Here is a 57,036-nt window from a genome sequence, read left to right on the forward strand (position 1 = left end):
CGTGTTCCCATCCTATCATGTCCGCCCGGTTCGTGTCAAACTGTCGCTTTTCGCTTCAGCCCGCACTCACCCGGCCGACCCTCCAGGAGTCCTGCCTGCCCCGTCTCCGGAGCAACCCTTCTAACTTACCGAGACATTCGGTCCTTGTCCAATCGTCCGCAGACAACCTGGACACCTCTGCCGAAGCAAGAAGAAGGGGGTTGCTGAGCGGTTCGCCGCTCCGGAGGCCCTCTGGCCTCCGCGGTCTGCCGCTCTGCGAGAAGAACACTACCAGTCCTCACGTGTCACAGAGACAACTTGCCAACCATCCCCAGCACTCGCGCGTCCCAAACGTTCGTAGGCAGTCGAAGCTGCGCAAGCGCTTAGCAAGCCCTTCGCAATCGGCTCTGGATACGAAGAAGGCACGAGGGTCAGGATCCTGACTCCACCGTGGAGGTGAGCACCATGACCCGTTCAGAGTTCGACGACATCCGCGCGCACATCGACGCGGAGGCGGATCACCCAGGTGACCTGCTCAGGCTCGCCAGGTCACTGCTGAGCGACCTCGAGGACGCGCGGATGCGCGAGGCCATGCTCCGCGCCCAGCACCTGCGTCTCCTCACCGCGGCTCGGGCGACGGCCGCCGCCGAGGCGGCGGGGTGCTCGACTCCGCTGACCTACGTCACAGAGGAACTCGCCCGCCAGGGCCAGCTTCCCCTCACCGAGGACGAGGTGAACCAGATCCTGGTGGACGCCCGTACCGCGACCGCGTTGGCGACTCGCCTGGAACAGACCCCGACGGTCGTGAACGGAGGCGGGCCTCGCGTCCGCAGATGTTCCGGCACGAGCCGCAGTCTCCCCAGATGAGGCGTTCCGCGTCATTGACCTGGCCTTGAACCAAGATCTGCAACACTTCAGGCATGTGGCGGCGGGGGCTGGATTGGGGCGCGACGACCCTCGTGGGGGTCTTCGGTGTTCTCTGGAGCGGCGTGGTGGTGTTCGCGGCGGCCGAGGGGACGATGTGGACGCGTCTCGGGCAGGGGGCCTTCGGGGCGTTCCTCATCGGCTGGTCCCTCTACAAGGCCGCTGTGCTGCTACGCCCCTCCCGGCCTCGGGCCAAGGCGCGGCACCGCAGAGTCAGGGCCTGACGGTCTTTCAGAAAGCGGTCCTGTCCTTTCAGAAACCGGTTCTGAAAGCGCGAAGCTCATCGGCGACCTCCTGGCACGGGACACCGAGGTCGAACCGGCTGAGGAGGAAGATCTCCTCTCCGGTGTCGATCTCCAGATACTCCGTGCGCGAGGAGAAGCGGGTCCGCCTGTCGACCCGGATCCGCTCGATCGCACTCCACGGCACCCGCTCCGCCCCGGCGAACCCCCGCACCACGACGAGTCCCTCGCCGTCGGCGCTGAGTCGTACCGGCGCGAGGAGGTCGCGCAGGGCGAGCCCCGTGGCCACCAGGGCCGCGACGCCCGCGAGGACCGCCCCTCGCGGATCGTCGAGGCTCAGTACGGCGAGCACGGCGAGCACCAGCGCCGCGACGACCTTGACGACGAGGAGCTCCCTGCGTACGCGCCAGCGCAGGACCGGCTCTGACATGTCAGCCACACCTGCACGCTAACCGCTCGCTCCCCCGGACCGCTCGCTCCCCGCTCGTTCCGTGCGCCCCGGTTCCCGCCCCTCCGGCCCCTTCGCCCCCTCTGTCGCTCAGCTCTCCGGCACGTACGGCGGCGCCACGCCCCACCCCCAGCGCGGCACGGGCGCCTGGGCGATCGGGGTGGCGCCCGGCTGGGAGTTGGCCAGAGCCAGCCGGGTCCCCCACTCGACGTAGCCGACGAACGCCGCGCGGAACTCGGGATCCGCGGGGAGCCCGACCTCGTCGGCGGCGTCCAGGAGCAGGTTCACCCAGCGGCGGCGCTGCGGTTCGCCGATGCCCTTGCCGATGTGCTGGGAGAGCATGTGGGGATAGCCGCCGCGCTCACGGGTGTAGCGGGCGGGGCCGCCGAAGACCTCGCTGAGCCACATCGCCACGTACGCGGGATGGCCGGGATCCATGCCGGCGAAGAGCGGCCCGATGAGATCGTCCTTCTTCACATGGTCGTAGAAGACCTCGGTGAGCCGCTCGAAGGCCTCGGCCCCGCCCGCCCACTCGTAGAGCGACGGCACGGCCGAGCCCTGCCCCCGGACTCCGGTCGGCGCGTAGTGACGCATCTCCTCGATGGCGGAGACGTAGGGCCGGATCTCGGCGAAGAACGCCCCGAACAGAGGACCCTCCCTGAACCCCCGAAGGTGCTCCTCCGCCGAGGTCCAGGTGATCCTGAGGATGTAGCCGCCCGGCTCCTCCACACAACGTGTGAGCTCGTAGTCCACGCACTCGGGAGCGTCGGCGAGCGGCTTGGCGGCTCGCCGGTAGGCGGCCTCGAACTCGGATGACGACTCTTCGGGCACGCGGTAACGAATGTATTCGACGATCATGATTCGCCCTTCATCGGAAGACGATCTACATAATCACTGTAATCATGTAATTGTCTACGAGGCGCGGCATGAACGGGCCGGGCGAAAGGCGGGAGGTTCCGAGAAGAGGACGGGAATCGGAGGCCGCAACGAGAAAGGCCCTGATCTCCAGGAGATCAGGGCCTTCTCATCAGTAGCGGGGACAGGATTTGAACCTGCGACCTCTGGGTTATGAGCCCAGCGAGCTACCGAGCTGCTCCACCCCGCGTCGGTATGTTTAAAGATTACCGGCCCCCGCGGCCAAGAGCAAATCGGCTGCGTGACGCGCCCGTCCCTGCCGCTCCCCGCCCCGGATCCCGGCCTCCTGGATTCCTTCTCGGCGGGCCGACGATGAGGGCTCGTCGTGGCGCGGGGGTTCGCCGGGTCAGGGCGGACGCTGTGGAGCGCGATCGGGCGGACCCGTTTCGCCTCACGCACGGAGCTCCGACAGACTCCGGCAGGAGGCGCGGGCGGCACGGCCCGGGCTCTTCGACGGGAGGCGGCCCTCGGGGAACGAGAAAAGCCCTGATCTCCAGGAGATCAGGGCCTTCTCATCAGTAGCGGGGACAGGATTTGAACCTGCGACCTCTGGGTTATGAGCCCAGCGAGCTACCGAGCTGCTCCACCCCGCGTCGGTGTGTCTGAAGACTACCCGGCTTTGGCGGTGGAAGCGAATCAATAACTCGGAGCGGCCCCTAGGGACTCGACGAGGGCGATGGGGACGGGGGCGGCGAAGCCGTTCCCGAAGGCGTCGGGGCGGGAGTCGCCGACGACGACGGAGCCGGGGTGGCCGACGACGACGGGGTCGGGCCGGCCACCGGCGTCGAGGCGTTCTTCACCTTCTCCAGGGCGCTCTTCAGGGCCTTCTGCGCCTCGCCGTACTTCGTCCAGTCCGGCGGGTTGGCCGTCAGGGCCTTCTGCGCGTCGTCGTAGGCCTTCTGCGCCTCGGCGATCGCCTGGCTCAGCGCGGTGCTGGGCTGGGCGGGCACGTCTGGCTTGGTGACGTCCGGCTTGGTCTGCTGGGCGCCCTCGCCGAAGACCTGCTGCAGCGCTCCCTCGAGGGTCTCGGCGAAGCCGACCCTGTCCCCGTAGGAGACCAGGACCCTGCGGAGGATGGGGTAGGGCTCCTGCCCCGAGGAGGCCGCCGTCTCCACGTAGACCGGCTCGATGTAGACCAGGCCGTCGGCGAACGGGAGGGTCAGCAGGTTGCCGTAGCGGACCTTCGCCCCTCCGATGTTCAGCAGGTTGAGCTCGCCGGAGAACTTGTTCTGGAAGTTGTTCTGCACCTGGCCTGGGCCGGGGATGGTGGTGTTGGAGGGCATCCGCAGGATGCGCAGCTTGCCGTAGTCGGGGCCGGGCGTGGCGTCCACGGACATGAACGCGGCGAGGTTCGGACCCTGCCGTGGCACGAACGTGGTCGTCAGCGAGAACGTCGGCTCCGTCGTGTTCGGCATCCTGACCGACAGGTAGTACGGCGGCTGCTTGACGTCGCGCTCGCCGGAGGACGGGTCGTTCGGGACGTTCCAGAAGTCCTGGCCGCTGTAGAAGGCGTTCGGGTCCTCGATGTGGTAGCGGGACAGCACGTCACGCTGGACCTTGAACAGCGCCTCCGGGTAGCGCAGGTGCTGCTTGAGGCCGTCCGTCATCTCGTTCTGCGACTTGATGAGGCCGGGGAAGACCTTGCGCCAGGTCTGCAGGATCGGGTCCTTGTCGTCCCAGGCGTACAGGGTGACCGTGCCGTCGTAGGCGTCCACGGTGGCCTTGACCGCGTTGCGCATGTAGTTGATCTTGTCGCGCGGCTGCTGCACCACCAGGCGCGGGTCGGTGACCAGGTCCCGCGTCATCGCCTCCAGGCTCCTGCTGTCGGAGTAGGGGTAGGAGTTGGAGGTGGTGTAGGCGTCGGCGATCCAGACCACCCTGCCGTCGACGATGGCGGGGTAGGGGTTGTCGTCGAGGCTCAGGAACGGCGCGACCTTGGCGATGCGCTGCTGCGGGTTGCGTTCGTAGAGGATCTTGGACTTGTCGTTGATGTCGCCCGACAGCAGCAGGTTCGTCTCACCGTACTTGGCCGCGTAGAGCATGCGGTTGAGGAACGAGCCGACCGGGACGCCGCCCTTGCCGGTGTAGGTGGTGTTCTGCTGACCGGTGCCGCTGCTCTCCGGGTAGTCGAGCTCCTGTCCCGGCTTCCTGTCCCCGCCGACGATGACGTACTGGGGAGCGGACGGGGACTCTCCGAAGTAGATCCGCGACTCCTTCAGACCGGTCTGCTGGGCCAGCGAGCCGGTGACCGGCATGTCCTTGGCGTCGAAGGCGGGCAGGCCCTGGGAGTCGACCTCGTTGCCCGGTGCGGCGACGAAGCCGTATCCGTGGGTGTAGACGAGGTGCCGGTTGATCCAGTTGTCCTGCTCCCTCGGGGGCCCCGTGAGCTCCCTGACCGCCACCACGGTGTCGCGCATCTTGCCCGACGCGTCAGGGTAGCGGTCGACGTCGAGCGGGTCGTGGAAGTCGTAGTAACCGCGGATGCGCTGCTTCTGCTGGTAGGTCTTGGCGACCAGGTTGGGGTCGAGCAGTCGCACGCCGGAGATGGAGCTGTCGGTGGTGACGTTGACCTTGGAGGGGTCACCCTGCGCCGCGTACTCGATGACCTCGGTCTTGTCGATCCCGTAGGCCTTCCTGGTCGCGGCGATGTTGCGCTTGATGTACGGCTGCTCCCTGTCCTGCTGGTTCGGCTTGACCTGGAACTGCTCGACCAGGGCCGGGTAGACCCCGCCGATCAGGATGGCCGAGAGCACGAGCAGGCCGAAGGCCACGCCGGGCAGCATGCCGCCTGAGCGCACGACCCCCGCGAAGAACAGGACGGCGCAGATGAGAGCGATGATCGCCAGGATGGTCTTGGCGGGAAGCACCGCGTTCACGTCGGTGTAGGACGCGCCGTAGGCGAAGCCCCGGTCGGAGAAGACCAGTCCGTACCGGTCGACCCAGTAGGCCACCGCCTTCAGCAGCACGAAGACGCCGAGCAGCACCGACAGGTGGACCCTGGCCGCGCGGGAGGCGTGCAGCCCGGGCGACTGGATCCTGAAACCGCCGTACAGGTAGTGCACGACCGCCGCCATGATGGCCGACAGCACCACCGCGGTGAACAGGAAGTTCAGCACCATCCGGATGAACGGGTAGGTGAACATGAAGAACGACAGGTCCAGGCCGAACTGTGCGTCCTTCTCGTTGAACGGGGTGGCGTTGAGGAACTCCAGCCACGTCTTCCACTGCCCGGCCAGTGACGATCCCGAGAACAGGGCGAGCACGCCGACGCCGATCAGGAAGATCAGTTTGCGGTGTGGGTCGAGGGCCATCCGATAGCGGTCCGCGCCGCTGGCGCCGCCGAACATCCCCGGGCCGAACATGGGCCGAACCCGGTAGGCCAGCAGCATGTTGCCGCCCACGAGGCCGACCATCACCACGACGCCCACGATGAAGAGCAGGATCTGCGTGACGACCACACTGGAGAAGACCGCCGTGTAGTCGACCGAGTCGTACCACAGGTAGTCGGTGTATATGCCTGCAAAAAGGAAGAACAACGCGACAACCGCGACTATCGCGATCGCGACAGGTAGCAGCAGTCGTGGCCGGCGGGGCAAGCGCATCGCCCTACCGGCTCCGGGGGTCCGGAAGCTCAAGGCCAACCCCTTGTCGTAAGAGCACGGTCCGTGTTTGGAAACCTACACCGGCGGGGCTACGGCCGGGCTGAGCCGCTCAGGCACGGTCCGGCCACAACTCCTCACAGAGCAGGCTTCAACAGTGCCAACGTACGAGATTCCGGATGAGTGCCCTGTCTCCGGTTCCAACGCCGAAAACCGGCCCCGTGCATCGGACGCATGAAGGCAGGCCCCGGACGCCCGAAGGCAGGCCTCGGACGCCCGAAGGCAGGCCTCGGACGCCCGAAGGCAGGCCTCGGACGCCCGGAGGCGGGCCGGACCCGCCGGGACGCCCGCGCGCGCCGGAGGTCAGCCCGCCGAACACGCGGGCACGGTGCCCGTGCCCGTGCGGATCACGTCGATCGCCTTCACCGCGTCGTGCAGGGTGGCGACCCTGTAGAGCTTCATCCCGTCAGGAACGGCCTTGACCGCCTCGGCGCAGTTGTCGGCGGGCGCGAGGAAGACCGTCGCGCCCGACCTCCGGGCGCCCACCATCTTCTGCTGGATGCCGCCGATCGGACCGACCTTGCCCTCCGGGGTGATCGTCCCGGTTCCCGCGATCGACTTCCCGCCGGTCATCCCGCCCGGGGTGAGCTTGTCCACGATGCCCAGGGAGAACATCATCCCTGCGCTCGGGCCGCCGACGTCACCGACGTTGATCTTCACTTTGAAGGGGAACTTGTAGCTGATCCGCATGGTGATGCCCACGATCGGTGTGCCGTCCTTGGCGGCGACCGTCGGGACGGCCACGGTCATGCTGCGCTCGCCGCGGTTGACGGTGAAGGTGACCGTCTCCCCCGCCTTGTGCTTGCGGACGATGCCGGAGACGCTCTCCCTGTCGGTCGCGGGAACCCCGTCGACCGAGACGATCTCGTCGCCGGTCTTGAACTTCCCGTCGGCGGGGAAGCCCTTCTGCGTGGAGGCGACGGTCACCACCGAGGTGTAGGGGATCTTCAACTCGGTCAGCGCCGCCGCGGTCGCGTCGTCCTGGGAGTTGGTCATCTCCTGGGTGTTCTGCTGCTCGACCTCCTCCGCCGTGCTCGTCGGCGGGAAGATCGTCTCCTCGGGCACGACCGCGATCGTCGGATCGATCCAGCCTCTGAGCGCGCTGAACAGGTCGATCCTGTTGCCGGGGCCGCCCTGGTAGGCCACGGTGACCAGGCTCAGTTTCCCGTCCGTCGGATAGGTCTCGTGCCCCTCGATGCTGATCACCGGTTTGCCCTTGACGTCGCCGATGGTGTTCTCCGTCGGCCCTGGGCTCAGCACGACGTACGGCACGGGCAGCAAGGCGCCGACAACGCCGAGCACAAGCGTGAGGAAGCCTGCCACCATCAATGTCAGCGCTCGTCGGGACATGGGAGGAAGCCTATTCCGTGTGACCGGTCGAGGAGCCGCACGCACGCGCCGTCATCTTCCCGATCGTACGGTGCGCGCCCGTCTCCCCGTCGCGGGCCCCCTGGCCGCGAGCCGCCGGACGCGGGCGCCCCGCGGACGTTCGGGCGGGGCCGAGCAGAGCGGGGCCGGGCGGTCAGTCGCAGGCGCCGACCCACTCGGTCGAGCCGTCGGCGAAGATCTGGTTCTTCCAGATGGGGACCTCGCCCTTGAGGTCGTCGATCAGGCGCCGGGAGGCCGCGAAGGCCTCGTCCCTGTGGGGGGAGGCGACCGCCACGATGACGGCGATGTCGCCGAGCTCGAGGTCGCCGACCCGGTGCACCGCGGCCAGCGCGGTGATCGGGAAGTCGGCGGCGACCTTCTCCGCCACCCGGCGCAGCTCGCCGGCCGCGCCGGGGTGCGCGGAGTAGGACAGCCGGGTGACCGGCTTGCCGTGGTCCTGGTCGCGCACGGTGCCGACGAAGATCGTCGTGCCGCCCGCGGCGTGGTCGCCGATCGCGGAGAACACCTCGTCCACGGAGAGCGCGCTGTCGCGAATGTCGAGCAACCGGATGACGTCCACGGCAAAAGGCTACCGCCCCGGGGAAACCGTCCCCGGGTCGCGGCGCGGACGGTTCAGACGCGGCGCTTCTTGCGCGCGGCGCGGACGATCGCGGCGGTGCCGAGGACCGCGACGGTCGCGCCCGCGGCGGTGAGCGTGGCCTCCTTGCCGGACAGGCGACGGCCGACCACCGCGTGCTTGCCCTCACGCAGCTCCAGGAGCTGCGTGAACGCGGCCTCGTTGCTCCACATCGGCTTCCACCCCGCCTCGCGGAGCGCGGCGCAGTCGACCACCCACGGGTAGACGACGTAGTGCAGGTCGGTCGCGGGGGCCGGGGTGATGCCGAGACGGTGCAGGCGCTGGGCCGTCCCGAAGGTCAGCCCGGCGGGGAGCTCGAAGCGGCGCAGCCCCGAGAGCTCCTCCACCTGGTCCTGCTCCAGCCACCCCTCGCCGCCCACGCCCACCACTCCGGAGACGCCGCCGAGCGCGGCCACCTCCAGCGCGGAGACCAGGTCGTCCACGTGGCAGAACTGCCAGCGGGGGCTGCAGCCCTTGACGCTGAGCAGCCTGGGCGCCTCGAAGTGACGGGTCACGACGCTGTCCACGCCGGGACCCACCACGGCGGCGGGACGGATCACGGTCACCTCGAGACCGGGATGGCTGCGCAGCGAGCGCCGGACCAGTGCCTCGATCTCCAGGTGGTCGCCGACGATTCCGGTGTCCGGTTCCGCGGCCACCGCCGAGTCCTCGGGCAGCGGGACGGGGTTGTCCGGCGTCGCCCCGTACACCATGGCGCTGGTGACCAGCACGACGCGGCGCACCCGGGCGGCGGCGCTCGCGGTGAGCACCGTCTGGGCGGCGCGCAGGTTGTAGGCGCGCCGTTCGGCCGGGTCGGCGTCGAGGGCGTAGTCACCCGCCAGATGGACGAGGACGTCGATGTCGGAGATCCGGTTCGCCAAGAGCGGATCTCTGACGTCGAGCACTCTCCAGGTGACGTCGGGCACGTCGCCGCGCTGCTCGTCGATGGCCACGACCCTGCGGAAATCCGCAGACGAGGCGACCTTCGCGAGGAAGGCACGGCCGATACCCGAGGCCGCGCCGGTTACGGCGACGACCGGGAGCCGGGGGCGTTTCGAGGTAGGCACCAGGTCCTCACTTTGCACTGACCCACCATGCGACGGATAACGTGGCGGATGTGGACTCCTCCATCCTGCACGAGGTAGAGCGGTGACTGACTTGCCAGGTCGGGAAAACGACCCCAATGAGAATCCGTTCGCCATGTTCGGCGACCCGGAGCAGATCGCAGCGGCCATGCGCCAGTTCGCCGACATGCTGTCCGCGCCGCAGAGCTCCGGTCCCGTCAACTGGGACATGGCGAAGAACATCGCCCGGCACGTCGTGGCCGCCGAGGGCGACCCGAGTGTCATGGAAGGCGAGCGGCGTCAGATCGTCGACGCGCTCAACCTCGCCGACCTGTGGCTGAACGAGGCGACCGCGCTCCCGAGCGGGGTGAACAACCCTCAGGCGTGGAGCAGGTCCGAATGGATCGAGAAGACCGTCCCGGTCTGGCGGCAGCTGTGCGACCCGATCGCGGCCCGCATGGTCGAGACCATGAGCGGCACCCTCGGCGCCGCGGGCCTGCCCGCGGAGGCCCAGGCGATGGCCGGGCCGCTGATGGGCATGATGAAGCAGATGGGCAGCATGATGGTCGGCCAGCAGATCGGCCAGGCCCTCGGCTCGCTCGCCCGTGAGGTGGTCGGCTCGACCGACATCGGCCTGCCGCTGTCCGACAACGCCGCTCTGCTGCCCGGCGGCATCGCCGCCTTCAGTCAGGGCCTGGAGACGCCCGCCGAGGAGATCCGGATCTATCTCGCCCTCCGCGAGGCGGCCCACCACCGGCTGTTCCAGCACGTTCCGTGGCTGCGCGCGCACCTGCTCGGCGCGGTCGAGGAGTACGCCAGGGGCATCACGGTCGACGTGTCCGCCCTCGAGGAGCAGCTGCGCGGGCTCGACATCAACAACCCGGAGCAGCTCCAGCAGGCGCTGAGCGGCGGCAACCTGCTCAAGCCCGAGGAGACCGAGCGGCAGAAGGCCGCCCTGGCCCGCCTGGAGACCATGCTCGCCCTGGTCGAGGGCTGGGTCGGCACGGTCGTCGACGGCGCCGCCGACGGCAAGCTGCCCTCCTCCGCCGCGCTGGCCGAGACCGTACGGCGCCGCAGGGCGACCGGCGGCCCCGCGGAGCAGACCTTCGCCACCCTCGTCGGCCTCGAGCTGCGCCCGCGTCGCCTGCGTGAGGCGGCGACCCTGTGGCAGGCGCTGGAGCGCGACCGGGGCGTCGACGGCCGCGACGCGGTCTGGAGCCACCCCGACCTGATGCCGACGGCCGACGACCTCGACAACCCCGAGGGCTTCGTCAGGGGCGAGCCCGAGCTGGACCTGTCCTCCCTTGAGGCGTCGCTGAACGAGCCCCCGTCCGAGCGCGACAAGCCCGCCGGGAACGGGAACGCCGAGGGTTCCGACGGCCCCGAGGGCCCGGAGAACGGCGGCCGGGGCGACACCGCGTGAGCCTGCACGCGCACGCACGGGCGGTCCTCACGGCGTGGAGGGCTCCGACGGCCGAGGAGGAGGTCCTGCGTGAGGAGTTCCTCCAGCACGTGCACGCCTACGAGGACGCGATGTGGCGGGAGTGCGCGCCGGGTCACCTGACCGCCACGACCGCGGTCGTCTCCCACGACGGCGAGCGTGTGCTGCTGACGCTGCATCCGAAGGCCGGGATGTGGCTTCCCATGGGAGGCCACTGCGAGCGGGACGACCCCTCGCTCGACGCCGTGGCGCTGCGGGAGGCCACGGAGGAGTCCGGCATCCCCGGCCTGCGACTGCTGCCGGGGCCGCTGGCCCTCGACCGGCACCGCGTCTGGTGCCACCCTCCGTACAGCCACCACCTGGACGTGGAGTACGGCGCGGTCGCCCCGGCGGACGTGGAGGCCGTGATCAGCGACGAGTCGCTCGACCTTCGCTGGTTCCCGATCGACGAGATCCCCGAGCTCTCCGACGAGGCGACCCGCAGGCTGGCCAGACGCGCCCGCGACGCGATGCGCTCCGCCTGAGAGGCGCTTTTTCGTGTCGTCGGGGATCTCCGCGACGTCCGGAGGCTCGCTCCGTCGAAGCCCCGCGCCGGGACACCCCTGTGACGCGCGGGGGCTTCACCCTGCCGGAGGCTCCCGTCGTGTCGGGGTGCTCCCGCCGCGTCGGCGAACCCGGCCCGCAGGGCGGGCCTCGGTGACGGGCCGGCGAACAGCTCCGTATGGTTGGACCGTTTTACACCCGTCTCACGTGGCCGTGGATATCGTCATCCCGTCGAGGTGAGCGAGCGAATCGAGGCAGTGTGAGCGTGGACGTCTCGGCGGGCACGAACGTGGTTGGCGGCGCGGTCACGACCCCGCCCCGGCGACGCTGGCGCATCCCCAAGGCCCTGGTCTGGGCCGCGGTCACCCCGTTCGCCGCGTGGGCCGCGGCCAGGGTGACCGGACTCGAACGCGGATCCCTGACCACCCAGCTCATGACCGCCACGCCGTACGCCGCGGCGGGGTCACTCGTTCCCCTGCTCCTGGCCGCGGCGACCCGCAGGCGCGCGGCCACCGCCGTGGCGCTGGTCACCACCGCGGCGTTCGGCTTCAGCGTCCTTCCCCGCGCCCTCGGCTCCGCCGAGGCGACGTCCGGGACGCCGCTGCGGGTGCTCAGCCTCAACATGCTGTTCGGCCACGCCGACCCCGAAGCGGTGATGGACCTGGTCAGGCGGTTGAAACCCGATGTGCTGAGCACCCAGGAGCTGACTCCGGGGATGGCCGACGAGTTGGACGCGGCCGGTCTGAAGGACCTCATGCCGCACCGGGTGCTGCAGACCGCGTGGAGCGCGAGCGGCAGCGGTCTGTACTCCCGGCACTCCCTCACCCCGCTGGAGAACCTGTTCCGGCCGATCGGCCACAACATGCCGGCCGCCGTGGTCAGCGTCCCCGGGGCCGGGGACGTCGAGATCGTCGACGTCCACCCCTTCCCGCCGCTGGGCAGCCAGGTGCACGAGTGGACGGCGGCCCTCGACTCCTTCCCCGCCGCGTCGACAGACCGGATCCGCCTCTTCGCGGGCGACTTCAACGCCAGTCTCGACCACGCCGCCATGCGCGCCTTCCTCGGCCGGGGCTACGCCGACGCGGCCGACAGGGTCGGTCAGGGGCTGATCCCGACCTGGCCCGCCAACAAGAAGACCCCGGCGCTCATCACCATCGACCACGTCGTGGTCGACCAGCGGGTGAACGTGAACGCGGTCAGCGTCCACACCGTGCCGGGCACCGACCACCGGGCCGTCTTCGCCGACCTGCGCCTGCCCCGCCTGCCCTCGTCCTGAGCCGGCCGTCCTCCGTCCGGGTCACGCCGCTGCGGCCTGTTCAGGAGGAGAGCAGCGCCCGGGTGTTGTCCCAGCCCTCAAGGCCGGGGTCGAGCCTGTGGATGTCGCGGGGGTCGCGCAGCCGGTGCCAGCCCGGGCCCGTGGCGACCGTCCTGGGGCCCGGCGCGCGGGCGCGCAGGGACCTGACCGGTTCGGGGTCGTCGAATCCCACTTCGGCCCAGTCGGGAAGGGGCAGGTGGGCGGCGATCGCCACGGCGCCGCCGTCCGCCGCCGGGCAGACGGCGACGCGGGCCCTGCCCAGCTCCCGGAAGAGCTTTCCGATCAGCAGCGGCGGCAGGTCGGGCGCGTCGGCGCTCAGCACGACCGCCTGCCCGCCGTACGGCAGCGCCTCGAAGGCGGCCCTGACCAGCTCGGCTCCTGACAGGTCGGGGATCTCGACGACAGGCGTGCCCGGCCAGACGATCTCCTCCATCCCCGGCACGCTCGTCACCAGGACCGGGGTGACGAAGTCGAGAGCGGCGACGAGCTCGTAGGCGTCCTCGGCCACGGCTGTCAGGAAACGCGCCGGATCCGTCCCCGGCGGGGCCCCGGCCGACATCGAGGACGTGACGACGACCGCGACCGTCCGCTCCTCGGTCAACACTCCTCCGCGGCGCCCGCCGCCATGGAGAATCCCTCGAGGAATCCCCGTGCGCGTTCGGCCTTGGGATAGTGTTCGACCAGGGCCCAGAACCGAGGACCGTGGCTCGGCACGAGCAGGTGCACCAGCTCGTGCATGATCACGTAGTCGACCACCCACGACGGCATGCCCCTGAGCCGGGTGGAGATCCTGATGGTGCCGTGATCGGGGGTGCACGATCCCCATCGGTGCTGCTGGTTGTCGACCCAGCGCACGCTCGACGGCTTCGCCCTTCCGTCGAGATAGCGTGCGGAAAGCTCACTCGCCCGTTCGAACAGGTCGTCGTCGGAGGGGCGTCTCCGCTGCTCCTTGGCCGCGAGCCGGTCGAGCATCCGGCGTACCCATTGTTCCTCGTCGGTGCTGCTGAGGCCGGCGGGGAGCAGCACGATCGTTTTCTCGCCGTCGCGGTACGCGGAAACCGTCCGCCGACGACGAGAACTTCGACGGACCTCGACTGTCTCGGGGGGCACATATGAACGGTAGCCGAGAATCACGAATTCACACCAGAGGGCCGAAGACGTTCTGGCTGGTCAATCCCTGTTCGTTGATTGTTCAGCGAGACCGGTTGGTTATGGCTGCGACTTATCGAATTAACCGGGATATCCGGCGTCTCGGGACTCTCCGAATCGCGGGGCCCGCCGCTCCCGTTGCGCGGCCAGCCCTTCGAGCAGGTCGTCCGAGACCATGGTGACAGGCTGGGCGAGGGATTCCCAGCGCAACGCGGCGTCGAGGTCGGCGTGTCCGCCGCCCGCGAGGGCGACCTTGGTGAGCCGGGTGGCGACGGGGGCGTTCGCCGCGGTCCTCGACGCGATCTCCAACACCTCGGCCGTCAGCGACTCGCGAGGGAAGGCCCTGGTGACCAGGCCCGAGGACGCCGCCTCCACGCCCGACATGGTCCGTCCCGTCAGGAGCATCTCCCTGGCCACCCCGACCCCGGCGACCCTGGGCAGCAGGTAGGTGGCCGCCATTCCCGGGTGCAGGCCGAGCGAGGTGAAGGGGGCGAGCAGTTTGGCCTCCTCCGCGGCGTAGACCAGGTCGCAGGCGAGGGCGAGGCACAGTCCCGCCCCGACGGCGGCGCCGTTGACGGCGGCGATGGTCGGCACCTCCAGGTCCGCGACCGACAGCCAGGTCCGGTAGAAGCCCAGCATCCTGTCGCGCAGGTCCGGCACGTTCTCCGCGCCGCGGTCCGCGAGCCAGGAGAGGTCTCCTCCCGAGCAGAACGCGCTGCCCGCCCCCGTGACGACCACGCACCGCACGTGCCGGTCGCGACGCAGATCGGAGATGGTCCGCCGCCACTGCTCCGTCATCCCGTCCGTCATCGAGTTCCGCCGGTCAGGGCGGTTGAGCGTGAGCACGACGACGCCGTCGCTCCGCCGGTCGACCAAGAGCTCGTCCATGGCGGGGAGCGTATTACATCGAAGTTATCCACAGGCGGCGGGAAACCCGTCCGGGATCTTGAGGGGGCGTGGCACGCTGACACGCCCCGAGCCTGAGACCTCGGGGTCGTGGGACCCGGGGCGTGAGGCCCGGAGGTCCCGTGGCGCCGAGGTCCCGTGATCCGCCGAGTCCCCCTGAGGACGAGTCCCCCCAAGGAGAGGGTGTCCCATGAGGCCACGCCTGAAGCCCGTCCTGCGCAGGATCGCGCGTGACGAGCGCACCCTGCAGTTCGGCCTGCACCCGCGGCACGCGGTGGTGCTGACCGATCTCGAGCCCGAGGTCCGCCGCTGGGTCGAGAGCCTGGACGGCGTGCGCGACGTGGCCGGGGTGCTGGCCGGGGCCGCCGAGGCGGGGATCGGGCGGGAGCGCGGCCGTGCCCTGCTCGACCTGCTGGTCGAGCGCGGCGTGGTCGACGACGCGGCGGCGCGGCCCGGCCCGCTGCGTCTGCTCACCCTGGCCGAGCGCGACCGGCTGCAGCCCGACCTGGACGCGCTTTCCCTGCTTCCCGGCACGACCGACGGCGGACTGGCCACGCTGGAGCGCAGGCGCGGCGCCCAGGTGCGGGTGTACGGCGCGGGCCGCGTCGGCGCGCAGGTCGTCGCCCTGCTCGCCGCCTCCGGGGTCGGCGGCCTGTGCGTCGTCGACCCCGGCCCCGCCCGTCCCCGGGACGTCGTCCCCGGCGGGCTGACCCGGGAGCAGGTGGACATGGGCATGAGCAGACAGGAAGGCGCGGTCGCGCTGGCCAGGGAGGCGGCGCCCTCGGTCACCGCGTGGACCGGTGACCACGCGGCCCGTCCGGCGGACGGCGCCCGGCCGCCGGACCTGGCGGTGCTCGCGCCGGTCGGGCCGCTCGACGGCCTGCTGGCGGGCGAGCTGCTGTCCTGCAGGATCCCGCACCTGCTCGTGACCGCCTACGAGGGCTTCGGATCCGTCGGCCCGCTGGTGTTGCCTGGGCGGAGCACATGCCTGCGGTGTCTAGATTTGACAAGGCGCGATCGCGATCCCGGATGGCCGGTCGTCAGCGCCCGCCTCGGCGGCTTCCCCGCGGGGGAGATCGGGTGCGGCACGGCCATGTCCACGCTGGTCGCGGCCATGGCGGTCGGCCACGCGCTTGCTTCGATCGACGGGTCGGAGTCAGCTGTGACCAATGGCACAACAGATGTATTGCCTGATTGGAGATGGAAGCGGCGATCCTGGAGTGTTCATCCTCAATGTCGTTGCTTCCAGAACGACTTGGGTTCGCTGACAATGGTCGCGTCGGCGACCTGCCGCTGACAGACACCACACCGAAGGGAGGGAGCGGCGTCTCGCTGTACGGGGACATGCCGCGAGCCAAGGTGAGTGACCTTCCGCGCCGCGCAGTCGCGCGATCGGCCAAGTTGGCGGCTCTGCCGATCGGATTCGCCGGCCGTACCGCCCTCGGGCTGGGAAAACGGATCGGAGGAAAGCCCGCGGAGATCGTCGCCCAGGAGATCCAGCAGCGTACCGCCGAACAGATCTTCAAGGTTCTCGGAGAGCTCAAGGGCGGGGCGATGAAGCTCGGCCAGGCGCTGTCCATCTTCGAGGCCGCGCTGCCCGCGGAGGTCATCGGCCCCTACCGCGCGACCCTCACCAGGCTCCAGGACGCCGCTCCGCCGCTGCCCGCCAAGACCGTGCACAGGGTTCTCCTCGAACAGCTCGGCGACGACTGGCGGGAGAACTTCCGGTCGTTCGAGGACCACCCGACCGCCGCGGCGTCGATCGGGCAGGTGCACAAGGCCGTCTGGCACGACGGCAGGACGGTCGCGGTCAAGATCCAGTACCCCGGAGCGGGCAAGGCGCTGCTCTCCGACTTCAACCAGCTCGCCAGGCTCGGCAAGCTCTTCGGGGTGCTGCTTCCCGGCCTCGACATCAAGGCCGTCCTCAGCGAGCTGCGAGAGCGGGTGGCCGAGGAGCTCGACTACCTGCGTGAGGCGGAGGCGCAGCACGCCTTCGCCCTGGAGTTCAAGGACGACCCCGACTTCCTGATCCCGGACGTCATCGCCGCCAACGAGCAGGTGCTCGTCTCCGAGTGGGTGGACGGCGTCCCGCTGTCGCGGATCATCTCCGAGGGGACCAAGGAGCAGCGTGACCGGGCCGGGCTCCAGCTCGTTCGTTTCCTGTTCTCCTCGCCGGCCCGGGTGGGCATGCTCCACGCGGACCCGCATCCGGGAAACTTCCGGATCGTCGAGGACGGACGGCTGTGCGTGCTCGACTTCGGCGCCGTCAACCGGCTGCCCGACGGTTATCCCCCCGCCTTCGGGAAACTGACCCGCATCTTCAACAACGGCGACATGGGGAACGTGGTCCAGGGACTGCGCGACGAGGGGTTCATCCTCCCCCACATCGAGATCGACCCCGAGGCGCTGCGGGCCTTCCTCGCCCCCTACGTGGAGCCGACGGCGGTGGAGGAGTTCACCTTCAGTCGCGAGTGGCTGCAGGAGCAGGCGGCCACGGTCACCGACCTGCGCCCGAGCAACGTGGCGCGCCAGCTCAACCTGCCGGTGTCCTATGTCCTCATCCACCGGGTGCACGCGGCCGGGCTCGGCGTGCTCTGCCAACTCGGCGCCACCGCCCGTTTTCGCGAAGAGGTGATCCGCTGGGTTCCCGGCTTCGCCGAGGAGGATCCGCAGGAGCAGGCGGTCGCCGCGAGCTGAGACATCCCTTCCCCACCATCCGTTCCCCACCGCCCCTTCCCTTTCCGGCCCCTTTTTCAGCTTTCTCACCGTGGTTCCGTGGCCGACGGCCTCGGGCTCTGGCAGCGCGCCGGAAAACCCCGCGCCCGGCGCACGGAAAAGGGGCCTCCCGCGCGACGACAGGGCCCGCCCACTCCGCGCCCGGCCCATGGAAAAACTCCGCGCCCGGAAAAGGGGCGCGTCCCGCACGAGAACAGAGCCGGTCCCGTTTTCACGCCCGGCGCACGGAAAACGGAAAAGGGGTGGCCCGGGTGGGGCCACCCCTTCGGGGTCGGTTCTCAGCGGTCAGACGCTCCGGGGTCCTCGGCGGTCGGACAGCTGTGGCCTCTCGGCGATCAGCCGAGGTCAGACAAGCCGCAGAAGCGCGTGACGCAGGCGTGAGGAGGCGCGTTCCGCGTCACGGCGGGCACGCCTCAAACGCAGGATGCCATTCACACGACGCTCCTCCTCCGCCTCCCGGTGGAGGGTTCGTATTCGGTCCCGAACCAGTTCTTGTTGCATAGAGAGGGTGTCGAGACCGAAGGAGCTGGTGCTGTTGAGGTAAGTCATCGGAAGTGGTCCTTTCGGGAACGCCTTGATGGTTCTGGTTGATCGGGTGTTGCCGGTCAGGCAGCGACCGGAGTCTTGCGGGGACGGCCACGCGGGCGCTTCCGCGGGACGATCGCGCCCCGCAGGATGAGCTCGCCGCCCCAGACGCCCCAGGGCTCCTCGCGCTCGAGCGCGCGGGCCAGGCAGGCCTGCTGGATCGGGCAGCCTCCGCAGAGCGCCTTGGCGAACTCCACATCCTCCGGAGACTCTGCGAACCAGAGGTCGGGGTCGGTACGACAGGGGATTGCGGCTTCGTCGATCAGGTCCATGATCGTCTGGGCCCCCATCTGCTTCACCTCTCAGTTAGGTGTTGATCTTCGGTTACCTCTGGGTGGGGGGACAGGAATAACGCGGACAAACAAGAAGGCCGCGGATCCTGGTGTGGATCCGCGGCCTGGAGGCTCTTTCTCTCGGTCAGATTATGACCGGAGGTCGCCTCCAGGGGTGCGGACCACGCCATCCACCATTTGCGGTGTGCTTGGTCGGTGCATAGCCGCCGGCCTCAGGAGCCGGAACAGCCTCGACACCCGTCGCCGCGAAGGCGATGGGCAGACGGCTGGCCAGAACCTGGGTCCGGGCAGACTGACGCTGCTGGAGCTGGATGTCCTGCTGAACCTGGATGTCCTGCTGGAGCTGGGTTTCCCGTCGCAGTCGGGCAGCCGGATCGGCCGAGAGGACGACATGGCGGCCATGGGACAGGGGCATGCCGAGGCGCATGGAAGTAAGCCCGAACTGGGAGGACATCAGTATCTTCTTCACCGCGGACTCACCTCCATTCGTGGATCGTCGGACAGGAGTGTCCGACTTGCTTGACCATGACCCTAAACCCCGGTTGCGGGGAGGGGCAACATATTTTCTACCTGCAGTTTTACAACTGACTCACGCGAATCAGGGCCTCCTGGACCACCGACACGGCCAACTCACCGGAACGGGTGAACATCTCTCCCCTGGCCAGCCCCCGCGCGGTGCCCGACCAGGGCGACTCCTGGGCGTACAGCATCCAGTCGTCCACGCGGAAGGGACGGTGGAACCACATCGCGTGGTCCAGCGAGGCTCCGGCGACGTTCGGGGTTCCCCAGGCCTGGCCGTGGGCCAGCAGCACGGTGTCCACCAGGGTGAAGTCGGAGGCGTAGGCGGCGAGCACGACGTGCAGCAGCGGGTCGTCGGGCAGCTCGGCCTCGTAGCGGAACCAGACGTTCGTCGTGGGGCGGCTCAGCGAGGGGTCGTGCAGGGCCTCCAGGGGGACCGGGGTCGCGTAGCGCGCGTCGAGGGGGCGCTGCCGGGCCAGCCACTCCCGCCACGGGGACTCCTGCCCCGCGGCCCCGGCCGCCTCGCGCACCCGCTCGTGGAAGGGCGCGATGTCCTCGGGAGCGGCCGCCTGCGGCATCACCGCGGCCTGGTGCTCCAGACCGGGCTCCTCAATGTGGAAGGAGGCCGACATGGTGAATATCGCCTTGCCGTGCTGGATGGCGACGACTCTTCTGGTGGTGAAGGAACGGCCGTCGCGGACGCGCTCCACGTTGTAGACGATCGGGATCGCCGGATCGCCGGGGCGGATGAAGTAGGCGTGCAGCGAATGGACGCGACGGTCGTCCTGAACCGTCCTTCCCGCCGCCACCAGCGCCTGGGCCGCCACCTGGCCGCCGAAGACCCGCTGGATGTGCTCGTCGGGACTGCGGCCCCGGAAGATGTCGAGCTCGATCTGTTCCAGGTCGAGCACATCGAGCAGCTCCTTGAGCGCCTCGTTCACACGTCCTCCGTCCGGTCTGCGGCCGCACGGCAGAGAGCGAACACCGCCTCGCCGTACCGGTCCAGTTTGACGCGTCCGATGCCGGTGATCGCCAGCAGGTCCTGTTCACAGGTCGGCGCGCGCTCGGCGATGGCCTGGAGGGTGACGTCGGTGAAGACCACGTAGGTCGGGATCTTGGCCTCCTTCGCCACCGCGGTACGCCAGGCCCTGAGGCTCTCCAGCAGGGCCTCGTCGTAGTCGGCGGGGCAGGTGGCGCATCTGCCGAGCTTCTGCTCGGCGGCGACGGCGAGGGTCTTTCCGCAGATCCGGCAACTCACCGGCGCGGCGACCTGGCGGCGTTCCGCGGGAGACGGAGAGGAAGGAGAGGTACGGCGCTGCGGCGCGGAACGGCCGGTGAGGCCGTCGAGGAAGCGGGAGGGCTTCCTCGACCTGCGGCCGCCCGGCGAGCGCGCCAGCGCCCACGACAGCGCCAGGTGTGCCCTGGCCCGGGTGACGCCGACGTACAGCAGGCGACGCTCCTCCTCGATCTGGTCGGGCGTCTCGGCGTAGATGATCGGCATCATGCCGTCGGTGACGCCGACCAGGAAGACCGCGTCCCACTCCAGGCCCTTCGCGGCGTGCAGCGACGCCAGCGTCACGCCCTCGACGGGCGGCGCGTGCTGCTCGCCGGCCCGCCGTTCCAGCTCCGCCACGAAGGCGGCCAGGTCCGCGCCCCGCGTGGCCAGGTCCTCCGCGAGGTCGGCGAGGGCCTTGAGCGACTCCCACTTCTCGCGGGCCTTGCCGCCGCCGGGCGCCTCGGGGGTGAGGCCGATGCCGGAGAGGATGTGGTGGACGGTCGGGGCCAGTTCGTCGTCACGGGCGGCGGAGCGGGCCGCGCCGCGCAGCAGCACGACTGCGTGGCGGACCTCGGGGCGTTCGAAGAACCGGTCGGCGCCGCGCAGCAGGTAGGGGACGCCCGCGTTGGCGAAGGCCTGCTCGTAGGCCTCGGACTGGGCGTTGACGCGGAAGAGCACGGCGATCTCGCGGGCGGGCACCCCGCTGTCCGTGAGGGCGCGCACCGCACGCGCCACCCCCTCCGCCTCCGCTTGCTCGTCGTCGTACTCGGTGAAGACGGGCTCGGGGCCGTCGGGGCGCTGGGCGATCAGGGCGAGCTTGTGCGGCGTCCTCGACCGGTCGAGGAGCCGGTTGGCCAGGGAGACGACCTGGGGGGTCGACCGGTAGTCGCGGACCAGCTTGATCACGGTGGCGTCCGGGTGCTCGACCGGGAAGCCGGTCAGGTATCTGGGCGTCGCGCCGGTGAAGGAGTAGATCGTCTGGTTGGGGTCGCCGACCACGCACAGGTCGTCGCGCCCGCCGAGCCAGGTGTCCAGCAGGAGCTTCTGCAGCGGGTTGACGTCCTGGTACTCGTCCACGACGAAGTAGCGGTACTGCTGGCGGATCTGCGTGGCCACCTCGCGGTGCTCGGTCATCACCGCCGCGGTGAGTTCGAGGATGGTCTCGAAGTCGACCAGGTGCCGGTCGCGGCGGAGGGTCTCGTAGGCGTCGTAGAGCCGGAAGACCTCCTCGGCCGGCACCGGCGGGGTCCTGCCCGCCTTCCTCGCGGCCTCGGCGTAGTCCTCCGGGCCGATCTGGGTGGCCTTGGCCCACTCGATCTCGGAGGCGATGTCCCGCAGTTCGGACCGGTCGGGGTTCTTCCTGACGGAGCGGCAGGCGTCGATCAGCAGCGGCAGCTTCGACTCGATCACCTTGGGCGGATCGCCGCCGATGACACGCGGCCAGAAGTAGGTGAGCTGGCGCAGCGCGGCGGCGTGGAAGGTGCGGGCCTGCACCGCCGGCGTGCCGAGCTCGCGCAGCCTCTGCCTGAGCTCGCCCGCGGCGCGTGTGGTGAACGTCACGGCCAGCACGCTCTGGGCCTCGACCGCACCGCTGCGCACCGCGTGGGCGATGCGGTGGGTGATCGCCCGCGTCTTGCCCGTCCCCGCTCCGGCGAGCACGCAGACCGGGCCGCGCACGGCCTCGGCCACCTCCCGCTGCTCGGGGTCCAGCCCCGCCAGGACGTCGTCGAACTGCACGGAGACTCCTTACACGGGTTGAACAGGCCGGACGGAAACATCCTTCCAGCCGGTGGCCAAGCATCGCCCATTCTGGCAACATGCCGCCGTCAACCTATGTCGTTCCCGAAGATGCGTAAAAAGGGCGGTTCCTCCACAATGGTGACCGATCTGAGCTCGGGGGAAGGAAGAGACCTGTGAGAACCGCGGTGACCGTGAGTACTCTCGCCCTGGCGGCGTTGGTGATCGGGCCCGCGGCGTTGCAGGCGACTTCGGCCGCGCACGCCCTCTCCGCTTCCCCGCAGCCGGTGGGCACGTCGCAGGAGGGCGGGGAGAACACGGCCTCGCCCGACAAGACGCCGCTGTGGGCGGAGATCGTCTCGTCCGCGAAGGCGGGCGCGCAGGCGGGCCAGGCAGGCAAGGCCGGGAAGGCCGGCACCTCGGCGAAGACGGGGACCGCGGACACGGCGGAGACTGCGGGCACGGCGGAGACCGCGGGCGCGGCCGGCACGGCGGGGACGTCGGCGCAGACGGCGAAGACGGCGAAGGCCGATCCCACCGCGACGCCGACTCCGACCTCGACCTCGACCTCGAAGGCGACCTCGACCGCCAAGCCGAAGAAGCCGACCCCCACCTCGTCGCCGGCTCCGACGGACAACCCCCTGCTCCAGGGAACCGTCATCAACACCGTCGCGTACGGCCCGCACGCCCGCCAGCGGATGGACGTCTGGCACCAGACCGACGGTCTCAAGCGACCCGGCGTCTTCCTGATCCACGGCGGCTGGTGGTCCTCCGGCGACAAGAAGTACATGACCGAGATCACCAAGAGCTACGCCGAGCAGGGCTACACGGTCTTCAACATCAACTACCGCCTCTCCGGTGAGGCGGCCTGGCCCGCCCAGCGGGTCGACGCGCTGGACGCCATCGCCACCGCGCGCAGGCACGCCTCCCTGTGGTCCTTCGACCCCAACAACTACGTGGTCGTCGGCTTCTCCGCGGGAGGCCACCTGGCCGCCGCCGTCGGAACCTACGGGGACGGGCTGCCGGGGCTGCGCGGGGTCGTCGGCATCTCCCCGGTGACCTCGCCGATGCTCGCCTACGAGGAGGGCGGCACCGACGTCTTCGACCTCAACAAGCGCAAGCTGCGCGAGGCGGCCATCCAGCTCGCCGGGGGCTGCGAGCCCGCCAAGTGCCCGAAGATCTGGGCCAGCATGGAGGTGTCGCGGCACGCGAGCCGTGGCGACGTGCCGGAGCTGGCCGTGCACTCGGAGGAGGAGTTCGTCCCCGTCGAGCACAGCCTCCAGCTCAAGGAACGCCTGCGCTCGTTCGGCGTGGGCATGACGGTGCTGACCGAGCCCGGCATCGAGCACAGCGCGCCGATGTACCGGCTGCCCGGCGTGGCCGAGAGGGTTCAGGACTGGGTCGCCGGAAAGCTCCTCTGAGCGGCGGGAAGATGAATGGCTCTCACTTTGTTGGCAATGAGCGCTGCACATCTCACGACATGAGGGGATAGTCCACAAATGGCGCTGACGGTTTACACCACCACCTGGTGCGGCCCCTGCAAGCGGCTCAAGAGCCAGCTCACCCGTGAGGGGATCTCCTACCGGGAGATCGACATCGAGCAGAACCCCGACGCCGCTCAGTTCGTCATGAGTGTCAACAACGGCAACCAGACCGTGCCGACCGTCCTGTTCGAGGACGGCACGGCCGTGACCAACCCCTCGGTGATCGAGGTCAAGGCCCGGCTCAACGCCTGATCACCAGTCTCCTGTGAGCGGCTCGCCGTACCAGGTCTCGATCAGTCTTCGGGCGATCGAGACCTCGGACGGCAGACGCACCTCGCCGCTGTCCAGCGCGGCCCGCAGCTCGGCGCGGCTGAACCAGCGGGCCTCCGCGATCTCCTCCGGGTCGAGCGCGAACTCCGTCGAGACCGCCCGCGCGAAGAAGCCGAGCATCAGGCTGCGCGGGAAGGGCCACGGCTGGCTGCCGAGATAGCGGGCGTCGACGACGCGCACGCCGACCTCCTCGGCCACCTCCCTGGCGACGGCGTGCTCCAGCGACTCACCCGGCTCGACGAACCCGGCGAGCACGGAAAGGCGCCCCTCCGGCCACTGCGGCCCCCGGGCCAGCAGGCACCGGTCCTCGTCGTCGTGGACGAGCATGATCACCGCGGGGTCGACCCTCGGGAAGTGCTGGCTGCCGTCCTCGAGACAGGCTCGCACGTGCCCGCCGGCCCGCACCTCGGTACGGCTGCCGCACCGCGGGCAGAACTCGTGGGTGGCGTGCCAGGCCTCAAGGGCGACCGCGTAGACCAACAGCCCGGCGTCCAGGTCCTCCAGCAGCGAGCCGACCTGGCGCAGCCCGACGGCGACGGCCTCCCCCTCCCGCAACGCCGACAGGGCGACGGGCGCGACGATCCGCCCCGCCGAGCCCGGGTGCTCGGCGTCCGCCAGTGAGGCCGCGACGGCGAAGTAGGCGATGCCCTCGGCGTCCACGCCGAGCAGGTAGCGCTCCCCCTTGGGCGCCTCGGCCGTCGGCAGCAGGACCAGCGCGACTCCCTCTCCTCGCCGCCGGACCAGCGCCTGCCCGTCGTCGACGACCACGACCCGGGTCGCGCCGTCGGCCCACGCGCGTTCGAGCCACTCCGCGTCGCCGCGCAGCAGCGCCGAGCGGTCGATGGCGCCGCGCGCGAGCAGCAGCGGTCCCAGTAGTCCTTCTCCTGTGGTGATTTCCACGCCGTCCCCGCTTCCCAGACCGACTGGCCATCCTATGCCGCAGGAAACGACCGCCCTTCCCGGGTCTCACCCAGCGCCGCCTTCGACGGCCGGGGGCCGTCGACCCGGCGGTCGTGGACGCCCCTCGGCGAGAACGGATGTGAGATCTCGTGCCTCGTTCACGGGGCGGGCGTATACGGTGAATACCCGATCACATCAGCGAGATGATCTCCATGCAGCTAGGATGCACCGAGTTAGGTTAGGCTTACCTGATTATCGGGGGTCTGCATTGCGGCTGTACCTCACCGCGCTCAAGCCGACAGACTCGGTCACCGACGGGTTCCTCCCGGCCGCGCGGGCGCTGGGCTGCGACGTCACTGTACTGACCGACCGGCCCGAGCGCCATCTGGACTCGGGAGCCGAGGTGCTCGGATGTGACGTCCGCGACGCCCGCGCGGTGATCGACGTCATCGCGCACCACCACGCGCCGGACGCCGTCTTCTCCAACTCCGACCACCTGCAGGCGGAGACGGCCATGGCCGCCGCGTACTTCGGCCTGCCCGGCAAGGACTGGCGGGCCTGCGTCGCCGCGAAGAACAAGGCGCTCACCCGCAGGCGCCTCGCGGCGGCGGGCGTGGAGACCGTCCGCTCGGCGCGGCTCGCGCCGGGCGACCCCGCGCCCGCGGACATGCCGTTTCCCCTGGTCGTCAAGCCTCGCGAGGGCGTCGCCAGCGAGGACGTCGTGCTGGTGCGGGACGAACGCGAGCTCGCCGTGGCGCTGCGGGAGATCCGGGAGCGGCGTCCCGGCGAGGCGCTGGTCGTCGAGGAGTACCTCGAAGGTCCCCTGCACACGCTGGAGACGCTCGGCGACGGCGGCGAACCGCTGGTGCTGGGCGGGTTCAGGACCACCCTCGGGCCGCTGCCGCACTTCGTCGAGGAACGGCTCGACTGGGAGCCGCCGCCCGCGCGGGAGCACGTGCTGCGGGCGCTCTCCGCGCTGGGAGTCGGCTTCGGCGCCTGCCACACCGAATACGTGATGACGCAGGCGGGCCCCAGGATCATCGAGGTCAACTACCGGGTGATCGGCGACCACTGCGACTTCCTCCTCGGCGACCTGCTGGGCGTCCCGCTGTTCGAGCGCGTCCTCGGCGTCCATCTGGGAGCCCCGGCCGGAGACCTGGGAGACGTCCGGGGACACGGGACCGCGCTGAGCGTGGTCGCCGGCAGGCGGGGAACCGTGGTCGCGTCGCCGGGGACGGTCGTGCCCGCCCCCGGCGACCCGGTCAGGATCTGGCACAGACCGCTGCGCGCCGTGGGCGACCGCGTGGAGCCGAACAACACCAACCGCGACTACCTGGGCGTCGTGCGCGCGATCGGCCCCGACAGGGCGAGCGTCGACGCGGCGGTGGCGGCCTTCGAGACGGACGCCCCATGGGTGATCGCGTGATCGGCGGCGACCGCGCGGCCGGATGGGGTGGCGGAGACGACGGCGGCCACGCGGCCGGCGGGGGCGTCGGGAGCGGGCGGGAGCCGTACCTGGCCTCCCGCGTCCTGGACGCGCTGCTGCGCGAGGACTACGGCGGTCTGGCCGGGCGGATGACCAGGGGCAAGGACGGCGTCGCACTGATCCTGCCCGGCGGGCGCAGGGTGAGGCTCGTGCCGGGTTCGCTGTTCCAGGACTTCGTGGTCGCCCCCGAGGAGACACTCGGCCTGCGGGAGGTCCTGCTGGCGCTGGAGGAGGTCTCCGCGCCCGCCGACGGCCCCGGGGTCGAGGCGTTCGCCCGGGAGTGCGGGGAGGCTCTGCGCGCCCTCGACCTCCACGACGCGCACCGCGACAGGGTCCTCGCCAGGCTCCGCCACGGGACGCCCGCGGAATCCGCCACCCGCTACGAGACGCTGGCCGCCTTCGTCGACCACCCCGTCTACCCGACGGCCCGGTGCAGAACCGGCCTGTCCGACGACGACCTGACGGCGTACGCGCCCGAGTTCGCGCCCTCCTTCGAGCTGCGCTGGGCCGCCGTGCCCAGGGAACGGGCCGCGGGGGCGGAGATGCCGGGCGCGCCGGAGTTCGCCGCCGTCGGGCTGCCCGCGTCCCTGGCGGCGACACACGTGCTGTTCCCCGTGCACCCGCTCACGGTTCCCCTGGTCGAGGAGATCCCGTGGGCGACGCCGGGGCCGAAGCCGTACCTCGGGGTCACCCCGACGCTGTCGACGCGCACGGTGGCGATCGACGCCGGCACCCACGTGAAGCTGCCGCTGCCCACCAGCACCCTGGGGATGCGCAACCGGCGCTCGATCAGGCCGGGCACGCTGGCCGACGGGGCGCGGGCCGAGCTGCTGCTGCGCGAGATCCCCCATCCCGGGGTGCTCCTGGCCGACGAACAGACCTACGGCCACGCCGGGCACGAGTATCTCGGCTGGCTCGTCCGCCGCCTGCCGCCCGGCGAGATCGTCCCGGTCGCCGCGCTGCTCGCGCCCGCGCCGGGCGGCGGACGCGTCGTCGAGGAGCTCGCGGGACGCTGGTACGGAGGGGACGTGGCGCGGCTGCTCGGGGAGTATCTCCGGCTGCTGTTCGGCTTCCACGTGCGTCTCTTCGTCCGGTACGGCACGGCCCTCGAGACCCACCAGCAGAACCTCTCGCTGGTGCTGGGAGACGGCCCGCCCCGGCTGCTGGTCAAGGACAACGACGGGCTGATGACCTCTCCGGGACGCCTGCGGGCCGCGGGCCTCACGGTGCCCGATTTCGCCGACGAACGGATGCTGACCGACGACCCGCACGCGCTCGCCGACATGTTCGTGACCATCACGCTCCACCTGGCCGCCGCGGCGGTGGCCTTCGGCGCGCTGCCGCCCCCGCACGCCTGCGCGCTGCTGCGCCACGCGCTCGGGGAGGCGCTGAACGAGCACGGAGACGACCCGATGGCCAGGCTGCTGCGGGCCAGGACCCTCGACGCCGCCAGGCTCGTCGGGAAATCGATGATCACCGCGGGAACCCTGGTGGACAAGGCGCGCACCGGGGCGCGCGACGTGAACAAGTTCTACGGCACCAGCGGCCCGAACTACCTGCGCCAGCCCCCTCATGCCATCCAGAACATGACCATGCGAAGGACGCCATGACCAGCCTCGCACTCGACTCCTGCCCCGCCGCCCTCGCCGAGGAGGCGTCGGTCGCGGCGCTGCTGCGCTGCTGCGTCAGGGAGGTGGCCGGGCCGCGCGGGCAGGTCTGGCAGGCCGAGCCGTACGTGCTGCTGCGCGTGGCGGACACCCTGCTGCGGGTCAGGACGCACGGCGGGCTCGCGCTCCGCTTCGACGGCCCGCCCGAATGGCTGGAGCACGGGTGCTGGCAGCCGCTCGGCGCCGACCGGCTCGTCGGGCTCGTGGAGGCGGAGCTCGGCGGAACGGAGCTCGGCGAAAGGAACGAGGAGTTCGCCGCCCAGGTGGGCGCGAGCCGGGAGGCCATGGCGGCGCTGCTGGCCGCCAGACGGGAGACCCCCGCCCCCGCCGACCCGTGGCTGGCCTCGGAACAGGGACTGGTCCTCGGACACCCGTTCCATCCGAGCCCCAAGGCCCGTGACGGCGAGGGCTGGCTGCGCTACGCCCCCGAGGCGCACGCGAGCTTCCCGCTCAGACTGCTCGGCGTCCGCGACGACGTGCTGGCGGAGGCGGGCGAGACCGGCGCGCTCGACGACCTGGGTCCCGCGCCCTCCGGCTACTCGCCCCTGCCCGCGCATCCGTGGCAGCTCGACCTGCTCGCGGCGGAGCTGGCCGCGCCGCTGGCCGACGGGCGGCTGATCGACCTGGGGTACGGCTCCCGCCCGGCGATCCCCACCTCGTCGGTCCGCACGGTCTACGAGCCGAGGATCGACCGGTGCCTGAAGTTCAGCCTGGACGTGCGGATCACCAACTGCGTGCGGAAGAACTCCTGGTACGAGCTGGCCGGGGCGGTCGAGCTGACCCACCGCCTCGGACCGGTCTTCGAGGACCTGTCGGCCGTCTTCCCCGGAACCCGCTGGCTCGCCGAACCCGGCTACCGCTCCGCCGAGCTGGGCACCCGGCTCCTGGAAGGGCTCAGTGTGATCATCAGAACCAGCCCGTGGTCGGTCTGCACACCGGGGGTGACCCCCCTGCTGAGCGGCGCGCTGGCCGTCCCCGGCGCCCCGCCCCCGGACCCCGTGCGCTGGTGGCGCGCCTACGTGGAGCACGTGGCGCTGCCGGTGCTGGAGGCCTACCTGAGCCACGGCGTGGTGCTGGAGCCCCACCTGCAGAACGTCCTGGTCGGCGTGGACACGTCGGGACTGCCCGTTGAGGCGATCTTCCGCGACCTGGAGGGCACCAAACTCGTCGCGGGACGGCACGACCTGTCGGGGCTGCCGGGACGGATCGCGGAGGCCCTCACCTACGATCCCGGCAGGGGCTGGGACCGGGTGGTCTACTGCCTGATGGTCAACCACCTCTCCGAGATCGCCGCCTCCCTCGCGGGGCGCGAGTCCACCAGGGAGCTGTGGGCGGTCGCCGGGGAGGTGCTGACCGGATACGCCGCCCCCAGGGGATGGCCGCGACCGCTGGCCGACCTGCTGGCCGGGGCGCCGCTGCCCGCCAAGGCCAACCTCTCCGTCAGATGGGCGCGCTCGGCCGACCGCTCCGCCGGGTACGTCCCGGTCGCCAACCCGCTGGCGGTGCTGTCGTGATCCCGGATGAACTGCCCGCCTACGTCTACGACCTCGCCTCACTCGACGCCCACGCGGCGGCCGTACGGGCCGCCCTGGGAGAGGTGGAGCTCTACTACGCCGTGAAGGCCAACCCCGACTCCCGGCTGCTGCGGGTGCTCGCCCGGCACGTGGACGGCTTCGAGGTCTCCTCGGGCGGGGAACTGGCACACGTGCGCTCGCTGTTCCCCGACATCCCCGTGGCCATGGGCGGTCCGGGCAAGACCCGCGCCGAGCTGGCGGCCGACGTCACCCGCCTGCACGTGGAGAGTCCCGGTGAGTTGCGCCGCCTGCTGGAGACCGGACACCCCGCCGACGTGCTGCTACGGGTCAACCTCGACGTGCCGGTGACCGGGGCGTCGCTGGCCATGGGCGGCGGAGCGACCCCGTTCGGCATGGACCCCGACGGGATCGCCGAATGCCTGGCCCTCCTGGCCGACCGGCCAGGCCGGGGCGCCGTACGGCCGCGCGGGATCCACGCCCACCTCGCCAGCGGGCTCGACGCCCCCGCGCTGCTGGAGCTCGCGCGGGCCGTACTCGCATGCGCCAGGGAACTGGGCGTCTCGGAGGTCAACCTCGGCGGGGGCATGGCGGTGTCCTACGCCGATCCCGACACACGGTTCGACTGGCGCTCCTACGGTGAGGGCCTGGCGGAGCTGCGCCGTCAGGGAGAGGTGCTGCGCGTCGAGCCGGGACGGGCGCTGACCGCCTACTGCGGGCGGTACGTGACCCGGGTGATCGACGTGAAACGGGTCCACGGCGAGCTGTTCGCGGTGGTCGCGGGAGGCACCCACCACCTGCGCACGCCCGCCGCCAAGGGCCACTCCCAGCCCCTGTCCGGCGACCTCCCCGAGGGGGAGCCGATCACGATCGTCGGCCAGCTCTGCACGCCCAAGGACGTCCTGGCCCGCCGTGTGCCGGTGAGCCTGGCCGTCGGAGACGTCGTGGAGTTCGCCATGGCCGGGGCGTACGCCTGGAACATCTCCCACCACGACTTCCTGATGCACCCGGAGCCCGGCTTCCACTATCTGTGACCCGCCCCCCTCTCCCCTGTCTGTCCTATCTGTGCCCTGGGCCGCACACCCCCTCGGAGGTGTGGGCGGCGGCGTTCGCGGAGCCGATCGGAGCGACCGCGAGCGCCGTCGCCGACAGCGCGCCGACCATGAAGAGCCGGGTGATCCTGACACCCATCTCACGAGCCTTTCTGTCGAGAGCGGCTGTGTCCGCCGCCACGGCGAGCAGAGTGGCCCAGAGGGCTTCACGTTCCCTGTACGGCGGAGCCTGCCTTCGGCGAAACCGCCCACCGGTCGAAAAGGAAATGTGAAGCCGCAGCTCACCTGGCTTCACACCGGCCGTCGAGCACCCTGTCGGCCAGGCGACGCCTCTCGTCCGCCACCGGTCAGGCGCACGTGACCGTGTGGGACGCGACCGGTGTCTCGTACTCCTTGCCCTTGTGCGTCACCGTCAGCTTCCACTGGCGGGTCTCGGTGTTCGAGACCTTCCAGGGGTAGATCAGCGAGCGTGTCTCGAACTCGTCTCCCCTGAAGCTGACCCCGCCCCGTGAGCCCCAGTCGGCCCATCGGCCGTCGGCCGTCTTCCTGGCCCACTGGTACACGACGCTTCCGGACAGGCCGCGCGCGATGATCGTGGCACGGTTGTGGACGAAGACTCCCGGTCCCTCACTGCTGCACGCCCCGGCGTGGTCGGGCACCGTCGCGATGAGGGTGAGGTCGCGCTCCTCGCCCGCGCAGGCCGAGCTGTAGTTGAGCGCGGGGGAGACACCGCCGTCGTTGTGGATTTTGATCGCCACGGAGCCGGAGGCGTCCTGCTCCTTCTGCAGGGAGAGTCTGATGACGTCCCACTTCCACGGCCCCGTGCCCGTGGAGGCGGCCTCGTCGGTGAGCTCGATGGGCCTGCCGTTCTTCACCCACTCGTAGGTGATCGTGGCGGGTCCGCGCGGAGCGCTGATCACACCCGAGGCGAGCATCGATATCGGTTGCCCGCACGGTCCGGACCTGGTGCCGGCGTAAGCGATGTCGGTGACCGTCGCGCGTGCCCCGGCGGGGTTGCCGTCCTGGCACCTCACCGTGAAGTCGATCGTGGACTCCGCGACCTTCGGGGTGAGGACCCGGAGCGTGACCGTCCCCGCCTCCCCCTTCTCCACCCGACGGTCGTAGGGGATGACATCCTCCGAGCCGGGCGCGCCGGTGAACGTGAGCACGTCCGAGGGGCCCTTTCCGCCACGGCTGTCGACCCACTCGTACGCCACCTCCGCAGGCACTCTGTCGACCGTCACCTTTCCGGTGAAACGCACCGTGGCAGGACACGGACCGCTGTAATGCTGCGTTTCGGTGGCGGCGGCCGGAGTCGCCACCGGTTGTCCCGAACCGCAGGTGACGGTGTAGTTCGCCCGGGTGGAGACGGCGCCCCCCGGGCCGAGGGTCCGGACGGCTTTCCAACCGCCGCCGCTCGCCGTCACCGTGAGGGAGGCGGAGACGGTACGGCTGCGCCCGGTTCCCGCCCCGAAGTCCGCGTACTGCAACGGGCCCTCGCCCGTGAGGCTGTCCACCCACCGGTAGGCGACCCGCGCGGGCACCCTGGAGACCTGCAGGGTGGCGGTGAAACCGACGGTCGCCGGACAGGCACCCGAGTGGCTCGACGGTGTCGCGGTGACCGAGGCGGCTGTGCGCACCGGGTCGGTCCGGGAACCGGGCGGTAGCGGGTGGCCGCCGTCGTAGACCGGCTCAAGGCCACCGCACTTCACGGAGAACGCCGCCTTACCGGAAAGTTTGGGCTTGACGCCGAAGAAACGTATGGCCTGCCACCCCTTGGTGTCCTTGTCGAACACCTGCCGGTCCCGGACGACCACCGTCTTTCGGCCCTGGACTTTGAGCGTTCTCACCGGTGCCCGCGTGCCGTCGGAGCGCCCCCAGTGATAACGGACGACGCCCGATCCCTTGACGGTGATTCTGGCCGAGAACTCCACGACGACCGGGCACTTGCCCGTGTGTCGCGCGGGCGAGGCCTTCACCCTCGTCACCGAGACCCTGACTTCGGCCTCCGCGCCCGCCGGAAGCGCGGGGAGCCCCATTCCCAGAACCAACGCCAATCCCAGTAACCACTGCAACGCTCTCAAACCCACCCCTTTCTCCAGAAAGCCCCATGATCACCTAACGTGGAGACGCGCACGACAGGAACCGGTGTTTTCCTCGCCGAGCTCACCGGCACCGGAATGGGTTCACCGTTTTCACGTCGCGTTTCCGAAACGGAACAACGGTCGTCGCCGACAATCGACGTCGACATGCCCATTCGCGGGTTCGCGGGTTCGCGGGTTCGCGGGTTCGCGGGTTCGCGGGTTCGCGGGTTCGCGGTGGAGGGTGACCGCGAGTCCGGCTCCGGCGAGCTCGTCGGAAGCGTCGTCGGGTCCGCCGTAAACCAGGTGCGCCGAGACGTCCGGCGCGGGCAGGATGACGGCCATGGTCGCAGCCGGGGGAACCGACGCCCACGAAGCCGACGCCCACGGAGCCGACGCGGACAGCCCGCACGCGCCCGGATGCCTGATCGTCTCGGGGCTCCCCGGGGCGGGCAAGACCACGGTGTCCCGACTGGTGGCGGCGCGGTTTCCCCGATCGGCTCGCATCGACGGCGACGACGTCGCCAACATGATCGTCAATGGCCGGGTCCGCGTCGACCATCCCGGTGAGGAGTCCAAACGGCAGCTGCGGCTTCGAGCCCGCAACATCTGCGTGCTGGCAGGCAGCTTCGCCGAGGACGGGTTCACGCCGGTCATCGACCACGTCGTCCCCGACCGGCGGACGCTGGCCTTCATGGTCGACCGTCTCCGGCCTCTCCCGGTCATGTTCGTCGTCCTCGCGCCGCCGCTCGAGGTGTGCCGCCGCCGTAACCTCGCACGGCACGTCAGGGAGCGCGTCGACTTCGACTTCGGCCCGCTCGACCGGTCGATGCGCGACGAACTGGACGGAGTCGGCTGGTGGCTGGACACCGCCGACATGACGCCCGAGGCCACCGCCGCGGCCATCGCGGCCCACGCCCGCCGACGAGCCCTCGTCGCGACCTGAACGCCTCCTCCCGCCGCCTGCCCCTGGATCCTCGGAGGTCCACGCATCGTGTGGTCGTGGAGTTCGGGACCTGATTCAGGGGGGCGCGGCGGAGAGACGAGGGACACGGCCCGAGCACGACCGGCTCAGGAGGGTTACCCGCGAGACGGGAGGGTTCAGCCGATCGTGGGGACCGACTCGATGAGGGCCGTCAGGCCGCGTTCGTCGAGGAGGTTGACCGGGCGGACCGTCTCGTTGAGGCGGACGTAGTGGAAGGCGGCGCTGACCTGGTCCAGGGGGACGGCGGCCAGGTGGGACCAGGCCAGGCGGTAGGCGGCGAGCTGTACGGCCGCCGCGGCCTCGGCCTTCTTTCCCCTGGGACGTTGCCCGGTCTTCCAGTCGACGACCTCGTAACCGCCGCCGGGAATCTCGAAGACCGCGTCCATCCGGCCTCTGACCAGCCTGTCGGCGATCATCGTCTCGAACGGGACCTCGATGTCCAGCGGCTCCCTGCCCGCCCACTCGCTCTCCTCGAAGCGCTCGCGCAACTCCTCGAGATGGGCGTCCGCGACCTCCTCCACGTCGTCGGACGAGCCGGGCAGGTCGAGCTCGTCGATCAGCCTCTGCTGGCCCCAGCGGGACTCCAGCCAGCTGTGGAAGGAGGTGCCCCTGCGGGCGAGCGGGGCGGGTTTCCTCGGCACGGGGCGGCGGATCTGGCGGGCCAGGGCCTTCGGGTCGGAGGCCAGGGTGACGAGGGAGGAGACGGTCAGGTGGGTGGGCAGCTCGACCCGGCCGGGACCGCGCCGCCGGTTCAGCTCCCGCTCCCTGAGCAGCAGCTCGATGTCACGCTCCCAGGCCTTCGCCCGCTCCCTGTCCCAGCCGCGCAGCTCTCCCTGCGCCGTGGACCACCCGTCCGCAGGACGCGCCGCCTGCTCTCGACCGTCCGGTTCCTGGGCGTCCGGTTCCTGGGCGTCCCACTGCCGCTCGTCCCGCTCCCGGGCATCCTGCCGACGTCCGTCCCCCTCCCGAGCGTCAGGGAAGGCGGGAAAGTCGTCGAAGCCCGCCAGGTCCTCGGGCTCCACGAGGTCCTCGAAGTCGCCGAAGTCCTCGAAGGACTCGAACTCCTCGGGGAAGGGGACGCCCTCGAAGGGCTCGAAGTCCGGGGGGGCGTCGGGGAAGGGGACGTCCTCGTCCTCGGGAACCCCGGCGACGGAGCCGTCCGCGCCGAGAGCGACCGTGGCGGAGACGTCCGACCGGGAACCCGCCGGGATCGTCCGCCCCGAAGGAGCGGGCCCCGTGGCGGCCAGGGCGGCGAGGGCGGCCTCGACCATGGTCGCGCCGTCCTGTACGGCCTCGTAGCGCAGCCCGTCGGGGGTCACCGGCCATTCGGACTCGGCGGGGTCGGCCAGCAGGGGGTTGGTCGCGCCCTCCTCCGCCTCGGGAGCCCAGGTGGACACCCTGCCGCAGGTGTCGCGGATCTCCATCAGGAAGTCGGAGGGCTCAAGGGGCTTGGACGCGCTGCCCCAGCGGTATCCGGAGGCGATCAGCAGGTAGTGGGCGCGGGTGACGGCGACGTAGGCCAGGCGGCGCTCCTCCATCAGGTCGCGGTCGCGGCAGCGCTCGTCGAACTCGCCCAGCTCGTCCTTGGAGAGCCCGGCCAGCTCGGGCAGGTCGGAGGCGTCGCCGCGCAGCGGGTAGGGCAGCTTGCGCGCGTTCTCCGTCCACTTGGGGCTGACGGCGGGCCTGGCCGGGAACATCGTGCCGACGGTCAGCGTCCCCGCCTTCGACAGCGCCTGGGACATGCCGGGCACCACGACGACCGGCCACTCCAGGCCCTTCGAGGCGTGGATGGTCATCAGCTTTACGCTGTTGCTCTCGCCGACCCGGCCCGCGTCGAGACCGTTCTCCTCCTCGTCGGCGGCCTTCAGGAACGCCAGGAACGCCCCCAGCGTCGGATCCTCCGAGTCTCCGGCGAACCTGGCCGCGGCGTCCAGGAAGGCGTCGAGGTCCGCCCGCGCGGCGAACACGCCGACGGCCGTCCCCCTGGCCGCGACCTCGATGTCCAGGCCGAGCCTGCGCTCGATCTCGGTGATCAGGTCGGGGAGCGGCTGCCCGGTGTGGGCGCGCAAAGTCCGAAGCTCCTGGGCCAGGGCGAGCAGGCGCACCCTGGCGAGGGAGGAGAACAGGTCCTGCCACTCGGGGCGGTCCGGCAGCTCGTCGAGGGCGTCGACCAGGCTGCCGCGCTCCTCCGCCATGTCCGCCACGACCTGGTCCAGCGGGTCGGCCACGACGGAGGGCCCCTCGCGGTGTTCCCTGTTCAGGTCGCGGGCCCGCTCCCCCAGCTCCTTCAGGTCGGCGGGGCCGATCCGCCAGCGGGGGCCTGACAGCAGTCTGACGAGGGCGTCTCCGGCCGTCGGGTCGTAGATCACCCGCAGTGTCGCGACGATGTCCGCGACCTCCGGCACGGTCAGCAGTCCGCCGAGCCCGACGACCTCGACGGGGATGCCCCTCGCCTCGAGGGCCCTGCGCAGCGCGGGGAACTGCGACCGTTTGCGCGCCAGGATCGCCACGTCGTGGGGCTGCAGGCACTGGGGGCCGCCCCAGGAGCTCTGCTTGGCCTTCTTGCGCTCTCCGTCGCCCCACGGAAGGCCGTCGGGGGCGCTCTCGCTCCCCAGCAGTCTGCCGACGCCGTCCGCGACCCACTCCGCCTCGTCGTCGGCGGTCTCGTGGAAGGCGCACACCACCCGGCCCCGCTCGACGCGGTTGCCCCCCGGCACCAGCACCGGCACCTCCCTGGCCTCCAGGCGCAGCGGGATCTGCACCCTGGCCGCGACGTCGAGGACGGCGTCGCCGTTGCGGAAGCTGACCGACAGGCGGCGGACCGGGGCGGTCTCCCCCGAGGGGGTCCTGAAGTCGCGGGGAAAGCGGGTGAGGTTGCCGGAGGACGCGCCGCGCCAGCCGTAGATGGACTGGCAGGGGTCGCCGACGGCGGTCACCGGGTGGCCGCCGCCGAACAGCGAGCGGAGCAGGACGAGCTGGGCGTGGCTGGTGTCCTGGTACTCGTCAAGCAGGACGACGGCGAAGCGGCCCCGCTCGATCTCCCCGACTTCGGCGTGCCTGGCGGCGATGCGGGCGGCCAGCGCCATCTGGTCGCCGTGGTCGACGACCTCGCGGCCGCGCTTGAGCCGTTCGTAGGCCTCGACCAGCGGCAGCAGCTGCTCCCTGGCCCGCTGCGTGGCCAGGGGTCTGCGCTGGAGCTGGACGGGCGTTCCCGGGAGCTCGGCGTACCGTTCGGCGAGCCAGGCGCCGACCTCCCGCACCTCCTGCGGGGTGCGCAGGTGCTCGGCCAGCTCTCCGGCCAGTTCGAGCACGGCGCGGGTGACGGTGGCCGGTCCCCACTCGATCTGCTCCATCGGCCCGTCGTAGCCGCTGACGACCCGTCCCGCGAGCTGCCACGAGACCGCGGGGCTGACCAGGCGCATGGTGGGCTCCAGCGCCTCCCGCAGGGCGTGCTCGGTGACCAGCCTGGCCGCGTACGCGTGGTAGGTCGAGATGGTCGGCTCGCCCTCCAGCAGCTCGGCGGGGACCTGCTCGGCGGCGACCAGGCCGTTGAGCCGCTCGCGGACACGGATCGCCAGCTCTCCGGCGGCCTTCCTGGTGAAGGTCAGGCCGAGCACCTGTTCGGGGCGGACCAGGCCGTTGGCCACCAGCCAGACGACCCGCCCCGCCATGGTCTCGCTCTTGCCCGACCCGGCTCCGGCGACCACGACCATCGGTTCGAGGCCGGCCTCGATCACCTCGGCCTGCTCGGGGGTGGGGGGGAGGATGCCCAGCTTGGCGGCGAGCTGGATCGGGCTCAGCACACCTGGTCTCCGTTCTTGCTGACCGGGCAGCTCGCCCGCACGGCGCAGGTGCGGCAGCCGTCGTTGACCTTGGCCTGGAAGAACGGCCCCGACATGCCGATCGCCACGGTGTCGACCATGTCGCGGGCCCAGCCCGGCTCCGCGTCCTCGGACAGGGGCGTCTGGATCTGCTCCTTGGCGTTCTTCTTGCCCGAGGCGTCGCCCACCTGGACCAGCGCCGCGCCGCCGGGCTCGGTCATCCCGTGCCGCTCGAAGGCGCCGAGAAGCGCGGCGAGCTGGTACACGCCGAGCTGGGGGTGGCGGTCGAGGTCGACGTCCTTGGGGCCGTTCTTGCCGGTCTTGATGTCGATGATCACCGCTCGGCCCTCGCCGTCGCGCTCGACCCGGTCGACCCGCCCCTTGATCTGCACGCCCTCGGAGACCATGGCGGTGAACGCCTCCTCCAGGCCGACCAGCTCCCTGGGGTTCTCCTGGTGCCAGCGGACGAACTTGGAGATCATCTCCTCGGCGACCTTGCGCTGCTTGCGGTTGTACCAGGCGCCGCCGAAGTCCAGCTCGTGCCAGACGTCGTCGAGGCGCTTGCCGAGCGTCTCCTCGGTCGGCATGCCGGTCGCGGCGAGCACGGCCAGCGCGTGGATGACCGTGCCGAGCCCCCTGGCGACGTCGGTGCCGCCCGCTCCGACGGAGGTCTCAAGCAGCCAGCGCAGGCCGCACTTGCTGAAGCTCTCGACCGCGGAGGGCGAGATCCGCACGATGTCGTCGGGCCAGCTCAGCGGGCGGTCGTCGGAGATCGGCGTCAGGGCGTACCAGTCGTTGGGGTGGGCGCCCGGCACCCCGGCCGCGGCGAGCCTGGCCAGGTGCGCGGCGGCGGCCCTGCGGAGCGGGTCGGGCCTGGTCGGGTCGGTGACGGCCGAACGCAGGTCGGCGACCAGGGCGGACATGCTCAGCCAGCGGGAGCGCTCGTCGATGGCCGTCTCCCCGGTCTCGCCGGGGGCCAGCTCGGCGAGGAACCTGGAGGGCCGCTCCTCGGTGTCCTCGCCGCCGACCGCCGTGACGACCAGCCTGCTCCTCGCCCTGGTGGCCGCGACGTAGAACAGGCGGCGCTCCTCGGCCAGGAGCTGGGAGGCGAGCGCGGCGGAGACGGCCGCGGGGTTCTCGTGCTCCGAACCCGCCGCCCTGGCGACCATGTCGTCGGTGCTGAGGATCGACCCGCGCAACCGCAGGTCGGGCCACGCCCCCTCCTGAACCCCGGCGACGACGACCACGTCCCACTCAAGGCCCTTCGAGCGGTGAGCCGTCATGATGCGCACCGACTCGCTGTCGGGGGCGCGTTCGGCGAGGGAGTCGCCGGGGATCTCCTGGGCGACCAGGTCCTCGACGAACACCTCGACGCCCGCGTGCGGCAGCCGGTCGACGAACCTGGCCGCGTGGTCGAACAGCGCGACCACCGCGTCGAGGTCGCGGTCGGCCATCGTGCCCCGGAAACCTCCGGAGACGCTCGTCTCCGTCCACTTGTCGGCCAGTCCCGTGGCGTTCCAGACGCCCCAGAGCACGTCCTCCGCGGTTCCGCCGCGCCGTACGGCCTCGGCGGCGCCCGCGATGAGCCGGGCGAGCCTTTCCGCGGGGAACGCCACGTGCGGCTCGACGCGGACCAGCTCCCGTTCGTCCTTCAACGCGGCGACCAGCAGCTCCCCCGAGGAACGCGGTCCCGAGGCGTCGCGCTCGCCCGTGTGGTCGGCCGTCTCGCGTTCGAGGTCGCGCTCGTCGGGGTGCGTCATGGCCTCGTGCTCGGCGATGCGCAGGGCTCTGCGCAGGCGTCGCACGCCGATCATGTCGGTGCCGCCGAGGGCCCCGGTCAGCAGCTCCTCCGCCATCGCCTCGTCGAGGTCCTCCGGGTGGAGGGCGACCTGGATCAACCTGATCAGGGGCCGGACCCCCGGCTCCTGGAACAGCGGCAGCTCACCGCCGCCGACCACGACCGGCACCCCGGCCGTGACGAGGGCCCGGCGCAGCAGCGGCACCTGACGCGTGGCGGAGCGCACCAGCACGGCCATGCGCGACCAGGGGACGCCGTCGAGCAGGTGGGCCCTGCGCAGCGTGTCGGCCACGAGCGCCGCCTCCTGGGCGGCCCCGTCGGTCACCAGCACCCGCACGTCGCCGGGGTCGGCCTCGGGGAGGGCCTTCAGCTCGCGGTGCGCCGCGCCGCCTCCCGGAGGCGCGGGAAGGCGGGCGGTGACGCGTCTGGTGGCCCGCAGAAGCTCCTGGCCGCTGCGGCGGCAGACGCGCAGGGCGATGACGGGCGCCTTCTCGCCGTCGGCGGTGCGGAACCTGTCGGGGAACTCCATGATCCCGCGCACGTCCGCGCCGCGGAACCCGTAGATCGACTGGTCGGGGTCGCCGACCACGACGAGGTCGCGTCCCTCCCCGGCGAGCTGCTGGAGCAGGAACTCCTGGGAGGGGTCGGTGTCCTGGTACTCGTCGACGAAGACGGCGTCGTAGGCGGCGCGCTCGCGCAGCCGTACCTGGGGGTCGGTGAGCAGGCCCGCGGCGGCGCGGATCAGCTCCGAGTAGTCGAGCACCGGCTCCAGGTCGAGGTCGAACCTGGCCTGGTAGCGGTCGGCGAACCGGCCCGCGGCCACCCAGTCGGCGCGGCCGTGCGTGCGGCCCAGCTCGACCAGGTCGGCGCCGTCGAGACCGCGCTCGGCGGCGCGGGCCGTGAAGTCGCGGAGCTCCTGGGCGAAGCCCCTGGTCTTGAGCGCCTCGCGCATGTCCTCGGGCCACAGGGGCGCGCCGTCCTCCAGCTCGCCGTGGAGCAGGCGGCGGACCTCGAGGAGCTGCTCGGGCGCGGTCAGCACCCGGGGCGGGACGCCTCCCGCCAGGACGGCCTCGCGGCGCAGCAGCGCGTAGGCGTAGCTGTGGAAGGTGAGCGCGAGGGGGGTGCGGGTGGTGCGGCGCATCCGCCCCGTGATGCGCTCGCGCAGCTCCTCGGCGGCCTTGCGGCTGTAGGTGAGGACGAGCACCCGCTCGGGGTCCACGCCCCGGCGCTCGACGCGGTCCACCACGCTCTCCACGATCGTGGTGGTCTTGCCGGTGCCCGGTCCCGCCAGGACGAGCAACGGGCCGTCCCCGTGGGCGACGACAGCCCGTTGGTGCTCGTCAAGCACGGGGGCAACAGCCCTCCCCGCACCCTCACGACGCACCAGCCGCCAGCCTTGACCACTCACAACTCGTCATTCCACCAGATCCCAGGCGATGATCGTGCCGAGTCAGGCAGTACGACATGCCACACCTCGGTCCGGACAGCCGAAAACCGACATTCACCGCACCGATGACGTGCCCATTCGCCCTGGAGTCCCGATCCGAGCCGACGAAGGTCGTCCGCGAGCGGGCCTCGCCTCATCTCCGCGCTCGGCGCGTCCCAGGCTCGGGCTTGGGCACGCGGTCACCGCAGGGGTCCGGGTCGCACCCGATCATCGGCGTGTACGGCGGAAGGTCCCGTCCGCACGGCGGGAGGTCCCGCCGCACGGCACACGATCACGCCCTTGACAGACCCCGGACCCACCACATATAAAACCAACTGGTTATAGAACCGAAAGGTAATCAATGTGAGTGTCGATGTCCTCGACGCGACGTTCGCCGCGCTGGCCGACCCGACCCGGCGGGCCATCCTGGCCCGGCTGGCCGAGGGCGAGGCCACGGTGACCGAGCTGGCCGCGCCGTTCGCGATGTCCCAACCGGCCGTCTCCAAGCACCTGAGGGTGCTGGAGCACGCCGGTCTGATCTCCCGCGGGCGCGACGCGCAGCGCAGGCCGTGCCGGCTTGAGGCCGCCCGGCTCAAGAACGCCATGGACTGGCTGGCCGACTACCGCGGCTACTGGGAGGAGAGCTACCAGCGCCTGGACGACCTGCTCGGCGAGCTCGACGCCGGACAGGAGGAGGCTCCGTGACGCCGCCGCGGCACGACGCCGAGGGCCTGTCGGTGACCGCGCCCTCCGACACGGAGCTCGTGCTGAGCAGGACGTTCTCCGCGCCCCGCGCGCTCGTCTTCGAGGCGTTCACCCGCCCCGAGCTGCTGCGGCGCTGGCACGGCGCGCGCGGCTGGCACCTCGTCGTCTGCGAGGTCGACCTGCGCCCGGGCGGCGCCTGGCGTTTCGTCTCGCGAGGCCCAGGCGGCGCCGAGCTGGGCCAGAGCGGGGTGTATCTCGAGGTCGAGGCTCCTGGCAGGCTCGTCCAGACCGAGACCCACGACGGCTGGGACGTGGGCGCCGCGCTCGTCACCACCGTCTTCGACGAGGGCGAAGGCCGGACGGCGATGACCGCCACGGTCCGCTACCCGTCGCGCGAAATCCGCGACAGCGTGCTGCGCACCCCCATGGAGCGCGGTGCGGGCGAGGCGTACGACCGCCTGGCCGAACTGCTCGCGGAAACCCCCCGAACAGAAACCCCCTGAACGGAAACCTCCTGAACAGGGATCCCCTGAGCGGAGATCCCCAGGACAGGGATCCGTCGGACAGGGATCCCCGCGTCGAAAACCCCGAAAGGACAATCCGGATGACCGACTCCCAGCCTGCCCAGGTCCCGGCGGACACGCCCGCGCAGGCGGCCACGCCGCCCGTCCCGCCCGGCACGCTCCTGCTCGAACTCGTGCCGGTGCCCGTCTCCGACATCGACCGGGCCAAGGCCTTCTACGCCGAACGCCTCGGCTTCACCGTGGACGTCGACGTACAGCCCCAGGAAGGCGTTCGCGTCGTTCAGCTCACCCCGCCGGGCTCGGCCTGCTCGATCACCCTGGCCGAGGGCATCGCGTCCCTCGACATGCCCGTCGGCACGCTGCGCGGCCTGCACCTCGTGGTGAGCGACATCGAGGCCGCCCGCGCGACGCTCGTCGAACGCGGCGTGGACGTGGCCCCGGTCGAGGACCTCGGCGGCGTTCACTACGCCCACTTCGCCGACCCCGACGGCAACACCTGGACCCTCCAGTACATGCCCTGGCGCGTCGAGAAGAGCACATGACAGCCCGCGAGCCGTCTTCGCCGCGAGTGAGCACGCGGTCGCCGCACCGGCGCGGTGTCGACGCCTGACGGTCGTCCCCGCTCGCGTGGGGACGACCGTCAGGGGGTGAAGACGTGGTCGACCAGTCTGGCCGCCGCCTTGCCGTCGTCTCTGGGGACGTACAGGCTCCTGAAGCGTTCGTAGCGTTCCGCGTGGACGGCGGCCAGGGTGTCGATCGACTTGAGGGCCTCGACGACGTCGGCGCTCGTGGTCAGCAGCGGACTCGGGGCCTCGGCGGCCAGGTCGAGGTAGAGGCCGCGCTTGCCCGAGTAGCGCTGCAGGTCGTGGGTGAACAGGAGAATGGGCCGGCCTGTGGCGGCGAAGTCGAACATGATGGAGGAATAGTCCGTGACCAGCACGTCGGCGACCAGTAGCAGGTCCGTCACGTCCGGGTAGGCCGTGACGTCGAGCCCGAGGCCCTCGGGGACGTTGGGGGCCGCCTGCATCGGGTGCGCCCTGATGAGGAACTCGTGCCCGGGCCCCAGCACCTGACGCGCCCGCTTCAGGTCCAGTTTGACCGTGGAGCTCTTGCGGTCGTAGTCGCGGAAGGTCGGCGCGTACAGGACCAGCCGAGTGTCCTGGGCGACGCCGAGCCTGCGGCGCACCCGCGCCGCCAGCTCGTCCCGGTCGGGGGCGGAGAGCACGTCGTTGCGCGGGAAGCCGGTCTCCAGGACCTCGCCCTGGTATCCGAACGCCTTGCGCAGGATCGGGGTCGCCCACGGGCTCTGGGACAGCAGCAGGTCCCAGCCGCGCACCTCGACGGCCTGCCGGTGCCAGGCGGGCGGCTTCGGGTCACGGGACATGTGCGGCAGGTCGTTGCCCAGGCGCTTGAGCGGGCTGCCGTGCCAGGTCTGCACGACCGTCTGGTCCTCGCGGGCCCTGAACCACTGCGGCAGGAAGCCGTTGGTCACCACGTGTCGCGAGCGCGCGAGCACGGCGTAGTGCTCGCGGCTGCCCGCCCTGACGACCCTGGGCCTGATGTCGGAGCCGAAGCCGAGTTCGGCGGAGCCCGGAGGCGTGAACGCGCCGTCCTTGACCACCCAGACGTGTTCGCGGTCGTCGCCGCGCCGTACGAGCTCCTCGTAGATCGCCCGGACGTTGCCTTCGTACTGGCGGCCGTCGTAGGCCACGTAGACGGTCGCCTCGTCCAGCTCGCGGGCCCGCTCGGCCGGGTAGAACGAGCGCTGCAGGGCGTACAGGCCGCCGGCGCCCTTCTCGTCGTCGGGCCTGTCCTCCGCGACGGTCAGCACCGGCACGTCGAACCGGGTGGACAGCAGGCGGTACGCCCGGCCCTCGCGGATCCGCGGTTCCTCGTCCAGCGTGGCCAGGGCGGCGTGGTCGACGCGGAAGGGCACGACCTCCCCCGAGGAGGCGCGGGTCGTCATGCTCCAGGTGCCGCTGCCCAGCGCCGCGGCCTCCCCGAACCTGGGCATGGCCGAGGGCGTGAACCGCAGGGAGAAACGCCCTTCGGCACGCTCCATGGGCACGGTGTGGGTCACCCCGCCGCGGTTCCTGAGCGTCAGCTCGGCGGCCCCCGAACCCGGGTAGGAGCCTTCGAGCGTGAGGACGCCCTGGTCGTCCCAGGTCGCCGAGGAGATGACAGGGCGGATCCGGTGCGCGGAGACGATGACGCGGTCACGCCGGTCGCCCAGCACGGTGATCTCCCGGTCTCCGACGACCGTGCGGCTCTCCTCGGCTTCGCCGATCATGACGGGCGCGGCGGGGTCGCCCTTCGGCTCGATCCAGAGCCTGCCGCCGTCGCGCTCCTGCAGCAGCGAGTCGACGGCGAGCGGGACGACGACCCGTGTGCCGCCCTCGACGGCGGTGAACTCGGCGGACATCCGGTGGCCGTCCAGGCGCGCCTGTCCTCTGCCCTCGCTCCTGCCGGGCAGGAACACCGTCAGCTCCAGACGGTCGCCGTCGAGACGCACCCCGGTCAGCTCGGCCCTGGTGGGCTGGAGCGCGATCTGGAGGGCGCGGTCGGAGGTCCAGACAGGGCGCACCCACCAGCCGCCGGGCAGCCCGAGCCCGGCGGGGCGTTCGGTCCGCCCGATCGAGGGGCCGCGGAGCAGGCCGGTGGCGCGCGCGCCCCGGCTCCAGATCACGATCTCGGCGCGCCAGGTCGTGGTGTCGGGAACGGTCGCCCGGTGGCGAAGCATCCTCCTGACCCCGTGCACGAGGGACCGCACGCCCCCGCGCCAGCGCAGCGGCCAGGGGCTCAGCTCGGCGACGAACCCGGACCAGTCGTAGTTGCAGCCGGGCTCGTCGGCCCCGTGGGTGGCCTCGGGGTGGAAGACCCTGCGGGTGCGCAGCCGTACCGGCGGCAGCCAGCGGGGGCCGCGCAGCACGACCGTCGCCCGGTTGAACCGGGGGCCGCGGACGGAGAGCCCCGCCAGGTAGGCGTGGCCGCTGACCCGCAACCGCCCCTGCGACCAGGAGATGTCCTCGACCTGCGTCATCGGGATCAGGTCGGAGGCCCGCAGGCGGTACATGGCCTCGGGCAGCTCGTCCTGGAGCGGCAGGTTGGCGTACCAGCGCAGCCGCCTGCGGACCCTCCTGGACGGCTCGGCGGCGGCGGCGGTGAGTTTCTGGAGCGCGTCGCCGTCGGCGAGGTCGTCCACGTCGCGGTGCTCGACCAGGTGGAAGGCGATCCTGCGGGCGACCGGCAGGTCGCGCTTGACCCGCTCGTCCACCCCGGCGAGGTAGGGCTTGAAGAGTGTGACGAACTCGCGGCGGCGGGCCGCGCCGCGTTTGACCGCCAGGTCCAGGCGGGAGCCGAGCGGACCGGCCAGCACCCCGGCGTCGAAACGACGGCGCTGGGCGGGCGTCAGCCCCTCGGCCAGCACCGCTGTCGCGATCGATTCGAGCGGTTCTCCCCGGTCACAGAGATCCTGAACAGCTCGGAGGCGATCCACGACTGGATCGCCGCCGGCTCGGGCGGACGTGACGCCGGTGGCCATGGGGAAGGCACCGCCTTTCGGACAGAGCGCTGTCCTAGGCAATGGTAGTGGGCCACGCAGAAGCCGGTTACGCGGTGATTTCCGGCAGCCCGTCCCACCTCGCCGCCCGCATGTCGGCGCGCTCGCCCCGCAGGGGCGTCTCCTCCTCACGCCACCTGGTCAGACAGCGCGCCTCGTGGCCCGGAGCGGGGGTTCCGTCCGCGTGGACGACGCGCCACCACGGCACGCCGCCACCCCAGGTCGACATGACTCTCCCGACCTGGCGCGGACCGCCCTCACCGAGGTACTCGGCGATGTCGCCGTAGGACATCACCATGCCGCGCGGGATGCGTTCGACCAGGTCGAGCACCCGCTCGGCGTACGGGGTCGGGTGGCCTACTGACTCCATACGGTCGGTCCGGCCGCGAGGATCTCGTCGAGCTTGCCGAACTCGTAGGCCGTCGAACCGTTCAGCTGCTCGACGAGGCCGTCACGGATGGCGTACGACTCTCCGTCCTCGCCGACCAGGCGCGCGCCGAGCAGGGCGGACGCCCTGGCCAGCTGTGCCACCTGCCAGTCGGACCCCGGTGTGCCGGAAAGGGAGCCGTCCCATGTGGCGATGGGGTGCACCCCGTCGCGGTGGCGAGCCAGGACCTCGCCCTTCTCCTGTGAACCACGGAACTCGAACCCCGCCTGCCCCAGCACAGTCGCGAGCTCCGCGAAGGCGAGAGGCGCCGGGCGCTCCACGCGCAACTCGTACCCCATGATGCGCGACCTTAGCGAATGTTTGACGGTTACCGGACCATGTGAGCCGCCATCGGGCCGACCGCGTCCGAACAGTGTCCAAAAAGCGTTCGAATCGAATTCAACACGGCTCGTGTTCCGCGGAGGCCAGGACACCACGGCGGTACGGACGGCGGCGCGGACGGCCGTGCGCCCGCCCGGCGCGGAGGGCCGTCGGCCCATGGGCCCACCCTACGCCCGCCGACCCGTCGGCCGCCTTCCCCTCACCCCGCGGGGCCGGGACCCCGCGGCCCGCCGGTCCCCGCGGTGAACGTCCCGGCCCGCTCGGAGCGGCGGGTGAGCGTCACCACGGCCCAGCCGAACGCCAGCAGGCCCATGAGCAGGCCCACGCCGTACAGCCAGAGCCTGACGGGCTCGGGACCGGGACGGGCGGGTTCGCGGGGCAGGGGGCCCTGGCCGAAACGGCGGTTCTCCGGCTGCGGCGTCTGGGCCGCGCCGCGCATGAGCTCTCCCGCCCTGGCCAGTGCCGCGCTCGCATCGACCACGCCGAAGCCGACGTGATCGTCGTATCCGGCGGTGGGGGCGGAGGTGGCGGTCGAGGTCAGCGCCCGCGACACCAGATGCGGCGGGATATCCGGATATTTCGCTTTTATGAGTGCGACCACTCCGGCGACCAGCGCGGCCGCCGAACTGGTCCCGTCCGAGGAGCCGTACCCCCCGCCGGGGATCGCCACGGGCACGTCCACGCCCGGCGCGGAGACGAGGACCGAGAGGTTGTCGCTGCTGAAACCCGCGGGCTCGTCCGCCTCGTCGACCGCGCCGACGCCGATGACCCCCGAGTATCCCGCGGGGAAGTTCCAGAAGGAGGTGTCGTTGTTGACGGAGTACACCGAGCCGCCGTCGTTGCCGACGGCCGCGACCAGTACCACTCCCCGGGACAGGGCGTACGAGACCGCGTCGCGCTCGGCTCTGTGCGCGCCGTACGCGCCCAGCGACATGCTGACGACCTTGGCCCCGTGGTCCGCGGCGTAGCGGATCGCGCGGGCCAGCGGGCTGTCCTCGCGCGTCCGCGAGTCCTCCTCCGGCGGCACGAAGTCGCCCTCCGGCGTCTCCTCCCGCAGGATCAGCGGCAGGGACAGGATCCTGGCCTCGGGCGCGACGCCGAGAAGCCCGCCCTTCCCCTTGCCCGCCCCGGCGATGAGCGAGGCCATCGCGGTGCCGTGCCAGCCCGCGGAGGGGTCGCTCCCGTCGAACTCGACCGAGCCCATCTCCGGCCCCGAGATCACCCGTCCGCGCAGCTCGGCGACCTGGTCGTCGACGCCGCTGTCGACCAGGGCGACGGTCACCCCCGCTCCCCTGGTGACCTTCCACGCCCGCTCGACGTTCATCTTCTCCAGCACCCAGCGCTGGTCCTGGCGCACGTCGGCCGCGCCCGCGGGGGCGCAGACCGGAGCGCAGGTCGCCAGGAGGACCGCGACCAGGGCGCTCGCGGCCCACGACCGCCGCCTCAACACACGTTTCCCTGCGTGCACTGGGGCACGGCACTGGGCTCGTCACCCAGGGCACGGGCTATGTGCCCGGTGATGGACTGCGCGGTCGGCCACAGCTCGCTGTGCAGGATCTCCTCGGGAGGGATCGCCTGGCGGGTGCGGCCGTCGGCGTAGCCCGCCGTGGAGAAGACGAGGTAGGGGCCGGCCGCGACCCAGCCGTTGCGCTGCCGCTGGGCGGCGCCGAACGACTCGCTCGCCGTGCCGCGGAAGGCCACGGGCCGCACCCCCACCCGGTCGTCGACCGCCAGCTGCCCGGTCGCGGCGATCCGTCTCTCCTCGTCCGGCAGGACGGCGATGCCCACGGTGAAGACGAATGTGGACGTCTGGTCGGTGTAGGTGGCCCGCAGCAGGGTGCGGCAGCCGTGCTCGGCGAGCACGGAGCCGACCGGGGCGTCCAGGCCCGCCCCGCATGAGGTCTCCGGCGCGAGCCCGACGCGCCGGGCGTACTGCTGCGCGCGGCCGAGGCCGAGGTACCGCACCTCGGTGGGAAAGATCATGTCGGCGGGCCAGGTGTGCCAGCGCCGCGCGATGTCGTCCTGGATGTAGCGGGCCTGCTCGGCGGCGGTCAGCGGGCGGGCCCTCGTCTCGCGGAACAGCCCGACCGTGCCCGCGAGCACGTTGCTCGCGGCGATCGCCAGGATGATGCCCATCAGGACCAGGAAGACGGCGCGCAGCCGGACCCCCCGCTCCAGGGCCTCCAGCTCGGCGCGCTCGACGGCCAGGCGGTCACGGCCCGCCGCGGGCCAGGCGCGGACCCTCGCCCGTCTGCCCGAGGTCCCCGGCGGCCCCGTGGACCCGTCCATGGGGGCTCCCTGGACGCCGGGGCGCCGGGCTCGCGTTCCCGCGGAACGCGGCACCTGGGAGCCGCCCTGAGGCCAGCTCCCGGCAGGCGGCGCCCAGGAGCCGCCCTGGGGCCGGCTCCCGGCACGCGGCGCTCGGGAACCGTCCTGAGGCCGGTCACCGCCGGTGTGCGGTCCCGAGGCTTCCAGAGGCCGTTCAGGCTCCTGGGACCGCCCGGGCTTCGACATAGTTCGATGCTACGTCGCGCGACTTCGCCGCCCTATCGCCGGAGTGTGTTTATCCGGTCGCGTCGCGTTCACCCTCCGGGCCGGGGAGGTCGGGAGGAGGGGCGCTCACCGAGCGTATCCGTCCGACGGACACGCCTATCGCCACCAGGGACGCGGCGGCGCCGAGCACGGCGACCAGGGCGATCGCCCCGTAGAGGTTGATCCTGTCGCGGTCCCGGCGGACCACCCGCACGGGCTCGGCCGCCCCGCCCATCGGACGGGCGGGGTCGTGGACGCCCTCGCCCTTCGCGGTGAGGGTGTGCCGGGAGATCCTGGCGGCCTCGGCGAGCGCCCTCGGGGCGTTGACGACGCCGAAGCCCACCCCGGTGTCGTACCCCCCGCTCGGCCGCCTGGTCGCTCCCGCGGTGAGCGCCTGCGCGACCAGCGCAGGCGACATTTTCGGATATTTCGCTTTTATGAGGGCGGCGACACCGGAGACCAGCGCGGTCGCCTGGGAGGTGCCCCGGCCGACCCAGTACTCGTCACCCGGCCCGGCGCCGAGAATGTCCACTCCCGGGGCCGCCACCAGGACCGAGGGGTTCCAGTTGGAGAACGACGCCCTGCGCAACCGGCGGTCGGCCGCGGCGACCGAGACCACACCGGGGAAGGCCGCCGGATACGAGTAGGGGGCGTAGCCGGTCGGGGCGGGCTTTCCCGCTCCCTCGTTCCCCGCCGCCGCGACGAGCACGACCCCCTTGGAGATCGCGTAGCGGACCGCCGCCCGTTCCTCCCTGGTCGCCAGCTCCTTCGAGATCGACATGTTGATCACGTCCGCGCCGTGGTCGACGGCGTACCTGATGCCCCTGGCCACCACGTTCTCGAACCGTTCCGCGGTGTTGAACTCCCGGAACCCCGGCTCCTCGTCCTCCAGGATCACCCGCACCGACAGGATCCTCGCCCTCGGCGCGACGCCGATCACGCCGAGGGCCCCGCCGGGGCCGTGGCCGTGCCCCGCGATGAGCGAGGCCATGTAGGTGCCGTGCAGCCGCGAGGGGACCACCCCCCGCGGGTTGGCCCCCGCCGTGAAGTCCTTGCCCTCGACGACCGAGCCCGCCAGGTCACGGTGGCCGGGGTCGACCCCGGAGTCCAGGACCGCCACCGTGACGTCCCCGCCCTTCGACACCCGCCAGGCGTCGGGCAGGTCCAGGGTCCGCAGCACCTGCCGCTGGCCGCCGCGCACGTCGTCGGCGTGCGCGGCGGGAACGGCGAGGCACGGCCAGACGGCGGCCAGAGCCAGCGCCGCCGCGCTTGCCGCGCCCGCCATGCCCGTCCGCCGTCCCCGGCGCCTCGGCGCCCTTTGCGGACCTCCCGGCGCCGCCTCGGCCCTCGGCGTCGCCCCGCGTCTCAGCACCGCCACCGCCCCGAACCGCAGACGGGCCGCGCGGGCGTCGACAGGTCGGCGAGGATCCGGTCGGCGATGTCGCCGGTGAAGGCGAACATGGTCGGCCGCTGCTCCCCGACGGCCTTGGCGGGCCTGCCGTCGACCTGGCCGACCGTGGTCATCACCACGTACGGCCCCGCCTGCCGTACCAGGCTGCCCTGCCTGCCCGCCGAGGTGAACCTGTCGGTGACCGTCCCGCGGAAGGCCAGCGCCCGCAGGCCGGGAGAGGGACGTCCCGTCCTCGGCAGCGCGGCCCTGGCCGCGGCGGCCCCCTTCTCCCCGGCGAAGGCCGCCACGCCGACGGTGACGACGACTCCCTGGAGCGCGTCGAGATAGGTCGCGCGCAGCACCCCCTGGCAGCCCGCGCGCCGCAGCGTCTCGCGCAGTCCCGCGTCCACGGCCCTGTCGCACCGCGTCTCCGGCGAGATGCCGACCCGGTGCGCCCTCTCCTCGCCGCCCTGCTCGGCCGCGTAGCCGATGCTCTCCGGGAAGATCCGCTCAGCGGGCCAGGACAGCCAGCGCCCCGCCATCTCGACGGCGGCGGCCCGCTCGACCTCCGCCTGGTTGGGGCCGCGCGTGAGCTCCGCCCCCGCGGTACTCGAGGCGACCCCCGCCACGGCCGCGCAGACGAGCGTCAGCACGGACGCCGTGATCAGCACAGGCCAGGCGAGCCGTCGCTGACCTGGGACCACATTCACATCCTTGACCTTAATTCGGCCAGTGAGACCGCATTCGCCCGGTCCCCGGACAACGGGACGCCCCGCGGAGCCGTGAGGCTCGGCGGGGCGTCGGCCGTGCGTTCGGATCGGTCTAGTAGGTGGGCAGGCTGGGATCGATCGTCTTGATCCAGCTCAGCACGCCGCCGCCCACGTGGACCGCGTCGGAGAAGCCGGCGTTCTTGACGATCGCCAGGACCTCCGCGGAGCGCGCGCCGGACTTGCAGTGCAGGACGATGCGCTTGTCCTGCGGGAGCTTCTCCAGCGCGGAGCCGTTGATGAACTCGCCTTTGGGGATGAGCACGGCGCCGGGGATGGAGACGATCTCGTACTCGTTCGGCTCGCGGACGTCGATCACGTAGATGTTCTCGCCCGCGTCCTGCAGGGACTTGAGGTCGGCCGCGGTGATCGTGGACCCCGAGGCGGCCTCCTGGGCCTCCTCGGAGACCGCCCCGCAGAACGCCTCGTAGTCGTCGAGGAGCTGGGTGACCGTCGGGTTCTTGCCGCAGAGCACGCACTCGGGGTCCTTGCGGACCTTGACCGAGCGGTAGTTCATCTCCAGGGCGTCATAGATCATCAGACGGCCGACCAGGGGCTCGCCGATGCCGGTGAGGAGCTTGATGGCCTCGTTGACCTGGATGGAGCCGATCGACGCGCACAGCACGCCGAGCACGCCGCCCTCGGCGCAGGAGGGGACCATGCCGGGGGGCGGGGGCTCGGGGTAGAGGCAGCGGTAGCAGGGGCCGTGCTCGGCCCAGAACACGCTGGCCTGCCCGTCGAAGCGGTAGATCGAGCCCCAGACGTAGGGCTTGCCCAGCAGGACGGCCGCGTCGTTCACCATGTAGCGGGTGGCGAAGTTGTCGGTGCCGTCCACGATCAGGTCGTAACCGGAGAAGATCTCCATGACGTTGTCCGTGGTCAGCGCCACGTTGTGGACGACCACGTCGACCAGCGGGTTGATCTCCTTGACACTGGCCGCGGCGCTCTCCGCCTTCAGGCGGCCGACGTCCGACTGGCCGTGGATGACCTGGCGCTGCAGGTTGGACTCGTCGACGACGTCGAAATCGATGACGCCGAGCGTGCCCACACCCGCGGCCGCGAGGTACAGCAGGGCGGGGGAGCCGAGACCGCCGGCGCCCACACAGAGCACCTTGGCGTTCTTCAGGCGCTTCTGCCCTGCCATGCCCACGTCGGGGATGATCAGGTGGCGCGAGTAGCGACGCACCTCGTCGACGGTCAGCTCGGCTGCCGGCTCTACCAGCGGTGGCAACGACACAGTTCTGCTCCCGTTTCAGGGGGTCTTGACGGTACGGCTAGCACAGCACGCACCATTGACAACCTAGTCTGGTGCCCCGGTCATTCCCCAATCGGGACAAGGGCGCTCTCCGCCATCAGACGGCGCGCCTCCCTGGCCACCCTGTCCGGCAGCTCCATCTGCGCCACGTGCCCGGCGTCCGGCAGCAGCACCAGCCTGACGTGCGGGAACGTCCGCCCCGCCCGGGCGGCCATGCGCGGGTTGACGAGCCGGTCGTGGCGGCCGTGGATCACCAGCGTCGGCGCGGCGACCAGGGCGGCCAGACGCCACAGGTTCTCCTCGCCCCGCCTGAAGTACTCGGCCACGATGCCGCGCGCCGAACCGATCAGCGCGTCCGCCGCGTACGGCAGGCCGTCCCTGCGGCGGAGCTCCTCGGCCGCCTCCTCGAGGCGCAGCGGGTGGACCCTGGCGAGGTCGGCGTAGCACATGCCGAGTGTGGCGCTGAGCCTGCGCTCGGCGGGCACGACCCGCAGCCGCTCAGCGACCCACTCGCCCAGCCTGGGCACGGTCGACAGGGCCACCCGCGCCGGGCCGTACCGGGGAAGCAGGTCGGGCAGGGCCGGGGAGACGAGCGTGAGCGAACGGACCAGGTCCGGCCTGGTCGCGGCGATCCGCACCGAGACCGCCCCGCCGAGGGAGTTGCCGAACAGGTGGACGGGGGCGTCGGAGACGTGCTCGATCAGCGCGGTGACGGTCCGGGCGTGAGCGGTGACGGAGTAGTCGCCGCCGGACGGCTCCGGCGAGTATCCGGCGCCGGGCAGGTCGATCGCGTGACCTCTGGCCACGTCGGACAGCTCGCCCATCAAGTCGGTCCAGTTGGTGGCCGACCCGGCGAGACCGTGCACGTAGACGGCGGTCTCCGCGGGCCCGCGCGGGGTCGACCGCACATGGACGCGCTGCTTTCCCTGACCCACCGGCAGGTCGACCAGCTCTCCAGGCCACCTCGGAATCGGCTCGGCAACCATGCCTTCCTCCCTTGTTCGCCCTCCGTTCCGACGATAGCTCCCCGCCGTGCAGCTCGTGCACAAAAGCGACATTAAAGACTTATCGCATCAAAACAATTAATAAGAGTCCAACGCCGTCAATAAAGAGATAAGGAGAGAGTAAAAGCCACCGATCGCCGTTTGGTGCACGACGTACACGGAAATCATGAGTGCGAAGGATGACCCGTTAACGGCCATCCGGGACATTTTTCACCAAGTTCGAAAAATGTCGAGTGCGGGCAACCGATCCTTTCAAGGGGGAAACGCAATGCCCAAGTTCAAGAATGTTCTGGCAGGGCTCGCAATCAGCACCGCCCTCTCCGGCGGAGTCGTCGCCCTGGGCGCGGCCACCGCGGAGGCCAGCGCAGGCGTGCCCACCGCGTCCGTCCAGACCGGCATCGGCTTCACCAGCTGGGGCTGCGGCCGTCGCTTCCGCGGCGGGTGCGGCTGGGGCTGGGGCTGGCGTCGTCACCACCGTCACAACCGCAGGCTCGTCATCATCAACACCAACAACGTCGGCGCCGGCGGTGGCGGTGGCGGTGGCGGCGGCGCCGCCAGGAACTTCAACGAGAACGAGAGGGACCGGGACCACGACGGGCGCGGCCCGCTCCAGTAACTCTCAGGACGTCTGACCTGCGAACCGGAGCGCGCTCCACGCTGATCGCGGCGCGCGGTCGCACCACGGACCGCACGCATCCGGCTCCACGGTCACAATGAGCTCCTGGCCCATGGCGGAGGGGCACAGTGCCCGCGTTCACCACGATCGAGTCCTCGCCGTAGGACGAAGGCGCACGGGGGACGCGGGCACTCGGGAGCAGAATTGCATACTTCGCTTTCCGGATGAACACGGGATGGACCATCCGTGAGAATCCGGCGAGGGCTCCAGGGATTTCCATATTCCCTGGAGCCCGTCGCCGTGTTTCCCCGATTCCCGCACCGCGCGGGAGAAGGCACGCGAAAGTCTCCCGGCGCACGGGAAAGGACGGACCGGAGCCTCCCGTCGCGGGAAAGGACACGCCGCGCGACGCCATTCGTGTCAGAACGGCTCTCCTCGTGCCATGACTCTCAGGAAGGGCCGAACCTCCCCGGTGGACGCGGCTCCCGGGACGCGGCCGGACCTCCCAGGCGAGGCGGCTCTCAGCCGAACAGCCCTCGGACACACGCCCCCTCGGACGTCTTGGACGGGCACGTGCCCCTCAGACGCCTTGGACACGCGCCCCTCGGACGCCTTGGACACGCGCCCCTCGGACGCCTTGGACACGCGCCCCTCGGACGCGCGGTTCTCAGGCGGGGCGCGGCGTCTTCTTCCTCCCCTGAGCCTTCTCCCGCCCGACGTCCTTCTCGCCCGATCCAGCCGGCTCTCCCGTCTCCGAGGCCCGGCCCGAGCCCCCCGCCGCGCCCGTCTCGCCCGCCGTGCCCCGGGAGGCGGCCGGGCGTCCGCCCCGGGCGCCCCGGGCACCCTCGAGGCGCTCCCTCTTGGCCGCCTCGACGCTGGCCCGCAGCGCGGCCATCAGGTCGGCCGTCGGCCCCGGCTCAGGCGGCGGCCCGACGGAGACGACCTCCCTGCCCGCGACCTTCGCCTCGATGACCTCCTGGAGCGCCTCCCGGTAGGAGTCCCGGTAACGCGAGGGGTCGAAGTCGGCGGCCATGCTCTCGATCAGCGACTCGGCCATCCTCAGCTCCTGCGGCCTGACCTCGGCCTCCTCCTCGAGGAAGGCGAAGTCCGCGGAACGCACCTCGTCCGGCCAGAGCATGGTCTCCAGCACGAAGACCCCGTCCCTGACCCGCAACGTCGCGAGCGACTCGCGCTGCCTGAGCGCGACCTTCACGATCGCCACCCGCCCCGAGCGTTCGAGCGCGTCGCGCAGCAGGGCGTACGGGCCCACGGCCCCGGCGTCCGGCTCCAGGTAGTAGGACCTGCCGAGCAGGATCGGGTCGATCTGGTCCGCCGGGCTGAACTGGAGCACCTCGATCCGGTGCGAGGTGGACAGCGGCAGGTCCTCGAAGTCGCCGCTCTCCAGCACCACCACGTCGCCGGTCGGGAGCTCGTATCCCTTGGCCACGTCGGCGTAGGGGACCTCCTCCTCGCAGACGGAGCAGAACCTGCGGAACCTGATGCGGCCCGCGTCCTCCCGGTGCACCAGGTTGAAGGTGACGTTGCGTTGCTCGGTCGCGGTGTACAACCTGACCGGAATCGTGACCAGTCCGAACGAGACCGCGCCGTTCCAGATGCTCCGCATGACGTCTCCCTGGCTTGGAGCTTCCCATCAAGTTTCGCACGCACGTTCGGAAGTACTACCGGGCGGGTGCAAACACTCACCAATCAGGCAGGTACCCCTCATGGGGGATCCGATGCCCTGCCTTTCTCAGCGGGCGGCGCCCGAGGTCGTACGCTGGGCGATGTCCGGTGTTCTCGATGGAACGGCCAGGGAGGACGGATGTCGGAGATGGATGTTCGTGGCGAGGGCGCCGAGGAGGAGCCGGAGGAGGCCTTCCCCGAGGAACTCGGCATCGAGACCTCGGCGGCGGACGCGGCCGAGCAGCACCGTCCGGTGCGCGACGAGGGCCCTGAGTGGCCTGATCACATCCCGCCCGAGGCCGATCCCGCGGACACGGCCGAGCAGAGCCGCAGCGTGGATCTTGACGAGGACGATTATCGCTGACCTGGATTACCCGCGCGTAGGATGATGCGAGACAGCATGAGCACCCGCGAGGAGAACGCCGTGACGACTACCCCGGACGCCAAGCCCCGGGGCACCCGGCTGCCCCGGCTGGCCCGTCGCCGCCAGTTGCTGAGCGCGGCGCAGGAAGTGTTCGTCGAGAACGGCTACCACGCGGCCGCGATGGATGAGATCGCCGAGCGCGCCGGAGTGAGCAAGCCGGTCCTCTACCAGCACTTCCCGGGCAAGCAGGAGCTCTATCTGGCCCTGCTCGACCTGCACGTCGACGACATGATCGCCCGCTGCCGCGACGCCCTCGCCTCGACCACGGACAACAAGCAGCGCGTCCAGGCCGCGATCGGCGCCTTCTTCGACTTCGTCTCCGGCCAGGGCGAGGCGTTCCGCCTGGTCTTCGAGTCCGACCTGCGCAACGTCGCCCCGGTCCGCCAGCGCATCGAGCGCAACCTGCGCGAGAGCGCCGAGATGATCAGCCAGGTCATCCAGGAGGACACCGGCTGCTCCAGCGACGAGGCCCGTCTGCTCGGCGTCGGACTGGTCGGCATGGCCGAGGTCAGCGCGCGTTACTGGACCAGCGGCGCGGGCTCCATCTCCAAGGAGGCCGCGACCCAGCTCATCGCCCGCCTGGCGTGGCGCGGCATCTCCGGCTTCCCTCGGACCACCGCCGACCACTGATCCGGCTGTTCGCTTGACGCGATCAACCGGCGCGTCGTGTCCCCGATGGGGCGACCATGGGACGAGCAACCCTCGTCGAAAGGGAGCAACATGGAAATCAAGATCGGCGTGCGTTCGGTGCACCGTGAACTCGTGGTGGAGACGGACCTCACGACCGAGCAGGTCGAGGAGGAGCTCGGCAAGGCCCTCGCCGCCGACCGTGGGATCTTCTCCATCACCGACAGCAAGGGCCGCAGGGTCCTCGTCCCCATCGCCTCACTCGGTTTCGTGGAGATCGGCGAGGAGGAGACGCGTCCCGTCGGTTTCGGCGGCACCCTCTGACCGATCACCCGGTCCGGCTCGCGCCAGGTCGTGGCATCGCATCGGCCATGGCGCGGTCCGTGGACCGTCCCTGACGCCCGCCGTCCTCGGCGAGGCGTCTCAGCACTCTCCGGGACGTTCGTCCCGTTCCCCGAACCCGCAACCCCGGGGACGGCGGAATCTACGGGCGTGATGCCCGTCCGAGGGGACCGCCGGACAGTCGGCGCTCCCCCTGCGCAACACCGGACGCGAAGTCCAGAGGTTCGGTCCACATCTCGTCAAGGAACTGCCGTAGCGGCGCGAGGCCCTCATGTCTCGCACGTTACAACCGTTTGGCACCCCAACGCGTGGCTCTCACAAGGATGCTTCGCTCCCGGCCCACTCCCGTCTCTCCCACAACAGCCCCTACGGCACACGGCTCCCGGACATCCGGTGCCGCAACGCCGCCAGGCGTCGCGAACGAACGCCCTCAGGGTCCCGGGGTCAGGCCGAGGGCGGCCATTCGCTTGCCGTGCGCCTCGGTGAGGCGGCCGAACATCCGGGTGATGTCCTCCCCCGCGGCCTCGACCAGCAGGCTCGC

General features: G+C 71.1%; 51 protein-coding genes and 2 tRNA genes (1 of these 53 only partly in view). 21 read left to right on the plus strand and 32 right to left on the minus strand.

The annotated features are described in order from the left end of the window. Positions 1–444 precede the first annotated feature (444 nt). Complete coding sequence (locus tag PKF00_RS38740) at positions 445–846, plus strand: hypothetical protein (RefSeq protein ID WP_271222731.1); 402 nt, start codon at positions 445–447, stop codon at positions 844–846. A gap of 53 nt (positions 847–899) precedes the next feature. Then, entirely contained in the window at positions 900–1,127 is a 228-nt protein-coding gene (locus PKF00_RS38745) for a hypothetical protein (protein WP_271222732.1), read from the plus strand. A 28-nt stretch (positions 1,128–1,155) separates the two neighbouring features. Here PKF00_RS38745 and PKF00_RS38750 read toward each other — a convergent pair whose 3' ends face one another. From PKF00_RS38750 to PKF00_RS38785, 8 genes are all read right to left on the minus strand, one after another. After that, positions 1,156–1,575: a PH domain-containing protein gene (locus tag PKF00_RS38750; protein ID WP_271222810.1), complete on the minus strand. Its 420-nt coding sequence runs from the start codon at positions 1,573–1,575 to the stop codon at positions 1,156–1,158. Between the two features lie 108 nt (positions 1,576–1,683). Beyond that, positions 1,684–2,451: a group II truncated hemoglobin gene (locus PKF00_RS38755; RefSeq protein WP_271222733.1), complete on the minus strand. Its 768-nt coding sequence runs from the start codon at positions 2,449–2,451 to the stop codon at positions 1,684–1,686. Between the two features lie 173 nt (positions 2,452–2,624). Beyond that, positions 2,625–2,698: transfer RNA gene (locus PKF00_RS38760), tRNA-Met, on the minus strand. 329 nt (positions 2,699–3,027) lie between these two features. Beyond that, positions 3,028–3,101, minus strand: a tRNA-Met gene (locus PKF00_RS38765). 63 nt (positions 3,102–3,164) lie between these two features. Beyond that, positions 3,165–6,110, minus strand: a complete 2,946-nt coding sequence (locus tag PKF00_RS38770; protein ID WP_271222734.1) for a UPF0182 family membrane protein — start codon at positions 6,108–6,110, stop codon at positions 3,165–3,167. A gap of 360 nt (positions 6,111–6,470) precedes the next feature. Next, positions 6,471–7,517: a YlbL family protein gene (locus tag PKF00_RS38775; RefSeq protein ID WP_271222735.1), complete on the minus strand. Its 1,047-nt coding sequence runs from the start codon at positions 7,515–7,517 to the stop codon at positions 6,471–6,473. Between the two features lie 172 nt (positions 7,518–7,689). Further along, the gene (locus tag PKF00_RS38780; RefSeq protein ID WP_271222736.1) at positions 7,690–8,115 is read right to left on the minus strand and encodes a molybdenum cofactor biosynthesis protein MoaE; all 426 of its coding nucleotides are present in this window, start codon (positions 8,113–8,115) and stop codon (positions 7,690–7,692) included. A 53-nt stretch (positions 8,116–8,168) separates the two neighbouring features. Further along, positions 8,169–9,242 (minus strand): NAD-dependent epimerase/dehydratase family protein, encoded by a 1,074-nt coding sequence (locus tag PKF00_RS38785; protein ID WP_271222811.1) that lies wholly within the window; start codon positions 9,240–9,242, stop codon positions 8,169–8,171. A gap of 130 nt (positions 9,243–9,372) precedes the next feature. On the opposite strand from PKF00_RS38785, the gene PKF00_RS38790 reads away from it, so the two are divergent. From PKF00_RS38790 to PKF00_RS38800, 3 genes are all read left to right on the plus strand, one after another. Continuing rightward, entirely contained in the window at positions 9,373–10,659 is a 1,287-nt protein-coding gene (locus tag PKF00_RS38790; RefSeq protein ID WP_271222737.1) for a zinc-dependent metalloprotease, read from the plus strand. Next, positions 10,656–11,201, plus strand: coding sequence for an NUDIX hydrolase (locus tag PKF00_RS38795; protein ID WP_271222738.1), 546 nt, complete (start codon positions 10,656–10,658; stop codon positions 11,199–11,201). The genes PKF00_RS38790 and PKF00_RS38795 overlap by 4 nt, the downstream gene beginning before the upstream one ends. Positions 11,202–11,479: 278 nt before the next feature. Then, on the plus strand, positions 11,480–12,496 hold the full coding sequence (locus tag PKF00_RS38800; protein ID WP_271222739.1) for an endonuclease/exonuclease/phosphatase family protein: 1,017 nt from the start codon (positions 11,480–11,482) through the stop codon (positions 12,494–12,496). A gap of 40 nt (positions 12,497–12,536) precedes the next feature. Here PKF00_RS38800 and PKF00_RS38805 read toward each other — a convergent pair whose 3' ends face one another. The 3 genes from PKF00_RS38805 to PKF00_RS38815 form a co-directional block, all read right to left on the minus strand. Next, positions 12,537–13,136, minus strand: coding sequence for a DUF2064 domain-containing protein (locus PKF00_RS38805; RefSeq protein ID WP_271222740.1), 600 nt, complete (start codon positions 13,134–13,136; stop codon positions 12,537–12,539). After that, on the minus strand, positions 13,133–13,645 hold the full coding sequence (locus PKF00_RS38810) for a M48 metallopeptidase family protein (protein WP_271222741.1): 513 nt from the start codon (positions 13,643–13,645) through the stop codon (positions 13,133–13,135). The genes PKF00_RS38805 and PKF00_RS38810 overlap by 4 nt, the downstream gene beginning before the upstream one ends. Before the next feature lie 120 nt (positions 13,646–13,765). Beyond that, on the minus strand, positions 13,766–14,572 hold the full coding sequence (locus PKF00_RS38815; RefSeq protein WP_271222742.1) for an enoyl-CoA hydratase/isomerase family protein: 807 nt from the start codon (positions 14,570–14,572) through the stop codon (positions 13,766–13,768). Positions 14,573–14,780: 208 nt separating this feature from the next. Here PKF00_RS38815 and PKF00_RS38820 point away from each other — a divergent pair, with 208 nt between their 5' ends. Continuing rightward, positions 14,781–15,887: a ThiF family adenylyltransferase gene (locus tag PKF00_RS38820; protein ID WP_271222743.1), complete on the plus strand. Its 1,107-nt coding sequence runs from the start codon at positions 14,781–14,783 to the stop codon at positions 15,885–15,887. A 104-nt stretch (positions 15,888–15,991) separates the two neighbouring features. Beyond that, positions 15,992–17,287, plus strand: a complete 1,296-nt coding sequence (locus tag PKF00_RS38825; RefSeq protein WP_425582219.1) for an ABC1 kinase family protein — start codon at positions 15,992–15,994, stop codon at positions 17,285–17,287. A gap of 644 nt (positions 17,288–17,931) precedes the next feature. On the opposite strand, the gene PKF00_RS38830 is transcribed toward PKF00_RS38825, so the two are convergent. The 4 genes from PKF00_RS38830 to PKF00_RS38845 form a co-directional block, all read right to left on the minus strand. Further along, entirely contained in the window at positions 17,932–18,201 is a 270-nt protein-coding gene (locus PKF00_RS38830) for a WhiB family transcriptional regulator (RefSeq protein ID WP_184718892.1), read from the minus strand. Positions 18,202–18,328: 127 nt separating this feature from the next. Beyond that, entirely contained in the window at positions 18,329–18,673 is a 345-nt protein-coding gene (locus tag PKF00_RS38835; protein WP_271222745.1) for a hypothetical protein, read from the minus strand. 109 nt (positions 18,674–18,782) lie between these two features. Next, positions 18,783–19,664, minus strand: a complete 882-nt coding sequence (gene tesB, locus PKF00_RS38840) for an acyl-CoA thioesterase II (RefSeq protein WP_271222746.1) — start codon at positions 19,662–19,664, stop codon at positions 18,783–18,785. Continuing rightward, entirely contained in the window at positions 19,661–21,736 is a 2,076-nt protein-coding gene (locus PKF00_RS38845; RefSeq protein WP_271222747.1) for an ATP-dependent DNA helicase UvrD2, read from the minus strand. The genes tesB and PKF00_RS38845 overlap by 4 nt, the downstream gene beginning before the upstream one ends. 188 nt (positions 21,737–21,924) lie before the next feature. Here PKF00_RS38845 and PKF00_RS38850 point away from each other — a divergent pair, with 188 nt between their 5' ends. Together PKF00_RS38850 and PKF00_RS38855 are read left to right on the plus strand one after the other, a co-directional pair. Then, positions 21,925–23,157: an alpha/beta hydrolase gene (locus tag PKF00_RS38850; protein WP_271222748.1), complete on the plus strand. Its 1,233-nt coding sequence runs from the start codon at positions 21,925–21,927 to the stop codon at positions 23,155–23,157. Between the two features lie 78 nt (positions 23,158–23,235). After that, the gene (locus tag PKF00_RS38855) at positions 23,236–23,472 is read left to right on the plus strand and encodes a mycoredoxin (protein WP_271222749.1); all 237 of its coding nucleotides are present in this window, start codon (positions 23,236–23,238) and stop codon (positions 23,470–23,472) included. Here PKF00_RS38855 and nudC read toward each other — a convergent pair whose 3' ends face one another. After that, positions 23,473–24,450 carry an NAD(+) diphosphatase gene (nudC, locus tag PKF00_RS38860; RefSeq protein WP_271222750.1) on the minus strand — a complete coding sequence of 326 codons (978 nt, stop codon included), beginning with the start codon at positions 24,448–24,450 and terminating at the stop codon, positions 23,473–23,475. It abuts the gene before it with no gap. Positions 24,451–24,718: 268 nt separating this feature from the next. Between nudC and PKF00_RS38865 the strand changes: the two genes are divergently transcribed. The 4 genes from PKF00_RS38865 to PKF00_RS38880 are packed head-to-tail and all read left to right on the plus strand — an operon-like array spanning position 24,719 to position 30,169. After that, positions 24,719–25,876: an ATP-grasp domain-containing protein gene (locus PKF00_RS38865; protein WP_271222751.1), complete on the plus strand. Its 1,158-nt coding sequence runs from the start codon at positions 24,719–24,721 to the stop codon at positions 25,874–25,876. Continuing rightward, positions 25,861–27,546, plus strand: a complete 1,686-nt coding sequence (locus tag PKF00_RS38870; RefSeq protein ID WP_271222752.1) for an IucA/IucC family protein — start codon at positions 25,861–25,863, stop codon at positions 27,544–27,546. Before PKF00_RS38865 ends, PKF00_RS38870 begins: the two co-directional genes overlap by 16 nt. After that, positions 27,543–29,117 carry an IucA/IucC family protein gene (locus PKF00_RS38875; protein WP_271222753.1) on the plus strand — a complete coding sequence of 525 codons (1,575 nt, stop codon included), beginning with the start codon at positions 27,543–27,545 and terminating at the stop codon, positions 29,115–29,117. The genes PKF00_RS38870 and PKF00_RS38875 overlap by 4 nt, the downstream gene beginning before the upstream one ends. Next, positions 29,114–30,169, plus strand: coding sequence for a type III PLP-dependent enzyme domain-containing protein (locus PKF00_RS38880; protein ID WP_271222754.1), 1,056 nt, complete (start codon positions 29,114–29,116; stop codon positions 30,167–30,169). Before PKF00_RS38875 ends, PKF00_RS38880 begins: the two co-directional genes overlap by 4 nt. A 25-nt stretch (positions 30,170–30,194) precedes the next feature. Here the strand turns inward: PKF00_RS38880 and PKF00_RS38885 are convergent, their stop codons facing one another. From PKF00_RS38885 to PKF00_RS38895, 3 genes are all read right to left on the minus strand, one after another. Beyond that, on the minus strand, positions 30,195–30,326 hold the full coding sequence (locus tag PKF00_RS38885; RefSeq protein ID WP_271222755.1) for a hypothetical protein: 132 nt from the start codon (positions 30,324–30,326) through the stop codon (positions 30,195–30,197). Between the two features lie 208 nt (positions 30,327–30,534). After that, on the minus strand, positions 30,535–32,238 hold the full coding sequence (locus PKF00_RS38890) for a hypothetical protein (protein WP_271222756.1): 1,704 nt from the start codon (positions 32,236–32,238) through the stop codon (positions 30,535–30,537). Between the two features lie 144 nt (positions 32,239–32,382). Further along, positions 32,383–32,613: a hypothetical protein gene (locus PKF00_RS38895; protein ID WP_271222757.1), complete on the minus strand. Its 231-nt coding sequence runs from the start codon at positions 32,611–32,613 to the stop codon at positions 32,383–32,385. Here PKF00_RS38895 and PKF00_RS38900 point away from each other — a divergent pair. Further along, the gene (locus tag PKF00_RS38900) at positions 32,612–33,214 is read left to right on the plus strand and encodes an AAA family ATPase (protein ID WP_271222758.1); all 603 of its coding nucleotides are present in this window, start codon (positions 32,612–32,614) and stop codon (positions 33,212–33,214) included. The two genes, PKF00_RS38895 and PKF00_RS38900, sit on opposite strands and share 2 nt — an antisense overlap. A 155-nt stretch (positions 33,215–33,369) precedes the next feature. On the opposite strand, the gene PKF00_RS38905 is transcribed toward PKF00_RS38900, so the two are convergent. Both PKF00_RS38905 and PKF00_RS38910 read right to left on the minus strand, forming a co-directional pair. Next, positions 33,370–37,056, minus strand: coding sequence for an ATP-dependent helicase (locus PKF00_RS38905; RefSeq protein ID WP_271222759.1), 3,687 nt, complete (start codon positions 37,054–37,056; stop codon positions 33,370–33,372). After that, positions 37,050–40,220 (minus strand): ATP-dependent helicase, encoded by a 3,171-nt coding sequence (locus tag PKF00_RS38910; RefSeq protein ID WP_271222760.1) that lies wholly within the window; start codon positions 40,218–40,220, stop codon positions 37,050–37,052. Before PKF00_RS38910 ends, PKF00_RS38905 begins: the two co-directional genes overlap by 7 nt. Positions 40,221–40,661: 441 nt before the next feature. Here PKF00_RS38910 and PKF00_RS38915 point away from each other — a divergent pair, with 441 nt between their 5' ends. The 3 genes from PKF00_RS38915 (at position 40,662) to PKF00_RS38925 (ending at position 42,069) form a co-directional block, all read left to right on the plus strand. Beyond that, positions 40,662–41,003, plus strand: a complete 342-nt coding sequence (locus tag PKF00_RS38915) for an ArsR/SmtB family transcription factor (protein WP_271222761.1) — start codon at positions 40,662–40,664, stop codon at positions 41,001–41,003. Further along, positions 41,000–41,506: an SRPBCC family protein gene (locus PKF00_RS38920; RefSeq protein WP_271222762.1), complete on the plus strand. Its 507-nt coding sequence runs from the start codon at positions 41,000–41,002 to the stop codon at positions 41,504–41,506. Before PKF00_RS38915 ends, PKF00_RS38920 begins: the two co-directional genes overlap by 4 nt. 101 nt (positions 41,507–41,607) lie before the next feature. Further along, positions 41,608–42,069, plus strand: coding sequence for a VOC family protein (locus tag PKF00_RS38925; RefSeq protein WP_271222763.1), 462 nt, complete (start codon positions 41,608–41,610; stop codon positions 42,067–42,069). Positions 42,070–42,167: 98 nt separating this feature from the next. Here PKF00_RS38925 and PKF00_RS38930 read toward each other — a convergent pair whose 3' ends face one another. The 9 genes from PKF00_RS38930 to PKF00_RS38970 form a co-directional block, all read right to left on the minus strand. Next, positions 42,168–45,023 carry a CDP-glycerol glycerophosphotransferase family protein gene (locus PKF00_RS38930; RefSeq protein WP_271222764.1) on the minus strand — a complete coding sequence of 952 codons (2,856 nt, stop codon included), beginning with the start codon at positions 45,021–45,023 and terminating at the stop codon, positions 42,168–42,170. Between the two features lie 112 nt (positions 45,024–45,135). Further along, positions 45,136–45,456: an MGMT family protein gene (locus PKF00_RS38935; RefSeq protein ID WP_271222765.1), complete on the minus strand. Its 321-nt coding sequence runs from the start codon at positions 45,454–45,456 to the stop codon at positions 45,136–45,138. Then, positions 45,444–45,812: a hypothetical protein gene (locus tag PKF00_RS38940; protein WP_271222766.1), complete on the minus strand. Its 369-nt coding sequence runs from the start codon at positions 45,810–45,812 to the stop codon at positions 45,444–45,446. The genes PKF00_RS38935 and PKF00_RS38940 overlap by 13 nt, the downstream gene beginning before the upstream one ends. Before the next feature lie 242 nt (positions 45,813–46,054). Beyond that, positions 46,055–47,305 (minus strand): S8 family serine peptidase, encoded by a 1,251-nt coding sequence (locus PKF00_RS38945; RefSeq protein ID WP_271222767.1) that lies wholly within the window; start codon positions 47,303–47,305, stop codon positions 46,055–46,057. Further along, entirely contained in the window at positions 47,299–48,144 is an 846-nt protein-coding gene (locus tag PKF00_RS38950; RefSeq protein ID WP_271222768.1) for a hypothetical protein, read from the minus strand. The genes PKF00_RS38945 and PKF00_RS38950 overlap by 7 nt, the downstream gene beginning before the upstream one ends. Before the next feature lie 274 nt (positions 48,145–48,418). Beyond that, entirely contained in the window at positions 48,419–49,672 is a 1,254-nt protein-coding gene (locus tag PKF00_RS38955; RefSeq protein WP_271222769.1) for a S8 family serine peptidase, read from the minus strand. Positions 49,673–49,752: 80 nt separating this feature from the next. Beyond that, positions 49,753–50,487: a hypothetical protein gene (locus PKF00_RS38960; RefSeq protein WP_271222770.1), complete on the minus strand. Its 735-nt coding sequence runs from the start codon at positions 50,485–50,487 to the stop codon at positions 49,753–49,755. 112 nt (positions 50,488–50,599) lie between these two features. Next, entirely contained in the window at positions 50,600–51,781 is a 1,182-nt protein-coding gene (moeZ, locus tag PKF00_RS38965) for an adenylyltransferase/sulfurtransferase MoeZ (protein WP_271222771.1), read from the minus strand. A gap of 80 nt (positions 51,782–51,861) precedes the next feature. Next, positions 51,862–52,785, minus strand: a complete 924-nt coding sequence (locus PKF00_RS38970; protein ID WP_271222772.1) for an alpha/beta fold hydrolase — start codon at positions 52,783–52,785, stop codon at positions 51,862–51,864. A gap of 286 nt (positions 52,786–53,071) precedes the next feature. Between PKF00_RS38970 and PKF00_RS38975 the strand changes: the two genes are divergently transcribed. After that, positions 53,072–53,419: a hypothetical protein gene (locus PKF00_RS38975; protein WP_271222773.1), complete on the plus strand. Its 348-nt coding sequence runs from the start codon at positions 53,072–53,074 to the stop codon at positions 53,417–53,419. 667 nt (positions 53,420–54,086) lie between these two features. Here the strand turns inward: PKF00_RS38975 and ku are convergent. Continuing rightward, positions 54,087–55,043 (minus strand): non-homologous end joining protein Ku, encoded by a 957-nt coding sequence (gene ku, locus PKF00_RS38980; RefSeq protein ID WP_271222774.1) that lies wholly within the window; start codon positions 55,041–55,043, stop codon positions 54,087–54,089. 198 nt (positions 55,044–55,241) lie between these two features. Here ku and PKF00_RS38985 point away from each other — a divergent pair, with 198 nt between their 5' ends. The 3 genes from PKF00_RS38985 (at position 55,242) to PKF00_RS38995 (ending at position 56,477) form a co-directional block, all read left to right on the plus strand. Continuing rightward, the gene (locus PKF00_RS38985; RefSeq protein WP_271222775.1) at positions 55,242–55,466 is read left to right on the plus strand and encodes a hypothetical protein; all 225 of its coding nucleotides are present in this window, start codon (positions 55,242–55,244) and stop codon (positions 55,464–55,466) included. A 60-nt stretch (positions 55,467–55,526) separates the two neighbouring features. After that, a complete protein-coding gene (locus tag PKF00_RS38990) occupies positions 55,527–56,156 on the plus strand; it encodes a TetR/AcrR family transcriptional regulator (protein ID WP_271222776.1) in 630 nt (209 codons plus the stop codon). Between the two features lie 90 nt (positions 56,157–56,246). Next, a complete protein-coding gene (locus PKF00_RS38995) occupies positions 56,247–56,477 on the plus strand; it encodes a DUF3107 domain-containing protein (protein ID WP_271222777.1) in 231 nt (76 codons plus the stop codon). A gap of 448 nt (positions 56,478–56,925) precedes the next feature. On the opposite strand, the gene PKF00_RS39000 is transcribed toward PKF00_RS38995, so the two are convergent. Beyond that, on the minus strand, positions 56,926–57,036 hold the 3' end of the coding sequence (locus PKF00_RS39000; protein WP_271222778.1) for a ferritin-like fold-containing protein. The gene runs 540 nt beyond the window's last position; only the last 111 of its 651 coding nucleotides appear in the window; its start codon lies beyond the right edge, outside the window — the gene reads right to left on this strand; the stop codon is at positions 56,926–56,928.

This window comes from Streptosporangium carneum (assembly GCF_027922005.1).
GTDB lineage: Bacteria > Actinomycetota > Actinomycetes > Streptosporangiales > Streptosporangiaceae > Streptosporangium > Streptosporangium carneum.

Excerpts from the sequence above, each read along its gene's own strand:
- PKF00_RS38740 (WP_271222731.1), top strand. The coding sequence starts at position 445 with ATGACCCGTTCAGAGTTCGACGACATCCGCGCGCACATCGACGCGGAG.
- PKF00_RS38925 (WP_271222763.1), top strand. The coding sequence starts at position 41,608 with ATGACCGACTCCCAGCCTGCCCAGGTCCCGGCGGACACGCCCGCGCAG.
- PKF00_RS38940 (WP_271222766.1), bottom strand. The coding sequence starts at position 45,812 with ATGGGGTACGAGTTGCGCGTGGAGCGCCCGGCGCCTCTCGCCTTCGCG.
- PKF00_RS38895 (WP_271222757.1), bottom strand. The coding sequence starts at position 32,613 with ATGGCCGTCATCCTGCCCGCGCCGGACGTCTCGGCGCACCTGGTTTAC.
- PKF00_RS38935 (WP_271222765.1), bottom strand. The coding sequence starts at position 45,456 with ATGGAGTCAGTAGGCCACCCGACCCCGTACGCCGAGCGGGTGCTCGAC.
- PKF00_RS38950 (WP_271222768.1), bottom strand. The coding sequence starts at position 48,144 with ATGGACGGGTCCACGGGGCCGCCGGGGACCTCGGGCAGACGGGCGAGG.
- PKF00_RS38995 (WP_271222777.1), top strand. The coding sequence starts at position 56,247 with ATGGAAATCAAGATCGGCGTGCGTTCGGTGCACCGTGAACTCGTGGTG.
- PKF00_RS38815 (WP_271222742.1), bottom strand. The coding sequence starts at position 14,572 with ATGGACGAGCTCTTGGTCGACCGGCGGAGCGACGGCGTCGTCGTGCTC.
- PKF00_RS38750 (WP_271222810.1), bottom strand. The coding sequence starts at position 1,575 with ATGTCAGAGCCGGTCCTGCGCTGGCGCGTACGCAGGGAGCTCCTCGTC.
- PKF00_RS38885 (WP_271222755.1), bottom strand. The coding sequence starts at position 30,326 with ATGGGTGTCAGGATCACCCGGCTCTTCATGGTCGGCGCGCTGTCGGCG.
- PKF00_RS38745 (WP_271222732.1), top strand. The coding sequence starts at position 900 with ATGTGGCGGCGGGGGCTGGATTGGGGCGCGACGACCCTCGTGGGGGTC.
- PKF00_RS38755 (WP_271222733.1), bottom strand. The coding sequence starts at position 2,451 with ATGATCGTCGAATACATTCGTTACCGCGTGCCCGAAGAGTCGTCATCC.
- PKF00_RS38870 (WP_271222752.1), top strand. The coding sequence starts at position 25,861 with ATGGGTGATCGCGTGATCGGCGGCGACCGCGCGGCCGGATGGGGTGGC.
- PKF00_RS38875 (WP_271222753.1), top strand. The coding sequence starts at position 27,543 with ATGACCAGCCTCGCACTCGACTCCTGCCCCGCCGCCCTCGCCGAGGAG.
- PKF00_RS38900 (WP_271222758.1), top strand. The coding sequence starts at position 32,612 with ATGGTCGCAGCCGGGGGAACCGACGCCCACGAAGCCGACGCCCACGGA.
- PKF00_RS38775 (WP_271222735.1), bottom strand. The coding sequence starts at position 7,517 with ATGTCCCGACGAGCGCTGACATTGATGGTGGCAGGCTTCCTCACGCTT.
- PKF00_RS38830 (WP_184718892.1), bottom strand. The coding sequence starts at position 18,201 with ATGGGGGCCCAGACGATCATGGACCTGATCGACGAAGCCGCAATCCCC.
- PKF00_RS38855 (WP_271222749.1), top strand. The coding sequence starts at position 23,236 with ATGGCGCTGACGGTTTACACCACCACCTGGTGCGGCCCCTGCAAGCGG.
- PKF00_RS38975 (WP_271222773.1), top strand. The coding sequence starts at position 53,072 with ATGCCCAAGTTCAAGAATGTTCTGGCAGGGCTCGCAATCAGCACCGCC.
- PKF00_RS38985 (WP_271222775.1), top strand. The coding sequence starts at position 55,242 with ATGTCGGAGATGGATGTTCGTGGCGAGGGCGCCGAGGAGGAGCCGGAG.
- PKF00_RS38955 (WP_271222769.1), bottom strand. The coding sequence starts at position 49,672 with ATGGCGGGCGCGGCAAGCGCGGCGGCGCTGGCTCTGGCCGCCGTCTGG.
- PKF00_RS38790 (WP_271222737.1), top strand. The coding sequence starts at position 9,373 with ATGTTCGGCGACCCGGAGCAGATCGCAGCGGCCATGCGCCAGTTCGCC.
- PKF00_RS38770 (WP_271222734.1), bottom strand. The coding sequence starts at position 6,110 with ATGCGCTTGCCCCGCCGGCCACGACTGCTGCTACCTGTCGCGATCGCG.
- PKF00_RS38970 (WP_271222772.1), bottom strand. The coding sequence starts at position 52,785 with ATGGTTGCCGAGCCGATTCCGAGGTGGCCTGGAGAGCTGGTCGACCTG.
- PKF00_RS38820 (WP_271222743.1), top strand. The coding sequence starts at position 14,781 with ATGAGGCCACGCCTGAAGCCCGTCCTGCGCAGGATCGCGCGTGACGAG.
- ku (WP_271222774.1), bottom strand. The coding sequence starts at position 55,043 with ATGCGGAGCATCTGGAACGGCGCGGTCTCGTTCGGACTGGTCACGATT.